Here is a 55,907-nt window from a genome sequence, read left to right as displayed (position 1 = left end):
GGGCCTCTTTGCGCAGCAGCCGGTAGAGCCCCTTGAAGGGGATGAGGCGGAGATCCCCCGCCACGCCGAACAGCCGGGCCACCTTGTCGCAGTAAGCGCCCGCCGCGTTGACGAAGCGGCTGAAACCGATTTCCCCCTTGCCGGTCCGGGCGGTGCCGCTCCCCCTCAACCCGGTCAGGGGGCACTCCAGGTGAAAGCGCACCCGGCCGCTCTCTTCCAGGTCGCTTTTAAGGCTCTTCAACACCGCCTTGGGGTCAACCACCGCCGTGTAGTGGGAGAACAGGGCACGCTCCACGGTCCGGGCGTTGGGCTCGATCTCCGCCAGCTGGTGTTCGTCGATCATCTCCACCTTGGCGCCGTTGGCCGTGGCCCGGCTGTGGAGTTCGTCCAGCGTCGGCAACTCCTCAGCCGTGCGGGCCACGATCACCTTGCCGTTTTCCAGCAGGGGGAGCCCCTTTTCCTTGCAGTAGGCGCGCATCAGGAAGTTGCCGTTCAGGCACGATCTGGCCTTGAGGCTGTCGGGGGAATAGTAGATCCCGGCATGGAGGACGCCGCTGTTGCGCCCCGAGGCGTGCCTGCCCAACTCCGGCTCCTTGTCGATGATCACGATGTCGCCGTACCCGGCCCGGACCAGTTCCCGGGCAATGGTCAGCCCGATGATCCCCGCCCCCACGATCAGGATTTCCGCCTTGTCCAGCTGCATATCCAGCCCCCTTTGCACCGGCGTCGCTTTGCCTCTTCAGGATCGGGTTTCAGACCGGGGTGTCACGAAGACGATGGCCAGGGCGGCGACGGAGCCGATGCACGCCTCGCCGAAACGCAACACCGCATTCATGGCCGGGTTAAGCGTAGGATTCATATGCGAAATCACCATGATGACCGCCACGGTTATGGCGGCGAGACGACTGTGTTCCGGCACCTTCAGGATCTGGCACAGCGCAATGGTCACGCCGATGGATACGGCCATGCCGACCGGACTGAAGGGCATAAAGGAGAGATACAGCCCGCTGACGAACGCACCGATAAAGGTTCCGAGCACCCGGAGCCCTGCCGACGTCCAGGTGTCGCGGGTCGTGGCCTGGAGCACCACGAGCCCGGAGATGAGCGACCAGAGCCCTCCCATGCTTGCCGACTCGCCGTGGAAGATGCCGGTGGAGTATTCCCCGCAGGGGTAGGCCACCAAGCAGACCACGGCATTTTGCAGAACCGTGAATACCCCGAACCTGTGGAACAGTGTCGTTATCGTTTCCTTGTCTATCATGGGGCCACCTGTCGCATGGTTACGGGATTCACATAATATGGGGCACTACCCCCCATGTTCATGCCCCAGCAGGATGCCGGCAACGATGGAGCAGAGCACCACCAGGCAGAAGAAAGCGAAGCGCCAATCCTTTTCCCGGGCAAAGATCACCCCCGCCACCATCACCCGCATGATCGGCGTTGCCAGAAGCGCCAGCAGGCCGGCGGTGATCAGGCGCGGGCCAACCACCGCATGCCCCCCCAGCAGCATGGCGCCGATCCCCAGGGCCAGGAGGATGGCGGCGATGATGGAGCCGATGCGCAACAGGCGCGCCAGGACCAGTTCGATCGGCTCGTGGGGGGACGGGGTCTCGTGGTGCGTTTCGGTCGTCATCCCTTTACCCCCCGGTAGATCATCTCGATGGCCGTGTAGACGATCAGCGGGATGAAGAGCTTGCGGATGGTGGAGGTTTTCAGCCGGACCATCAGCCGGGCGCCCACTACCGCCCCCAGCAGCACCCCCAGCACCACCGGCCCGGCCACCAGCGGCTTGACGTCGCCCCGGGCAAAATAGACCACTGCGCCGGAGGCCGCCGTGACCCCGATCATGAAGTTGGAGGTAGCGGTGGAGGCCTTGAACGGCATGCGCATGACCTGGTCCATGGCCGGCACTTTGAAGATGCCGGCGCCGATGCCCAGGAGTCCGGCCGCGGCCCCGGAAAAATACATGAGGACCAGCCCGGGCAGGGTCCGGGTGACCTGGTACTCCACCCGGCGGCCCAGCATGCGGTCGTAGTAGGAACCGGCCAGGTTCAGCTTTCGCGACAGGCGGTCGGGCACGACCTCGCCCGGCAATTCGGCCTTGCGGGTCCTGAACATGTTGTAGCCCGAATAGGCCAGAAGCAGGCCGAACATGATGTACAGGAAGCGCTGGTGCAGGTAGCCGGCGATCAGAGCCCCGCTCAGGGCCCCGGCGGAGGTGCCCATCTCCAGCCACATGGCCACCCGGGTGTTGGTCAGCCTATCCCGCAGAAAGGCCACCGCAGCGCCGGTGGAGGTGGCGATGATGGAGACCGTGGAGGCGGCCACGGCCGTGCGCATGGACACGCCGAACAGGATGGTCAGGGCGGGGACGATGATGATGCCGCCGCCGAGCCCCAGGACCGAACCGACGATCCCGGCCCCGATGGCCATGACGAATATCTCGATGGTGGTGGTGAGCAGAATGGCTGTTCTCCTTCGTTCTTACGTTTAGCCCGGCTGCCGCATCTTCAAGCGTTTGGAGAGCGCCGGCTGGGATATGCCCAGAAGCCGCGCGGCCAGGGTCTGATTGCCGTTGGCCCGGTCCAGCGCCTCCATGACCAGGAAGGCGGCGGCATCGCTGAACGTGGGCAGTTCGTCGAACCCGGCAAAGGGGTTCTGCCGGGCCGCCGGGGCCACCGCGCCCCCCCCGCCCTGCTTCTGGGAGCGTTCCACGGCCTTGATGAACGACTCCATGGAGAGCATCCGGTCCCGGTGCACGCTGACGGCGTCGTAGACCATGGCCTTGAGTTCCCGCACATTGCCGGGGAAGGTGTAGGTGGCGAGGAACTGCGCCAAGCCCTTTGGCGGGGTCGGCTTCTTCTTGTCCAGGGCCCGGGCCGACTCCTCCAGAAAATGGTCCAGCAGCAGGGGGATGTCCCCGCGCCGTTCCCGCAGCGGCGGCACATGAAGCTGGTGGGTTCGCAGCCGGTAGTACAGGTCCCGGCGGAAGGTCCCCGCCGCCTCCTTGGCCGTCAGGTCCTGATGGGTGGCGACGACGATGCGGGCCTTGAGCCGCTTCGGCAGGTCGCACCCCAGGGGGAAATACTCCCCCTCCTGGAGCAGCCGCAGCAGCTTTACCTGGGAGGGGATGCTCAGGTCGCCGATCTCGTCCAGAAACAGGGTGCCGTCGGCCGCCTCCTCCACCATGCCGCGCCGCGCCTGCTCGGCGCCGGTAAAGGCCCCCCGCACGTGGCCGAACAGGGTGTCGGCGAAGACCGTATCGTCCAGCCCGGCAACGTTCACCGTCACCAGCTTGCCCCGGCAGCCGCTCAGGGCGTGGACCGCGCGGGCGACGAGTTCCTTGCCCACGCCGCTCTCGCCGGTGATCAGAAGCGGCTGGGGGCTTCGGGCCACCGCCTCGGCGTAGGTGAAGACCGCCTGCATCCCCCGGTCGTTGGTGACGATGGCGCTGAAGGCCTCGGGGTGACGGACCTCGGGCGAACCGAACCGGCTGGCCAACTCCCGGTGGTCCCGCTGCAGCTCCTGCATGCGCACGGCCCGGAGCACGCCGTTCACCATGCGGTCATCGTCGTCGGTCTTCACGAAGTAGTCGAACGCCCCCCGCCGCATGCAGTTGACGGCGGTCTCCACCTGGTTCAAGCCGCTGATGACGATGGAGGCGATCTCGGGATGGCGCTCGGCGATCTGCTCCAAAAGTTCTTCCCCCGACAGGTGCGGCATGGTGAGGTCCAGCAGCACCAGGCCGATCTTGCCCTGGTCCAGGATGGCCATGACCTGGCGGCTGTCGTTGCAGGTGGCGATGTTGGTGATGCCGGCGCACGACTCCAGGGTCAGGGAGAGGGAACTGAGCCAGTCCGGCTCGTCGTCCACCAGGAGGATGCCGAAATCGGGATACAGGGGCTCGCTCACGTTACGTTCTCCTTCCGGTATTCGGGCAGGGTCAGGGTGACGGTGGTCCCGCTGCCCGGGGTCGAATCGAACTCCAGGGTACCGCCGTGCTCCTTCACGATCCCGGCCGAGACGGAGAGACCGAGGCCGGTCCCGCCCATGTCCCGCTTGGTGGTGAAAAACGGGTCGGTCAGGCGCGACAGGTGCTCGGGGGAGATCCCGCTCCCCTCGTCCCGCAGGCGGAAGATGACGGCACCGCGGGGGGCATCGTACAGGGTGGCGAGTTCGATGCCCCGCCCGGTATCCGGCAGGGCCTGGCAGGCGTTGATGATCAGATTTACCAGCACCTGCTCGATGCGCTGGGCATTGCCCCGGACCGCGGGGAGCCCCTCGGCATACCCGGTGCTGAACCGGTTGGTCGCCTTGCGGATGGAGGGTTCGACCAGCCGGACGGCGGCCTGGGCCACGGCGTTCAGGTCGATGGTGTCGTTGAAGGCGGTATCGTCGCGCCGGGCAAAATCCTTCAGGTCGTCCACGATCCGCTTGATGCGCTTACCCGCTTCCTGGAGCTTTTCCAGGCTGCGGGGCATCTCCTCCCGCATGCGCGAATAGCGGAGCCCGCCGCAGGTGAAATCGCCGTTTTCCTGATAGTACCGCTCCAGCACCTTGGAGGCGTCCTGGAAAAACCGCCTGAGGATCGGGACCTCCAGGAGGATCAGGCCGGTGGGGTTGTTGATCTCGTGGGCGACGCCGGAGACCAGGACCCCCAGGGCGGCCATCTTGTCCGCCTGGACCAGTTGCTGCTGGTTGAGGAGCAACTCCTCCTCGGCATGGCGCCGCTCGGCGATCTCCCGGGTCAGGTCGGCGGTGCGCAGGGCCACCTGGCGGTGCAGGGTGCGGGACCAGAGGGCAAAACCGCCCAAGAGGAGCACCAGCGGTATCCCCACGATGGCGGCGTACCGGGTGACGGTGGCCCATTCCACGCGGTTCGGCTCCAGCACGCCGAGCCACTTTTCATAGATGGCCTGGTATTGCCCGGTCTTCCTGAGGATGGCCAGTCCTTCGTTGAAGCGGGAGATCAGCTCCTCATTGCCCCGGTTCACGGCGTAACAATAGCGGTGGGTGGCCACGTTACGGACCACCGGAATCAGGTTGGTGAGCTTCAGTTCGCGGATGATGTACATCCCCGGCACGATGGCGACGATGGCGAAGTCGGTCTTGCCGGCGGCCAGAAGACGCAGGGCGTCGGCCGGCGTGGCGGTCAGGATCAGCTTGCCGCTGAACCCCTTTTTGACCAGATAGTCGTGCATGATCCCGCCCCGGTGGACCGCCACCGCCTTCCCTTCGATCTCGTCGAAGGTGTTGATCATGGGGGACTCCCGGCGGGCGAAGACGGCGTGGTTCACGATGGTGTGGGGGAGGGAGAAATCCACCTCGCGGGAGCGTTCCTCCGAGTAGGACATCCCCTGGAGCACGTCGACCTTTCCAGCCTGAAGGGCAGTACGCATCTCCGCCCAGCCGGTGAGCCGAAATTCGACCTTCATCCCCATGACATCGGCGATGGCGCGGGTCAACTCCACGTTATACCCCGAGGGCTGGCCGTTCTTGTCGATGAACTCGTAGGGGGGGTACTCCCGGTCCCCGCCGACGATGATCACCTTCTGGGGAGTGCCCTGGAGCGTATCGGCCAGGGCGGCGCCGGAAAGCAGACTGGTAATGGTCGCCGCGGCCATGAAGAGCGCGGCGGCAAACCGGGATAAGAAGGGCATACCGTTGCGCAATGGTAGTATGTCTCCCAAGGTCACGTCGTTATCTCCAGCGGCCCCGGTCCGTATTGATCCCCAGGCGGGTGTACAGGCGGGAGGAATCCTTGCCGCCCGCCACCTCTTCCTGAACCGCCCGCCCCACAATGGCCGTCAGGGCGGTTTCCAGGGCGGCATCCGGTTCGCCAAATTTCAGGCCGACCAGGCCAAACCCGTAGTGGATGATCTGGGCTGCCACATCGAGCGGGGGGAGACCGTCGCCCTGCTGCAGCGTCAGCACGCACCGTTCTCCCTGGCGGACCACATCACAGGCAGCGTCGTCCGAACTGACCAGCGCCCCGTGCAGGGAAATATTTTCAACATAACAGGGGAAACGCTGGCTTTGGTACTGCAACACCCCATTGGCCACAAAAACGATCCGGCGGGATGATCTCTTTTCGCGCATAAGATGGGCCCTTTCGCGCCGCACATTCACACCGGTTCAACCACACATGGCTTCAGTTTCTCATAAAATTCGGACAAGGACAATAAATTGGTTATACCACCTTTCCACGGCGGGATGCGGCCGCACCACGGTCATGGGAGACGGCGAACATCGACGCAAAGAACAATGGCCGCCATGACCGCAATCTGCTATAGTGTGGACACGGCGGGATGGAGTATCATGTGCGACGAGAGGGGGTTGATATGCTGAGGATGGCGTTGGTAGTGGCGCTGCTCGCGTCTTCAAGCGGAGCGTATGCCCTGGACAACAACGACCTGGTTCAGTTGAATCTGCGGGCAGCCCGGCAGCAGGCACAGCAGCAACCGGATCTGGAAGAGCTGCTCCAGCCGACGCACCAGGCCAGGCTACGGCAGGAGGATGCCGTGCAGGAGTTGGTGCGGCAGCAGCAACGGCGGCAGTTCAGTCAGGAACGCTACCGGCAGGAAGTGATCCTGGAACAGCAGCGCCAGAAGGACACCCGCAGAATCGGGGAAGAGCGGCTGCGGGATATCATGATCCAACGGGAACAGGCCCCGCTGTTTCAGTAAGATAGCGCATGGAGGGCGGCTCGACCGGCTGACGCGGCGCCGGAGGCGTCCCTGCGCCTCGTTCCTAGGGAACGTAGATCATCTTGCGGGTCATCCCGCCATCCACGATAAAATTCTGGCCGGTGACGAACCCGGCCTGGGGCGAGACCAGGTAGGCCACCATCCCGGCGATATCCTCGGGCCGCCCGACGCGCCCCGCCGGATGTTGGCCGTGATCCTCCGGACGCAGTTCCGGCGCCGTGCGCCTGCCGCTTTTTTTCCAGTCGTCCACGGCGATCCAGCCGGGGCTGACGCAGTTGACCCGGATGTGCGGCCCCAGGCTGACGGCCAGGGCGTGGGTAAGGGCCACCAGCCCCCCTTTGCTGGCGGAGTAGGCCTCCGTATCGGCTTCGGACTGGAGGGCCCGGGTCGAGGCGATGTTGACGATGGCCCCCCCGGCGCTCCGCAGGGCCGGCACCGCGTGCTTGGTGCAGAGAAACGCTCCGGTGAGGTTGGTCCCCAGGACCCGGTTCCACTCCGAGAGTTCCAGCAGTTCTACCGGGCCGGGAGGCGAACTGCCGTGGCCCGCATTGTTGATGAGGGCGTCCAGGCGGCCGAAACGGGAGAGCGTCTGGGCCAGCGCCCCTGCCACCGCCGCTTCGTCGGCCACGTCCAGCGTCACGGCATGCACGTCTCCCAGGGGGCCGAACTCTCCGGCCGTTTCCTGGGCCGCCTCCGTGTCCCTGTCGGCGATGACCACCGCCATCCCCTCTTCCAGCAACCGCTTGGCGATCCCCTTGCCGATCCCCTGACCGCCCCCCGTCACCAGCGCCACCCTACCGGCGGTTTGTTGTGTCATGCCGCGTCTCCTGACGTGTCTTGAAAATTACGATACGCTAGTGCCTCTTGGGGCCTTGGCGGAGCGTCCCTCACTCCTCGTCGGCAAGCTCCCGGGCAATACGGATGAACTCCCCGCTTTGGGCCACGAACGCCCCGACCACCTCGGGATCGAAGTGGCTGCCCGACCTCGCCAGAATCCACTCCTTAGCCTCTTCATGGGAGAAATCACGTTTGTAGACGCGCCTGCTGACTAGGGCGTCGTACACATCCGCCAGGGCCATCAGCCGGCCGGCCAGGGGGATATCCGTGCCGCTCAATCCGAGGGGATAACCGCTGCCGTCCCATTTTTCGTGGTGCGATGCGGCCATCTGGAGCGCGTAATTGAGGAAGGCCAGCTTCTCCGGGTGCTCGGTCCCGCCCATGGTTTTGGACAGGGCCTGGGCGCCGATGAGCGTGTGGGTCTTCATGATGTCGTACTCTTCGGGGGTCAGCGCACCCGGTTTGCACAGGATGTGGTCCGGGATGCCGACCTTGCCGATATCGTGGAGCGGCGCGGATTTCGCGAGGAGTTTTATATTCGCTTCGTCCAGGGCGGCATAGCCGGGAAGCGTGGCCAGTTGCCGGGCAAGAACCTCCACGTAGCGCTGCGTCCGCAGGATGTGCTGTCCCGATTCCTTGTCCCGGGCCGCGGTGAGGGTCGACATGCTGACGATGATCGTATCCTGGGCCTGCATCAGGTCGCGGTTGCGCTGCTGCACCTTGCGGGCCTCGATCCCGTATTTCATGAGACTCAAGGCCGTCATCACGAGAAGAGGCGTCGCCATGGGGATGAGCGGCGGAATGAACAGTCCTTCCCGGGACAGCAAAAGCGCCCGCGCCCCCCAGTAGCACCCGCCGCTCATCCCCATAACGGCCAGAAGCGACAGCACGTATCCGGGGCGGCTGAGCAGCCAGGTGCTCAGCCCCCCCAGCAGGAGGACGGCAAACAGCCCGGCGCCTCGCGCCCATGTGGGCTGGGCGATGAACGTGCCGGACAGGATCGTGTCGATAACGGCGGCATGGGCCTCGACCCCGTGGAGTTCCTGCCCGGACGGGACTTGATGGACATCGCCCAGCCCTTTGGCCCAGGCGCCGATCAGGACGATCTTTCCCCGCAGGCTCCCGGCCGCCGGGTGACCGTCCAGAATCGCCCGTGCCGAAAAATAGGGGAAGGAATCCCGGGTACGGAAGTCGATCAAGGCGTCACCCAGGCGGTCCAGGGGGATACGGCGCTCTCCCCAGCTAAGCACGGTCTCGGACGCGTCGCGGTCGATGCGGAGACGGCGTTCTTGGGATGCGAGCAGGACGGCCCCCAGGGCCAGGGAGGGGTAATAGGCACCTTCGTAGTGCATCAGCAGGGGAACCCGCCTGAGGACCCCGTCCAGGTCGTGTTGGGCATTGGTGAACCCCTCGGCCCCGGCTGCGGCGGTCAGCGTCCCAATCCCCCTGATCATCCCGGTGGGCGTCGGCCACCGGGCACCGGCTCCGGGCATGGCCGCCACGACCATGCCGGCGGGCAGGCGGGGAGCGCCTCCGGCTCCCGCCCTCACTGCCGTGGCAAGGTCCAGATAGTATCCGAGGATGGTAGGCCCTCCCGCCAGGGCCTTGGCCAGGCGCTGGGAGTTGACGTCCGTGACGGCGGCCGGGGGTGGGGATGGGGACGGCCCAAGGTCGCGCCGCCGTTCCGCCATGATGACATCGGGAGAGGTACGGTCCGGCTCCGGCATCAGGAAGTCGAGCACGACGACCTTCGCCCCCAACGCCCCAAGCCGCTCCACGAGGCGGGCCAGGCGGTAACGGGGCCAGGGCCACTGCCCGTAGGCCTTGAGGCTCTCCTCATCGATCCCCACGATCACCGGAACGCCGCTTTTCTGGGGAGCGGCCCGTCCGGCGAGCATGAGATCGTAGAGGCGCAGTTCCGTCTCCTGTATGAACAGCGGCGAGAAGATGAGAAGCAATCCGGCGCAGAGCGTAAGGGCAAGGCCCGCGGCAATCAGCACGGGACGCCCTCCCCGGAGCGGCAGGAGGCGTTGGGGGGTGGTGCGGGAGGGGGCGGCGGCAGGGAACATACCGGCTACGCCTAGCGCACGATAACCTCAACGCGCCGGTTCCGGGGTTCAGCAACTCCGTCGGGCGTTGGGATTCGAGGGTTGCCCTTGCCATGGGAGGATACGGTCAGGCGCTGCGGATCGACCCCCTTCCGTACCAGCAGGTCCCTGATCGCCTGGGCACGTTCGTAGGCAAGCCTGTCGTTGAACGGGACCGAGCCGACCGCGTCGGTATGCCCGCTGATGCTGATGTTGATGGCGTTGCGCCGCTTGATGGCGGTAAGGATGGTGGGGATGACGGCCTGGGACTCGGCCATCAGGCAGGTCTTGCCCGTTTCGAAAAAGAGGATGAATTTTTCCGACGGGAGCGGTTCGACCGCCAATGCCTCGGCAAAGGTCGCGGCAATATAGGAAGGGTCGGCCGGTGCCGGGGGAGAGGGGGCATTTGAGCGGCCGGAGACGATGGTCATCTCATGGGCCTTTCCCAGCAGTTGCTTCCCCCCTTCGGTGCTCACCTCCGCCTTGCCCACATGTCCGTCCGGGTCGGGCATCAGAACGACCGCCCGCCGGGAGGCGCAGCCGCCTGCCAAAGCCAGGAGCGCCACCATCAGCACGCCCGACAGGATGACTGTCGTCGGCCCGGTATGGCCATCGTTGCGCGGCACTACTCCTGAACCTCGATCAGCAGCCTGGTCCCCCGCACGGCAATGGTCGCCTCGGGGATTTCCAGCCGAATGGCGTGCGGGGCCAGCTTCGCCATGAGCCCGGAGAGATAGACAAAGGTCCCCTTGGCCATCCGCGCCAGGAACGTGAATTTACCGTCCTTGGGGTCGAAAACGTACTCCTTTATGGCGAGTTCGCTGTTGGGGCCCAGGGAAAGCGTCGTGTCATCCGCCAAGACAATACCCAAAGAGCCGTCCTTTGCGGTTCTGACCACGTCGCCCCGATGTACCCCCCCCCCGATTACGGCAGGTTGCGTAAGGGTGCCCCGCAGAAAAGACGCGGACCCTTTCATGGTCTGTACATGACCGATCACGTCCGTCGGCGCAGCGAAGGCCGAAGCGGCGGAGAACAGGAGAAGGAGTCCGAAGAATATTGTTTTCATTGCGCGTCTCCCTTTTTCTCAGTAATCCAACCCGTTACTAATAAGAATACCATTATAAACAAAGATTCGCCAAAAGAGGGACAAAAAAGAACGCGCCCCGGCCATTGACATTCGGCGCCTCATGTGCATAAATAGTCGCCGCTGAAAACAAGCGCATGTGATAACCGATACTACTCAACCATTCGCGAGAATGGGGCGGAAAGCCTACAGGGTCTCACCGAGACAGCCGGGTTGCCGAAATATCATAGATATTCGGCAGCCCGGTTTTTTCATTTCATCCCACCCGTGACACGATGGGGGGGTGAACAAACACTATCCCCAAAGGAGAACATTATGAAGAAGACCATCTATTCCTGTTGTTTGGCCTTGTCGCTGTTTTTTGCCGCCAACCCCGCCATGGCGGACGATATCAGGGGAAGGCTCGGCGTCACCGGCAGACTCGGCTTTCTGGTCCCTGCCGACAGCGAGCTATCGGGACGTAGCGCCAGTACGGATACCGCTTTCGTCGGCGGCGGCGGGTTCATCTACGGCATAACCAAAAACATCGCGGCGGAATTCGATATCACCCACACCGACTACGATGTCCACGGCTACGGCGAGAGCGGCAACGCCGAAACCAACAACTTCTCCTTGGGCGCCCAATACCGTTTTGACGTCGCGGTCCCCCGGCTGACCCCCTATGTGGGCGCCGGCCTGGATATCCTGGTCAACGACTTCACCTACTCCGACGGGACCAGAACCGACGTTGACACCAGCCTGGGCGTCCATATCAGCGGCGGCGTCGACTATTTCGTGACCAAACAGGTGGCCCTGACCGCCCAGCTCAAGGCAATCCTGGCGCCCAACGCCGATATCAACTACCAGGGCAATAAAGTCGGCAATATCGACCCCATGAGCATCTCCACGACCTTTGGCGCGAGATACTTTTTCAACTAAAAACAACCGCCCCGAATCACAAGACCCCCGCCGTGCCTGGCGGGGGTCTTGTGTGAAATCCGACGGGCCGATCCACTTTCAGTGCTTGGCCGTACCGCCACCCAGCAGCAAATTGTACTGCAGATAGACCTTCAGGCGTTCCGGCGTATTGACCGTCTGCGTATAGAGGAGCCGATCCATCTCGTCGGCCTCGCGCCGCGTGAGGCCCCGAACGATCTTGAGCATCATGGCCGCATCCCTGAAGGACTGATCCAGGTTTTTCGCCTCTTCAGCCGTCTTTGGCGGGGCGGCCATCACATCCTGAAGGGTCTTGGCCATGGTCATGAGAACAGTGCGCTTCACATTCGTCGTATAGTTTGTATAGATCCAGATCTGCACATCGTCACGCACGCCGCTGCCGCTGGTATCGATCCCCGCCGGGGTGGCGTTGTTGGCCGCCATATCCGGCATGGGCGGCAGGTGGGGGTGCAACTTCGCGACCGTGGGGGCGACCGGTGCGATCTTCTTTTCCGGCCGGTAGACGAGGTCGCCCATGCAGGCGGCAAGACAGCACACAAGCCCGGCCGACACCACCAGCTCCACCATGAGCGCACTCTTTTTGCTAGCCGCCATCTCTGCTCCCTGTTCGCAAGTTTACGTCCATCGGCTGTTACCATGCAAGCCGACCTCTCTCCTTCGGCTGAAAAGTCGGCTGACTATTTTGCAACACCTCCGGGATCGTTGCAAGGGCAAACATGGGCCGCGCCCCAAATGGCGCTCCCCCCCGGCCACTTCCGGCGCGAACAGGCCCTGGGCCGGATTTTTTGCGTGCCCCCCTTGACCGCAGGACCGGGTTTGGGCGAAAATAATGGCTCGAGGAGAACGTACGATGTCCGACTATATCGTCACCTGCACATCCTGCGGCGCAGCCAACAGAATCCCCGCCGACAAGGAGGGGAAACAGGGACGTTGCGGCACCTGCCGCGCCACCCTCCCGCCGTTGTACCACCACCCGCAGCAGCTCACGGAGCACTCCTTCGACGCCTTCGTGCAGAACTACCCGGGGCCGGTACTGGTGGAGTTCTGGGCACCATGGTGACCGCACTGCGTCTCATTCGCACCGGCGGTGCGAACGGCAGCGGAGAGATTGGCGGGAAAGGCGGCCGTCTGCCAGGTCGATACCCAGCAGAATCCGGCCCTGGCGGGACGGTTCGGCGTGCGGGGCATACCGGACGTCGTGCTGCTTCGCAACGGCAGGGTCGTCGCCCGGCTCGCCGGGGCGCAGAGCGTTGAGGCCCTGCTTGCGTGGTTCCGGCAACAGCGTTAGGGGTTCCACCACGGCCCTGAATCCGGTCGCCAACCTTACGTGCGTTCCGGCAGGCAATAAAAGAAAGGCCCGAACCTTCGCGGGGAACAGGCCTGAACGAGCTAACGTTCGAGTTTGCAGCCATCCGGGGGCATCCAGGGGCTGAGAAAGCATCAGTCTCGTATGGCACGCCCCAGGACAGGGCCTTCTCCAGATTCTTTGCCGTGTCAAAAAAGTCCTGGGCCTTCTTCTGCCTCTGTTCCGGGTTACTGCAGCTTGAGCCAGGAAACTCCCCCCATATATTTTCTGCGCACCGCGTCCTGTACCGTGGTCGCCCCTCTCCGGCGCCGCAGGTACGCCCCCAGGGCCCACACGGGGAAGAAGAGCCGGTAGCCGTGGTAGCGCAGATAGAAGACCCGTGGGAAGCCGGTCCCGGTAAAATGCCGTTCCTCCCAGCCGTTGTGGTAGCGATCGACCAGGTACTGCATGCCCCGCTGGACCTCCGGGCGGTCCGTTTCGCCGGCAGCCATGAGCGCCAGGAGCGCCCAGGCGGTCTGGGACGGGGTGCTGGCGCCGCTGCCGGCCAATGACGGGTCATCGTAACTGGCGCAGGTCTCTCCCCAGCCGCCATCCCCGTTCTGGCACCCCACGAGCCATTCCACCGCCTTCCTGACATACGGCTTCTGCATATCCTCTCCCACCTCATGCAGACCGGAGAGCACGGACCAGGTGCCGTAGAGATAGTTGACCCCCCACCGGCCGAACCAGCCGCCAAACGCCTCCTGCTCCTCTTCCAGATAGGCGAGCCCCCTGGCTATCGGCGGGAAATCCGGGCCGTAACCGAGCATCCCCAGCATTTCGATACAGCGCCCGGTGAGGTCGGAGGTGCTGGGGTCGAGCAAGGCGCCATGGTCGGCAAAGGGGATATCGTTCAGATACAGGTAGTCGTTGTCGACATCGAAGGCCCCCCAGCCGCCGTCGGAATTCTGCATCCCAATGACCCACCTGACCGCCTTGGCGATCTTTTCCCGGTATTCCTCCCGCTCCAGCGCTCCGGCCCGGAACAGCCCCATCAGAACCTTGGAGGTGTCGTCAACATCGGGATACAGGGTGTTTTCGTACTGGAACGCCCAACCGCCGCACGCCAGGCCGGGGCACTTGCCCGACCAGTCGCCCGGCGTGCTGATCTGGCGGTCGAAAAGCCACTTCATGGCCTCGTCCGCGGAGAACAGGTTTCCCGGTATACCCGCTTCCACCAGGGCCGACAGGCTCAGGCAGGTATCCCATACCGGGGAGTTGCACGGCTGGCAGAGACTGAAATGGTCATCCCGGGCTGTCGCTGCATGCCGCGACGGCAGGAGGTCGGGGGCCGCCGAAGAGCGGTCGATCCCTCCCCCGAAGGGGCTCTGGAGGCTTGGAACAGCGTCGGGAGCAGGCGTCCGATGAATCAGCAGATCGTCGAGAGCCGCTAGCCCCCGCACATAGTCGGGATCGTCCTCCCGGCAGCCGAGGGTTTTCAACGCCATCACGGCGTTGGCCATGGCCGGGTAGATGGCCCCGATGCCCCCCTCCCCCTGCATGCGCTCGCGGGTCCATTGTTCGGCCTGGCGCAGGGCGTGGGCGCTGATCCTTTTCGGGATGTAGTGCATCGTGCGCTTGAGAACGCGGTCGAGGATGATAAAGACATTCTTTCGCCAGGCCCGGTGCCGGAAGTGATCCAGGTTGCCCAGCATATCGGGAGGCGTGGTAAACAGTTCGGTTATCCCCTCGTCATGGCGCAGCGCACAGACCGGCTGTTTCGCGTAGAGGATCAACAGCGGCACGATAACCGTTCTCGACCAGTAGGATATTTTGCTGAGATGGAAAAAGAACCAGCGCGGGAGCAGCATGATCTCTATCGGCATGGCGGGTGGCGTATGCCAGGGGACCTGGCCGAAGAGCGCCAGGGTGATCCTGGTGAAGACGTTGCACCGCGCCGCGCCGCCGAGGGAGAGGATGATCTGCCGCGCCTTTACCATGTACGGCGCATTTTTGTCATGGCCGAGCAGTTTGAGGGCAAAGTAGGCTTTTACCGAAGCGCTGATGTTGGCATTGCCGTCCACGGCGTACAAGGGCCAGCTGCCGTCCGGCAGTTGCCGGTCGAGGAGATAGGAGGAGAGGCGGGAAGCGGTTTTTTCGTCGACGCTGCGGCCGAGAAACCGCTGCAGCATGATGTATTCCGAGGGGATGGTGACATCCGCTTCCAGTTCGAACACCCAGTGCCCGTCGTCGTTTTGCAATGCGGCGAGCTGGTGCGCGGCCTTTTCCAAGACCGACTCGACATGCAGGAAGGTGTTTGCGGATACTCCCGCCTCCGCCTGTTTGGCTCCCCTGCCCCCCTCTATGACATTCAGTTTCGTTTTCGTTTTGCTATGCATCATGTCTGTTTCTCCGTTGAATAACACAGCTATCCGTAATTAACTGCGTTAACCAGATGGGCAAAAAATTATGCGGCGTGCCCTTTCAAGAGCCCGTCTATCAGGATGTCGGCCATGAGCGCGGTATCGGGCATGGGGAAGTCCCTGGTGAAGATGATGCTGGTCACCAAGCCGTGCATAGCGCTCCAGAACACCATCGCGAGCGTATTGCAGTCGTTTTTCCGCAGGACACCGCACTGGATGCACTCGCTGATGAGGTCGAGAAAAGCCCGGTACGAGCGTAAGGCGACCGTGTCCCTGGTCATAAAGCTGTCCGGCGAGCCATAGACGACCGGGCTGGTGAAGAATACCGTTTTGTATTGCTCGGGATGGGAGACGCCGAACCGAATGTACTGATGGAGGATGAGGCGGAGCGCTTGGCCCGGGTCGGGCTCGGCCTGCCTGATTTCGACCACAGCTTTGAGAAAAGCGGCATAGAGTTCTTCACAGATATAAAAGAGCAGATCGTCCTTGTCGCGGAAATAGAGGTAGATCGTGGTCGGGGAATGCTCGATCCGGGCGGCCAGCTTGCGCATGGAGAACTGGGAGTACCCCTCCTGGGAAAAGAGTTCCCGCGCTGCGGCCAGGATCTCCGCCCGGAACTGTTCCTTGTGTTGTATGCGCCGTTCCTTCAGCCCCATCATTAACACCGTTAACTGTAATTACCAAAAGTAACGTACTTGATATCACACCGGAGCAGATATGGCAAGAGAAGGAACCAGAGCCCCGGTTCGGCAGCGCGGTGGCGGCCCCAACCGGGCCTCCCGCCCCGCCGCGTGGGCGAAGGACATCAGGAGGGGGATGAAAAGAAAAAGAGGAAAGCCAATACCCCGATGTTCCGGCGAATGGCGGGGTTGCCCCTGAGACGACCTATCATGGTAACGGCTCAGATACTTTTTTAGAGCGGCCGTGCCTTATGCCGAGCTTATCCAGCCGCCACCGCAAGGTGCTCGGATTGATACCAAGCAATTCAGCCGCACCGCCAGGTCCATGAATCCTGCCATTGGCCACTCGCATGACATCACTGAGGTGCAAGGCCATCGCTTCGTCAAGCCTCAAGGGGGCGGGGGAGTTGCTTACCTCTTTGGGGACCGCGTTTTCGCTTTTTCTTCCCCCCGGCAGCAGCGTATCGAACATCAATTGCCCTCCCTGGTGCAGTATCACCTCGCGCTCCATCAGGTTTTCCAATTCGCGGACGTTGCCGGGCCAATCGTAATTCACCAGGCGCGCCATAGCTCCCGGGGCAATGGCGGGCATGAGGGCAAAACCCAATTCCATGGCCTTTGCCCGCACAAAATAGCGCGCCAGGAGCGGAATGTCTTCTTTGCGCTGCCGGAGCGGCGGTATGATAATGGGAAAGACATTCAGCCTGAACCAGAGATCCTCCCTGAATCTGTTTTCCGAAACCATGTTTCCCAGGTTGCGGTGGGTTGCGGCGATCACGCGGATATCGACGGGGATTGATTTGTTGCCCCCGACCCGTTCGATTTCGCGATTCTGGAGGACGCGAAGCAGGCGCACTTGGGCAGGGGGCGGCAATTCCGCGATTTCATCCAGAAAGATGGTCCCGCCGTCGGCGCGTTCGAAGCGTCCGCGCCTTTCATCGACCGCTCCGGTAAATGCCCCCTTTTCGTGGCCGAACAGTTCGCTGTCGATAAGGCTCCCCGGGATCGCCCCGCAGTTGACCTTGATGAATGGTCCGTTTTTGCGCGGCGAGGCAAAATGAATTGCGTTGGCGATCACTTCCTTGCCGGTCCCCGTTTCCCCCAGAAGCAATACTGTGTTGTTGAGCGGCGCCACGTGCTGGACCATATCCAGGACGTTTTTCAACCCCGAATCCTCTCCGATTATTTGGCCGCCGGCTCGTGTGGAGAGTTCCTTGTTCAGAAAGTGGTTGTCGTCGATAAGGCGATCCCGATATTTCAAAAGCTTTTCGTACGACAAGGCATTGGCCAGGGCGATGGCAAAGGGGGTGGCGACCGTCGCCAGGAGCCCTACATGTTTGGCGTTATATCTTCCCTCGCCACGCGCGCATAATATCAGCGACCCCAGTGATTTTCCCTCGATCAGGAGCGGCACGAGAATCTTTGAATTCCCCTCAAGCTTGATGAATGGTGCCAATATGCGGAAAAAATCGTCGCGATCAGAGCTTATAATGGTAGGAACCGTGGGCTTCCACGCTTGTACCTGTTTCCAAAGTTTCTTGGGAATGGCAATGATCTCATCCGGAAGATCCACATTGTCCGCCGCGACGTTGGCGATTCTCCTGATGGATGAGATATTGACATCGTGAATGGTCAGGCTGAGGGTGTCCAGGGGGAAGTAAAGCTTCAGATAGTCGAAGGCATTCCTGAGCGCTGTTTTTATATCGAGGCTGCTGCAGATCCTGATCGTAACCTCTCTAAAGAAATCGTCCCGGTTAGCCATGTGGCCTCTCTTTCCGGCTTGCTGGTGTGCGGCCGCGCAATTTAACGCAATATTTTGCAATTATTATACTATTAGCAACATATTGCAATAATATTAGCAGCATATTACTGTTTAGCAATGGCATAACAATATATCATCTTAAAATTATTGCAATTTATATTTTGGCATGATTTTGGCTTCAGCCTATAACCGAGGCACACATGCTGGAATGTTGTACCAGCCCTAAAGCTGAAGCTGCCCCGCTGCTTGCCGGCATACGCCGCTTAAGCGGGACTGCCGCACAACGTATGAAGTAATGGCGGTTGCCGTATGCACTTTTTGTAGCGGCACCACCAATATCATGCCGCATCAGCCCCCCGTATTTCAGTGTACGACAGCCCATGCAGATACGCAGAGCATGTGGCCGGCCAACCGTTCTTGACATCAGCCGGCCACAGCCATTCCCATGAATCGTTCCCAAAACCGCGCGGTTTACATTCCAAAGATGTATCGGCCGTCAAAACCCTTAGGAGATCAGTCTGTTTTCCCCTCGAAACAAAATTAACGCAGTTAGTTGTTTGAAAGCGGCACTGGTGCTTGTCATCGGCGGCTGTGCCAGCTTGCCTCACAATGCTCCCAATACCGCACCGCGTTCGCACATGCTCGATCCCAATCAGCTGAATGCAGGCAGCACGCTGAAATCGGCCGCAAAACAGCCGATCCCGTGGCCATCGCAGCAATGGTGGAAGGCGTATGCCGATCCGCAGCTTGACCGTCTGGTCGAGGAGGCGACCTCCGGGAATCCGAGCATACGCATGGCGCAGGCCCGCGTTGCAAAAACGCAGGCACTGAGCGGGATTGCGGGATCGGCACAGTTCCCCTCCCTCCAGGCCGACGCCGCCTTCACCCGGGAGCAGTTCACGGAGCATCAATTCATTCCGGCGCCCTATGCCGGCAACTGGTCATGGAACAATCGGGCGACACTCGATCTTTTCTACGAACTCGACCTGTGGGGGAAAAACCGCAAAGCGCTTGCGGCATCCCTGGATTACGTCCAGGTGGCAACGGCCGAGGCCCAGGAGACCCGCCTGGCCCTCCAGACAGCGGTGGTACGGGTTTACGTGCAGCTGTCGCTCCAGCATGTTCTGTTGGACATCGCCCGCTCGACGCTGCACCAACGCCAGAACATCTTCGATATCACCCGGAAGCGCCTGACCGCGGGGCTCGCGACGGAACTCGACCTGAGGCAGACGGAAACGCCGTTGCCGGCGGCACGGGCGGAGATCGAGCGTATTTCCGAGTCGATCGAGTTGTTGCGCAATCAGTTGAGTGCGCTTACCGGCAAAGGGCCGGGTGATGGGGAGAGTATCCACCGGCCATCCCTGTCCCTCAACGTGCCGATCGGCCTGCCGGCCGTCTTGCCCGCCGATCTGCTGGGACGCCGGCCAGACGTGGTAGCCCAATGCTGGATGGTCGAGGCGGCCGGTAACGGGATCGACGTCGCCAAGGCGGCGTTCTACCCGAACATCAACCTGACGGCTTTTGCCGGATGGCAGTCCCTCAGCTTTGCCCAATTCCTCTCTCCGGGGTCGTTGATCGCAGGCTTCGGCCCGGCGATTTCACTGCCGATCTTCGAGGGCGGGCGGCTCCGCAGCCAGCTTGCCGTTTCAACTGCCGATTACGACATCGCGGTGGAATCGTACAACAGCACCCTGATCCGGGCCCTGGAAAACGTCGCCAATCAGATTGTCACCCTGCGCTCCCTGGAAACGCAGCGCAGGGAGTCGAACAATGCCCATGATCTTGCAAAGCGCACCTACGACATAGCGCTCCAGGCTTTCCGTTCCGGGATGACCGATTACTTCAATGTCCTCAATGCCCAGAACCAGACGCTGATCGAAGCCCAGCGCAAGGCGCAGGTGGAGGCGCGCTTTCTCGACGCATACGCCGCCTTGATGCAAGCGATCGGAGGAGGGATACCGGTCACGCCGCCGCCAGCGAAGGGGATGCGGCAATGAGCGTTTGCGGGGCGGATACCGTAAAATCCCCGTTCGGCACGGTATGGCGGGAACTGCTCTTTTGGGGCAGGACCGACGGCTTGGATTGGATCTTCGTGTTCAAGATCATCCTGGCCGCATTCCTGGCGATGTGGATATCCATGCAACTGCGGCTCGATCAGCCGCGCACGGCCATGATGACCGCAGTCATCGTCATGCAGCAGCAAACCGGCCTGGTCCTGGTGAAGAGCATCTATCGCATCGGCGCCACGATTGCCGGCATTCTCGTCGGCCTCCTGCTTTTGGGCCTGTTTGCCCAGGAGCCGGTGCTCTATGTACTCGGGCTGGCCGTGTGGGTCGGGCTCTGTACCGCCGGCTCGGCTTTCTACCGCAATTTCAGGTCCTATGGCTGCGTCCTGGCCGGGTATTCGGCGGCCATGATGGGCCAATTCTCCATACCGGAGCCCACGGCATTCTTCTCCATCGCCTCCACCCGGCTTACCGAGATCACCCTGGGTATCCTGTGTGCCGGCGTCGTCAGCGACGTCGTCTTCCCGCGGCGCCTTTCCGATGCCATTACCAGCAACGTCCAGAACCGCTACAGGGAATTCATCGCTTTCATCCGGGCATCGCTCTCCGGCGCGGCCGGACGGGCCGAGCTCGACAGTATGCGACTCCGACTGGTCGGCAATGTGCTCTCACTCGAATCGATCCGCAGCAATGCGGTCCTGGAAGACCCGGAAGTACGGGGCCGCGACCTCAGGCTGCGGAAGCTCAACAGTGAATTCATGGCGGTAACCACCACCTTCAGCTCATTCCAGCACCTTTTGAAGAGGCTGACGAAAAACGCAACCCCAGCGGGTCTGGCTCTCACCGGCCTGTGGGAATCATTCGGCGAGACGGTCGTTACCAAAGGTGAGATCCCGGCGAATGCCGATGCGGCGCATCAGGCCGCACGACGGATCGCCGCCTTCCGCGCAGTGCTGGGACGCCGCATCGAGGAAGTGCGGAAAAACATCACGGCTGATGGTGACCCCCAAACCGCGCTGGATTTTGCGACAGCCGTGGAACTTCTGCATCGCTTCCTGCGGGAGTTGCATGCTTACACCCAAACCTACGCCACCCTGCCGAACGCTGAAAATGAACCGAATACCCCGGACGATATCGACTTTTCCGTTCGAACCGACCCGGTAGTCGCTCTCTTGTCGGGGGGAAGGGCCTTTGTCGGGATCATCGTGATCGGGTGGTTCTGGATCGCTTCCGCATGGCCCTATGGCACCAGCGCCCTCACCTTTGTCGCCATCGCCAGCGCCCTGTTCGCCTCGGCCCCCGATCCATCGAGAAACACCAACAGGATGTTCATCGGCCACCTGGCCGGCCTCGTTGCCGCATTCGCGTACAAGTTCCTTGTCATGCCCGACATGGACGGATTTGCACTCCTCTGCGCAAGTATGCTTCCTTTTCTGATGGTCGGACTGTATCTCCGCACCCGCCCCGGCCTCGTCGATATCGGCTTCGGTTACACCGTTTTTTTCATCCAGATGACAAACCCCAGCAATACCATGCAATTCAACCCGGTGGACTTTATCAATGACGGTTGTGGCGTTCTCGTGGGGGTAGTGGTGGCGGGGGTCCTGTACCGCACGCTGATACCCGTGTCCGGTTCCTGGCTCAAGCGGCGCTTGGCCCGCCAGATTCGCCATCAGGTGATCATGGCCTGCTTTGCCCCCCTTGCCGGTCTCAGGAATCGCTTCGAAAGCGGCACCCGTGATTTGCTGCATAAACAGGCTGCCGTGCAGAAAATAGCGGATGAGCAGGACCGGAGACTGCTGGCCCTGATGTTCTCGGTCGTCGAAATCGGCCGGGCCGTAATCCACCTGCGCCAGGATGCCGGGTCGCTCCGGATGCCTCAACCGCTGGCCGACAGCGTGCAGGACGTGTTGTCCTCCACGGCGCTCTTTTTCAGACGGCCGACTGCAACCTTTCATGATGCCGCCCTTGACCGCGTGACCAGTGCCATCAAGACCATCCGCCTCGAAACCGAATCAGCAGCAGCATGCGCATGCCCCCGGAATGTCCTGAATCGTATGCTTGCTTCGCTGCACCTCATCCGGACTGCGCTGCTGGACGAGGATGTCCTTGTTGCCGTTACGGCCGACAGTCCGTCGGCCAACCTTTTAGGAGTGATCCCCCATGCCGCGTGAATTTGCCCTGCTTGACGCACTTGTGCCCACCCTGTTTCTGGCGTTTCTGGTGAGCGTCGTTTCCCATACCTTACTGGACAGGATCATGGGGCGATGCGGAATCTATCGGCACGTCTGGCATCCACCGCTGTTCCGGCTCAGCGTCTTCGTCTGCATCTTCGGCGCGTTCGGGCTGTTGGTCCTCCGCTAGGGCGCGGTACGTTACGACACAATTTAATTAAAGAGGTTTCCCATGAAGCTTAGGCCGTTGTTTCAATTTGCGTGCACGATTCTCATTCTCGGTGCAGCCGTGCTGTGCAGCAGAGCGTTGTGGAATAGATACATGAACTCCCCCTGGACCCGTGACGGAAGGGTTCGTGCCGACGTGGTCAGGGTCGCGGCCGACGTGTCCGGCATTGTTGTGCATGTTGCCGTCAAGGACAACCAGCTGGTCCACAAGGGGGACCTCCTGTTTACCGTTGACCGGGAGCGCTACCGGCTGGCATGGGAGAGGGCCAATGCCGTTCTTGCGGCCCGGAAAGCGGATATGTCGATGCGGCAGCAGGAAGCGCGGCGACGCGAGGGCCTGGAAAACGTCGTCGTTTCCACCGAAATCCTTGAAAATTCCAGGTCTCAGGCCGATTCTGCCGCGGCGCTGTATCAGGAGGCCCTGGTGATGGCGGAAACGGCAAAACTGAACCTCAACCGTACTGAAGTGCGCTCACCGGTGGAGGGCTACATCACGAACCTGAGCGTTCACCCCGGTGACTTTGCGACGGCGGGGGAGGCAAAGCTGGCCGTTATCGACAGGAATTCGTTCTGGGTCTACGGCTATTTCGAGGAGACGAAACTTCACCTGCTGCACCAGGGGGATCAGGTCGACATCCGTCTTCTGGGCAACGCCCCGGTTCTGAAAGGACATATCGAGAGCCTGGCCCGCGGTATCTCCGACCATGACAATCCCACGAGCCGCGAACTCCTCTCCGACGTCAATCCTGTTTTCAACTGGGTGCGGCTGGCACAGCGGCTACCGGTGCGGATTCGACTCGATCCGCTTCCCGCGGGAGTTCAAATCGCAGCCGGCATGACCTGTACCGTCATCGTTTGTCCCCCCCTTCCTCCTAAAAAGGCCGCATCGTCCCACTAGCATTCCGTTCGGCCGCCCCGGGCTCCTCTCGTGGCGGCCGTTTTCCCCATCGGGAAACCGGTCGCGGAATTCCTGCGTATTCATGGCATGCCCTTTCTCTGAGGAGCACGCGGCAACAAGCCGGATGACCAGATAACGATCCCCTTGCCCCCCCAATGACGCGAAAGCCTTCTCGTTATGACACCACGAGAAGGCTTAGGCATGCAGCATGGAGAAGGGCCTGACGAACCGCGTTTTTAGCCCGGTTGCCGAACCAGTCCGAGGGGGGCGACCGTTCTGCCATAGACCTCGTTAATCACCTGCGCCAGTCCGGCGTACACGGCAGATATGCCGCAGAAGATCCCTTCGCAGCCGGCAATGAATTTGATCATGTGGTTTCCGGTCATATCTCCGGCTGCGAGGAGAAAAAACAGTACCGTCAACGAACCGAACACGACCTGCATGGCCCTGTTCATTCGAAAGGTGCCGATAAAGAGCACCCCGGTAAAAGCGCCCCACATCACGAGGTAGGCGGTCATTGCCGAGTCGCCAGGCGCCGGTACGCTTCCCGTCTTGGGCAGGATGATCAGGGCCACCAGGGTCAGCCAGAAAAGGCCGTAGGAGGTAAATGCGGTCGCACCAAAGGTATTGTTTTTCTTCCATTCCATAATGCCGACAATGATCTGGCCGAGGCCTCCGTAGAAGATACCCATGCTGAGTATCATGGAATCCATGGGAAACAGTCCCGCATTGTGCAGGTTAAGCAGAATGGTCGTCATGCCGAAGCCGAGCAGTCCGAGGGGGGCCGGATTTGCCGTAGTGTCGTTGATTGCGACAACGTTGGCAGCATCTTGCGTGTTTGCGGTCATATCGATGAGTCTCCCTTTCTGTCGTTGTTGTGCGAAGTCCTGCTTGACCATCCATCCGTGCCGCGATCCTATTCACACAAATCTATTTTCACGTCCCAGTTCTTTATTTTCATGGTGCCGTTTTGGGCCAGATTCAGCTGCATCTTGAAGGCCCTATCCCACAACTGGGGCTCATGGCCGACTTTCCGTGCGATACAATCTTTGGTCGCAATCTCCAGGTACTCGGAGAGGATCGGCTTATAGTCGGGATGGGCGCATTTTTCGATGATGCGTTTCGCGCGCTCTTTCGGCGCCATCCCCCGCACATCGGCCAGTCCCTGCTCGGTTACCACACAGTCAAGATCGTGTTCGGTGTGGTCGATATGGGAGCAGTGGGGCACAACGCAGGTGATGCCGTTCGGATCGATTTTCGATGGCCGGCTGGACGGGGTATGCATGATCTTCAGGAACCCGTTGCGCAGAAAATCGCCGGAACCGCCGATCCCGTTGATCATCCTGGTCCCCCCGACCAAGGTGGAGTTGGCGTGGGCGTAGATATCGATCTCCACCGGGGTATTCATGGCGATGACCCCCAGGCGCCGGATCGGTTCCGGTGCGTTGGAGACCGCAAGCGGCCGCAGGAGGATCTTCCCGGAATATTTATCCATGTTGGCAAAGAAGCGCGGGAAGCCTTCGTCCTTGGAGAGGGAGAGCGAACAGGACGAAGCGCAATCCAGCTTGCCCGAGTCGATCAGATCCAGCATGGTGTCCTGCAACACTTCGGTGTAGACACTGAGGTTGGTGAACGGCCCCTTGGCCAAGCCGCCGATAACCGCATTGGCGATGGACCCGACCCCGGACTGGAGCGGCAGGAGGTTCTTTGGCAGCCGCCCCGCCTTGACTTCATGGGTGAAGAAGTCAATGATATGATTTGCTATCGCCTCGGATGTGGTGTCCTGTTCGGAAAAGGCGCGCCCGTTGTCGCGATACCGTGATTCCACGACCGCAATGATCTTGGCCGGATCACACGGGACGTAGCTGGTGCCGATCCTTGAATCCGCCCTGGTGATAGCGAGAACCTGACGGTGCGGTGGATTATTGCAGACGATGTTGTCATGCATACCCTCAAAGGACGGTTGCCCCAAATTGACCTCGACGATGACGCGATCACACGCCATGAGGATTTCCGGGATAACCCCGCCGGATGATGTCGGCACAAGCCCGCCATCTTCCGTGATGGCGGAGACCTCGATAATGGCCAGGTCCAACTTTCCGCTTTGCGTATCCTTGGTATAAAACCCATAGCCGAGATCCTGGGCGAACAGGGAGAGGTGTTTGTCTCCCATCCGGATACGCCCCTCGTTGATGCCTGCCGCAATGTTCTTGCCGGTCTGGTAGGGCCAGCGCCGGTCAATCATATCGAGGGTCGCCCAGCGGTCCTCCGTTTCCGCACCGACGGATGCGCCGCTGAAGATGCTAAACCGCATTTTACCCTGAAGATGGTTCTTCTCCACATGGTCCGCAAGGGCGATCGGCACCGCCTTGGGATAACCCGCCGGGGTGAAACCGGACCAGCCAAGACTCATCCCATCCTTGAAAAACTGAATGGTTTCCTCCGGTTTCATCACCCGGTCCAACAGCGATCTACAGCGTACCCGTTCTTGCAACGTCCCGTATTCAGACATGCCCTGCCTCCTGTTCTATTTTGGTGTATACAACAAAGCGACTAATAAACCGTGGCTGAATTCAAGCAAATCACTACGCTGGTGCGTGGACGGAAAGCCCCAATCTTCTGCTTGCGTGTTTGTTTTTCCGAGGTGATTGCCCGCCTGAAAAGATTCCCCGCGGAGTCGTGATCAGCCATTGTCCGCATCCTTGGTCATCGCACTTTTGTGCCGTTCCTCGACGTTCATGCGTGCGGTTCTTATGTGGCGACGCATCAGGAGGTCGGCAAGCTCGGAATCGCGCTCTTCGATTGCATCGACAATGCGGCGATGCTCTTTCAAGGCCAGATAGGGCCGGGGACTTGCCGTGCTGAACTGATACCGGTACATGCGGATCAACTGGTAAAGGCCGCCATCGAGGATGACGAGAAGCTTTTTGTTGCGGCTCCCCTGCAAAATCCGGTAATGGAAGTCAAGTTCTCCTTCTTTCTGATAATAGGAGAGCCCATGGTCCTCCTCGATACTCTTCTCATGCTCATCAAGAAGCCTTCGCAGCTCTCCGATTTCATCCCCAGTCATGTTTTGGGCGGCGAGACTGCACGCCAACCCTCCCAGGACTTCACGGATCTGGTAGGTATCGATCAGTTCCTCGTAAGAAAGCGATATGACCCTTGCCCCATGGTTTGGCGACCGAACGATGAGGTGCCGTTCTTCAAGGCGGCTCAAAGCTTCGCGTAAGGTCCCGCGACTGACACCATACGCCTTGGCCAGTTCCGGTTCTGAAATTTTGCTCCCCGCGGGGATCTCTCCCTTGATTATCGAATCCTGCAGCAGATCAAAAATACGATCGGTCAGGGGGGCCGATAGCGAGCTCGTTTCGTTACTTAACGCGGTCATAATGTCGACACCTTTCTCTTCTAAGAAATACTATACCCCAAAAAAAGTAATTTCAAGACAATTCTGTCGACACTTTTATTTTAAATAAAATATAGCTCCACAAACGTTACGCTCAGCAAAACTTTTTCGCCTGCCATTTCGAGTCCCCCATGCCCCCATGCAAGAAGAATCACCCAAGATCTGAACACCTGTTTCCACCCCCCTCTCCTGTCATGAAACCTTCTGACGCATTACGAAATACAAGGGTATTTTATTCACGGACGCTTGTGACGGGTGCGTCAAATCAACCTTATCTTTAGAATAAAATTGACAACGCCCCGTGGAACTGGTAGAAAGGCCCAAATTTTAGAGATAGACGATAATACTTAACCATTCGCAAGGATGGGGCGGAAAGCCTATAGGGTCTTACTGAGACAGCCGGGTTGCCGAAATATCACGAGATATTCGGCAACCCGGTTTTTTTGTCATCAAAACGACACTGGAGGCCGCGTCAACACGAGGTGCACCTTTATAGGGCGTCGTCGTATGCCGGTTCCCGTCGATGGCGGAAAACGACATACACCTGCTTGGTGGTACACGATAATACTCAACCATCCGCGAGGATGGGGCGGAAAGCCTACAGGGTCTCACTGAGACAGCCGGGTTGCCGAAATTCACCTCTTTTCCGGCCCCGGTTTTTTTGTGCCCGGCCCCGGACATTGCGGCCCTCCCCCCCCAAGGGGAAGCTGTTGTCGGCATAACGTATAGACCAGTGAGAAAGGTACCATATTACCCATGCGCCGAATCGTTGCCCCGTCACGCTTGCCCCAGTGGTTTCGCCTTATGGCTCTATGGTTATTCATCGTAGCTCTCCCGGGATGTGCGGCGGTAAAAGCTCCCCAGGAGGACTCATGGCTTGCCCCGGACCACATGGAAAAGGAGATCGAACGAAACAGGTTTCCGGTCGCCAAAGGGGACGACGTCGTTGGTCGGCTGGCGGTCGTCAGACTGGAAAAGGGGGATACGCTGCCGGATATCGCCCGACACTTCGGCGTGGGGCTCAATGCCGTCAGCGCCGCCAATCCGGGGGTGGATGTCTGGGCGCCCGAGGCCGGTGTGCGTACCATGTTACCCCTGAGCTTTATCCTGCCGAACGCTCCGAGAAAAGGCATCGTGGTCAACCTGGCCACCATGAGGCTCTTTCAGTATAAGGGGGATGGCACGTCGCCGGTGGTGTCCACCTACCCGGTCGGGGTCGGGACCAGAGAGCGACCCACCCCCCAAGGCCCCATGCGCGTGGAGCGCAAGGCAGCCCGGCCGACCTGGCATGTGCCCGCTTCGATTGCCGCGGATCATAGAAAAAAAGGGGACATCCTGCCTGCGGCAGTCCCGCCGGGACCGCAGAATCCCTTGGGAGAATACGCGCTCTATCTCAGCAAATCGGGGTATCTGATCCACGGCACCAATAAACCGGCCAGTATCGGCCTCAAGGCAACCAACGGCTGCATGAGGCTCTACCCGGAAAACATCAAGACGCTCTTCAGCGACACCCCGGTTTCTACACCGGTCGTCATTGTCAATCAGCCCTACCTCCTTGGCCAACGCAATGGCGTGCTGTACCTGGAAGCCCATACGCCCCAGGAAGACTCGGGCGCCGCAGAGTTGCAGAGAATCTATGAAAAATTGAAAGCCATTGAAAAAAAGTCGGCGCGCCCGCTCGACTGGGAAAAGATCAGGAAGGTACAGGCCGAAGCCAGGGGGATTCCGGTTCCCATCTTCGAAATAAGCCCAGGGAGCGAAGACGGGATTCCCAAACTGGTGGAGGTCGAACACCCGGCAAAACTGTACGGCAAGCCGGAGCCGCCGGAGCTGAACATGGCGGCGTGGTATGTGCTGGCCGCCGATGTGCATGACGAGATCGACGCCCGGAGAATGGCCGCCATTATCAACCACCAGGGGCCGCCGATCCCGGCGCAGGTTATACCGAAGAACAACAGTTACCGTGTTATCGCCGGTCCCTTCAACACCGCCGGCGAGGCCAGGGAGGCGACCAGACGCCTGAAACTTGATCTGGATATGGACGGTATCGTGATTGAGCCGGTCGGGAAGATGTGAATCGTGTGTATGGAGCAGGGCCCTGTTTTGAAGTCACACATTGCAGCAGGGCAAACCAACGAAAGGGAGGTAATTAGAGATGAAAAAAGGTATTTTACTGGTGGCAATGATGTTTTTCCCCGCGATAACGTTGATGAGTTGTGCCACGACCGGTGACCTGGAGAAAATGCAGGCCCAGCAAAAACTGATTGATGCGAAAGCTGATCAGGCGTTGCGGGATGCGCAGGCTGCCAAGGCGGCGGCCGATGCGGCCAAGTTAAATGCAGATGCCGCCGCAGCCCGCGCCGATGCAGCGACCAAGGAGGCTGAGGCACGGGAAAAGATCGCCGATGAGAAGGCAAAAAAAGCCGACGCGGTGTTCCAGAGATCCATGAGGAAATGAGTCGACTCCAGATGACTGCTTAGGATAATGAAGCGGCAGGGTCTCCCCCCCCTGCCGCTTCATTATTCGCCATGTATGCGCATCGGGACAGGCTGGTCCCGTTGTATCCGCCAGGGGGTTAAAAGATGGGGCAACCGAGAGCCTGCCAAATCATGCGGTCTGATGGCTTCAGACGGTCTTCGGCATCTGGGGCCGGGAAACAGGGGGAGAGGAATGGACGCCTTTTCTTGTTCCTTGTCTGCATCGTACTGACGCCGATGCTCATGGTCGGATGCAGCGGCATGCAGGGAGGATTCCACGACAAGGCCGCCTTCGAAGAGGCCAATGATCTCTTCAGCCAGGGGAAGTACCAGGCATCCCTGGACAAATACGGGCAGATGCTGGAAAAAGAGCCCACTGCGAGAGACCGGGTTCTGTTTGAAATGGGTGTCATTTATTCCCACCCCAAGAACGAACACAAGGATTATGCGAAATCCCTGGACTGTTTCCAAAAGCTCATCACGGGATATCCGGGGAGTGACTACCGGCCAAACAGCGAAATGATGGTCTTTACCATCAACAATGTTATTTTCAAGGACCGATTGATTGCCGAGCAGCAGGCACAAATCGGGGTTCTCCATCAAGAGGCAAAAGGCAAGGAGAATGAAGTAGCTACGCTGCACCAAAGGATAATAGCGCTCGAACAGAATGTTCTGGATTTCGCCACCCGGAAGAGATCGGTAGACCGGATCGTGATAGAAAAAAAAGAACGGCGGCTGATGCTGATCTCAACGGGTGAGGTGCTCAAAACCTACAGGATAGCCTTGGGGGGGAATCCGGATGGCCCCAAGGAGCGGCAGGGGGACAACAAAACCCCCGAGGGGACCTACGTCATCGACGGGAAGAACAAGAACAGCCAGTACCACCAAGCCCTCCATGTCTCCTATCCAAACGAGCGGGACAAGAAGCGGGCAAAGGAACTGGGCGTTTCTCCCGGCGGAGACATCATGATCCACGGGATCAAGGCAGGCCTCTCGTGGGTTGGCGATCTTCAGGCAAACAAGGATTGGACGAAAGGGTGCATCGCCGTAACCGACGAGGAGATCGAGGAGATCTACAAGCTGGTGCCGCTCAATACGGTTGTCGAGATACGGCCGTAGGGGGCTGGGACACGCCGTTCAACCGGATAGAATATCAGAAGCAAATGGCCGATTTCATCAAAGAAATCGGCCATGGTTTTGTTTGGCTCCCCGTTGTGGACGAACTTAGAACTTTTTTCCCCTGCAATGATTTCGACTTCGGCCCCTCCTTCCCCTAGGCCCTCTCATCGGACAACCTGCAGTACCAACATTCGCGGAGGTGTAAATGGACAGAGCTATCGCTTGGTTTGTGGCTATCGTGACGTGGCTGTTTAAATGGTGGGCAGTCTTCTTCGCTGCGTGCGTCATTCAACAGGCGCTCTTCGAGCGCCAGGGTGGAATACCTTGGGTCGAGGCTGCATTAGGGTCCGCTTTCGGCGCGGTGGCGCTCCTTGTCCTGACCTTCTGTAGGGAAAGGTATGCGGTCCCCGTGGTCATCGTGGGGGACCGTACCAGAAGGCGCTACTAATACAATTGCAATAAGAAACGGCTGCCGGACGCTCCGGCAGCCGTTGATAATCACCTGTAACATCACCTTCATGCCGGGGAGCGCTCCATCTCCCCGTTTTTTTATTATTTTTTTGTCCTTCACTGCTACAACTTAGCTCTAAGAGCTTTTCACCAGGAAATGCTCTTCCAGCAGGTCAATCAGGTTGTTATTGGCCGACATGTCCCAGCACCTACGCACCATTGTAATGACCACGTGAGCGTGAAAGTGACACAAGGAGGTCAGCTTGCCCAAGAACGTCTCTTTCTCAACGCCCCACTTTTCGTCGAGGGCTTCCAACTCAATCGCGTCACTCACCTCAAGACACAACTGAACCTTGGGATTGTCCACGGTGTACCAATAGCCGTTGCAGACATCGGCAATGAGGCAGATTTCACCCTTCGTAAAAAAGCCCCTAATCTCGTTCAACGCGAGGTCCACGAGCTTGTTATTGTCCCGCAGAGCCTCCTCAACGGTATAGCCCTGAGGAGGTGCCCCACGCCTTGTCAAGCTTGCTACCAATGCGTCATCCAAACTAACGGTCAGTTCCATATAGATATACTCCTTTCGTAATACGGGCAGGGGTTCCCTCCCCGGTGCAGGTTCGTTACAAACCGAATGGCTACGGAATCGGAATCCACGAATGGCTTGAAAGGAGGAGGTAGCCCGAAAATGAAAGGATACTCGGAGAGAAGACCCGAACGGTGTAACGCGACAGAGGGGGCTTTGCAGCGGCAAGACGGCAATGCCGCGTGAGGCATATGCGGCAAACGTCTGGTAAAACCTACTGGAAATTGTCTGGCGAGCGGGTGCTTAAGGAGAGCTGAAGAGGAAGAAGCTGAAGTTTTATTGAATGTATGGGGGGTAACTACTGTCATTCTTTCTCCGTATAAAAACTCACTGGCGGCTGGTATAGCAAAAGTTGTAACGCCGACAGCTTTTTTTTAAACGGAGATATAGCTATCCCCAGGTATTACGTGTTTTTAACCCATCTATAGTAAGACAAAGTCGAGCATGGTAATAATGCACTCGAAGGCTAATACAGTTATTTTTGTAAAAATCATACAGGACTCACGGACAGAAGTCAATGAAAAAATTTGATTTTATCCTTAAATATCAAATACTTGTATAGCAAAAGTTATAATTCGCACTGCAGCTGTGCCAGCAAATTATGACAGTGATACCATTAGTTACGTCAATGCGAGGGCATAACTGCAAGGACAAAAATATGACGAATAAATTTGAAATACAGGGCTGCCGATGGTCGCCGGAGTCATAAAAATACAACTCACAGTCAAATTTTGTTGACTTCTGTTTCGTACTCGTGTATAAGGCCACCATTGCATCCTTCGCGCTTCGCGAAGTTGTTCCTTGACAACTGAATCATTTATCGCGGCCAAACATGTCTCTTAGTTGCTGCGGTTCATTCACCTCCCTGAGAAGGCGGCTAAATCCCCCCATCGCGACGCACCGGTCGTGTCGTGGTTGTCCGGGGTTGCTGTTTCTCGCTCTCCGCTGAAAGCGGAGCTGTCGCACGTGCCACGGTACACAGTGCCACGTTGTGAGTCGTGCACATTCATTGTGTTCGACAAGGAGCAACGGACTTTGTTGCTCCGAAAATACGATTGACGAAAAGGCCCAAGGAGCGATGCAATCGTGATTGGGGTGGATGACAGTAGCTTGCTGGAGCAGTCATCCTTTTTTCGTCTTTATTTCACAACGAAAGGAGGTGAGAGACATGGTACGTAGGGAGCTGAAAGTAGAAGTTGTGCTGGAAACCGTAGAAGAATCGAAGAAGCTTGTTACCGCGATAAGTGGGTCAGTAGGCCCTGTTTCCTCAACCAGAGAGACCTTGGCGAAAGTAGATGTTTTCATCAGGGAAATGGAAAAGGAGGTTGTTCAATCATTACCAGAAGAGCAAAAAGCATCCAAGTATAAACGGCTTTTTGTCTTTGCGCCATTGCTTATGCCATCAGTAAAGCTCCTGACAGAGCTTTTGGCAGAAGCAAAGCAGGTAATCGAACACTTTCTGAGGTAAACTAATCAATCGTTTTTTTCAACCTTTAATCACATGCATTCATAGGTGGGCAATGAAACTCGGAAGACTTATTAAATCCCTAAGAATCAGCTTTGGCTGGCAACAAAAGGATTTAGCTGAGAAGCTGGACATAAGTACGAACTATCTTTGCCAGATTGAAACTGGCAAGAAGGTTCCGAGTGCTGACATTGTTGAACGTGTAGCCGGTCAATTTAACATTTCAAAAGATGCCTTAAATTTCCTTTCAACAGACATCCCTGGCGAACTTGACCCAGAAAACGCCATCAATTATAGAAAGCTTCAGGAAAATGTTGCGTCTCTTCTGCTGTTCCAGAGTGGAAAAGCAGCATGAATTGCCGGTTGCCAATCCAGTCCGTTTCAGAATTGGCGACCTTGCTTGGCATCCCAATAAATGAGCTGTGGCGAGCCGCCCGCAATACCAGCAAGACGTACAGCAGATGGAGCGAGCCAAAACCTTCCGGTGGACTTAGAAATTTCTCCGCCCCATTCCCCTCCCTGAAGGCCATTCAAAAGAAACTTCACAAGCTGGTGTTCTCAAAGATTGAAACTAGCACGACTTCCCATTACGGCATCAAAGGCAAGTCGAATATCACCAATGCCTGTGAACACTTAGGAAACCCCCTCATTTTCACCTTTGACCTCAAGTCATTTTTCCCTTCAATTAGACCGGAGAGGGTGAACAGGGCCTTGATTGACGAGCTTGGCTGCCCTGCAGATTTAGCATCCCTGCTTACAAAACTGGCCACGTGCGACTTTCAGCTCCCACAGGGAGCCCCGACCAGCACGGATATCGCCAACATCGTAACTATCCGCCTGCAGCGGAGGCTATTGGGGCTGGCAAGGCGTTGGGGGCTTAAGTTCACCATCTATGCTGACGACGTTACCGTTTCCGGCGCGGATATCCCTGAGAGGGTTGTCGCCGATGTAAAAATGATAGTACGGTCAGAAGGCTACCGGCTTCACCCGACCAAGGGCGGAGTTTACAATAAGTCTTCAAGTCAGATGGTCACCGGCATCAACATAGCCCACGGCGCGACAGTCGGTAAGACAAGGAAAATATGGCGGGCAGAGCTGCATAGGAGCAAACAGAGGTTTGCTGCCGGAGAATTATCGGAAGAGGAATGGCTACGCGCTCAGACCAGGAGTAACAGCCAAGGCATTTATGCGAATGCCGTCAAGAGGCTCACAGTTAAAGAAGGCGCGTGCCCTGCGAGGAAAACCTAAGCTATGCCCCGCGATTCAACATAGCTGGCAAGGGCCGTACGACTTACCCCCATCATCCGCGCAACTGCGGACTTGCTGACCTTGTGTCGCAGCAACTCCTGAATTGCCTCCCTTCGGTCATCCAGCTTACTCCGCTGAATTGTTCCCCGTGGCTTACCAAGCTTCACCCCCTGGCTTCTTTTCGATGCCAAGGCTTGCTTTGTCCTCTCGCTGAGAAGGTCGCGCTCAAGCTCAGCAAACAGGCTGAACATCGTAATGGTCACTTTAGACTGCATGTCCATTTTGCCCAGGTCGCTGGCAATCCGCAGCCCTTGCTTTATGCACACCAGCCCGATTCCGGTAGCTACCAGCTCGTTGACGAGTTCGACAACCTCGACAGTGGACCTTCCCAGCCGGGAAAGCTCAGACACGATTATAGTATCTCCACGCTCCACCCGACCAAGCAGTTCATCAATACGGCGACTGGCCCGGTCACGGCGGCTTGACATCTCGACTTCGATGTAGTCGGCAACCTGCATGTCGTGGCGGCGTGCGTACTCCAAGATTTCGAGGCGTTGGTTAGAGACATCCTGTTGAACTGTGGATACCCGAACATAAGCCAGTGTCTTCCCCATTTTAGCCCCCTGTCTATGAAAACCCCAAAATCGACACTGAAGAACAGAAACTGACAACTCTTTCAATCCATTAAGATAGGCAACCACTGATTACTAATAACGGTCGTTATGATAGTTAATTGCAGGCGCAATTCAAGAAATCCACGAACGTCATTATAGCATAACTACGCGTTTTAACAAGAAAATATTGACACAACTGGCTTTTTATGCTAAAATTACCTCATAAAAAAGAGTAAAACACAATTGAATTGGGGAAAGAAGGAGGTGATGACTATAGCATATGCATACAAGGTGAGAGTATCAGCCCAAGTACAGCGAAGCGAGCTGCTTAATCATGTCCTATCTAGAGTCGATTTCGACACTATGAGTGAAAAAGAAAGACAGGAGATGCAGCACTTTGTCTGTCAAGCAGTAGACCTTATTCTGTGGACCGCGCCGGAATTTCTGAGACAACCGCATAAACAGCTACGGAGATAGTGACGAGGGGGGGCGAGAAGCCCCCTAGCGGGATGCCTGCAGCTCGAAGCTGCCGACCAAGAAGAACGCGAGGTTGGCGAGAGAATGAGGAGGTTGAGGCCGAGATTCCTATCCTGCCAGCCCACTCAGTAGACCTCTGACGGTTTCGACGAATATGCCTTGCTTTCCTTGTTCAAGCCGTTTCGCTGCCTGGAAAAGCTCGGAAAGGTCGCTGTTCCACGCCTCTCCTTCCCTTGGCAGTTCCACAAGCTCAGCGAGCGTCATGTCCAACGCAGTCGCTATTGCGTAAAAGGTGCAGATTGAGGCTTTCGCCTTACCTGTTTCCAGTTTGCTAATGAATACCGGGTGCAAACCCGCCAGTTCCGCAAGTCTCTCCTGAGAGACCTTCCTGGTCTTCCGAATCGCCCGTACTCTCTCACCCAACACCTTTAGTAAGTCGGCACATTCCATGCCCCCGAAGATAGGCTAAATTAAGACACATTTTAATAAACTATCGGCTATGTTGATGTTGAAAACATAGTCTTTAGGCTATATAATAGCGTGCATTTTTAATCTTATGGCTAATAGAGGGGGCTGTTTATGCGGAGAGGCGTGATTTGGAGAGTCGTTTTGGTCGCGGGGTTGCTCTTATCTGTGGCGGCTTGCTCAAAAGCTTCAGAAAGCAAAACAAGCCCAGAGAAGTCCGCCAATTCCAGCAGTTCCGGTGTCAAAAAGGTCGCCATCCTCATCGGGCAGATGAAAAACCCTGCGGACTCAGGTGCGGTTTATAAGTTCATAGCTGACAAGCTAGCAGGCGACTCGAACGTGCAAATCGTGACCGATAACAACACCGCGCAGTACTGGTATATGCTGCAGACGTACGAGCCAAGTAGCGGCACCATAGTCGCGGCATCGACATTTATCAACTTCGGCAATAGGCAGTTTGTCACAAACACCGGATTGCTGCAGAAGGTATCATTCGAAAACTCAGTACAGAACGACATCGTGAGCTTTCAACGGTTCTTGAAGGAAAATTGAAGAAGAGGCAAAGCGCCGCTTGCAGAACGCCACCCGACAGTTTAGGTGGCGTTTTTTTGTATCGTGGAGCACATTTTCTTGCCATCGATGGGACCTTCTGGAGGTGAAGAACGGCAGAAAATTAGACTCAGTCGCGGCCAGTAAACTGAAGTTTGTATTTAGTGGACTCAGGATACTGGAATAGGCATAAGTCCGCACAGAGGGAATTACGCCCCTCGATAACTCTCCATTACATCCCTTCTGATGATTCTGTCTCAAAACCGACCGTTCGCAGCACCCACCAGCGGGCAAAATGGCTGCGGTCGAAAGCTTCCCAAAGCATTGAGCCAAACCCCAGGGATTTGCTCATTTTCTGGCGTAGGTCTTGCTCAAATCCGTAAGATAAATAGAAGTATTTATAAGTTGCCTCATCTACACAATTCCAATCTTGCTAAAATGCGTGCAGCCCCTATGGGAAGTGCCCTTATTGCCAGCTTCCTGCCGACCGCGGATTTCAGGCTTATTAAAATGTTATTAATGGAAAAAGGGGTAAATATCTGCTAAGAATAGACAATTTCAAGGCTCTAAGCGGAATCCAATGTGAACACCCCTTTCCATGCCACATACTTTGCCCACGAACTCACCAAGCGCTGTGCGTCTGACAGCGTAGAGAAACTGGCATCCGTTCTGGCTGACGCTCAGGTGGACCTGAACCCTCACCAGGTTGAGGCCGCGCTTTTCGCCTTCCGCAGTCCATTTTCCAAGGGAGCAATCCTGGCCGATGAAGTCGGCCTTGGCAAGACCATCGAAGCCGGTCTGTTGCTGGCGCAGAAATGGGCAGAGCGGAAGCGCCGCCTGCTGGTCATTGTACCCGCCAACCTGCGGAAGCAGTGGAGCCAGGAACTGGCCGACAAGTTCTATCTTCCCTCCGTCGTTCTTGAAAATAAGACATTCAACGAGGCAATCCGGGCGGGAAATCTCAATCCTTTCAGCCAAGACGGCATCATCCTTTGTTCATACCAGTTCGCACGGGCAAAGGAGCCGTACCTGCGGCAAACGTCATGGGACCTCGTTGTCATCGACGAGGCACACCGCCTGCGGAACGTCTACAAGAGCAGCAACAAGATAGCCAACGCCATCAAAAATGCGATAGCGGCATTCCCAAAGGTACTTTTAACCGCAACGCCGTTGCAAAACTCGCTGCTTGAGCTGTATGGCCTTGTGAGCATCATCGACGATTTTGCCTTTGGCGATTTCAAGAGCTACCGTGCCCGCTTCGCCCGTCTCGGTAATGATGCCGATTTTGAAGACCTCAAGGAACGCCTCAAGCCCCTTTGTAAGCGAACCCTGCGCCGTCAGGTTCTTGAGTACGTCAAATACACCAATCGTCACGCCTTGGTGCAGGAGTTCACCCCGACCGACGATGAGCAGAGATTGTACGACCTCGTTTCGGAGTACCTGCAGGGGCAAACGCTGTATGCCTTACCTGCGAGCCAGCGCCAACTGATGACCCTCATACTGCGAAAGCTTTTGGCTTCCTCAACCTACGCCATTTCAGGAACACTGGAGGGGCTTGTCAGAAAGCTTGAGGCCGCCGCAAGCGAAGCAGCAGCCGTCGATACCGTGCCAGAAGAGCTGCCGCGAGACCTGGACGAAATGGATGAGTTGACCGACGAGTGGGATGGCGACGGCGATGAAACAGTACCAGGAGAAAAGGCCCGGCTGACACCGGACCAACTTGCCGAGCTGAATGAAGAAATGGAGCAACTACGGGAGTTTCACCGCCTGGCAACGTCCATAGTCAGGAACTCTAAGGGGGAAGTCCTACTTACGGCCTTGCGGCGCGGATTCGCTGCGTCTGCTGAGGCTCAACAAGGACAAGGCGCAGCCACCCTACAGCAAAAGGCGATTATCTTCACCGAATCCCGCCGCACCCAGGAATACTTGCTTAACATCCTTGAGCAGACTGAGTTTGCAGGCAAGGTCATGCTCTTCAATGGCACCAACAACGACCCTCTATCGAAGGCTATCTATCAGAGATGGTTACAGCAGCACGCCGGGACCGACCGAGTAACCGGCTCGCCATCGGCAGATATGCGTGCCGCCTTGGTGGAAAATTTCCGAGATAACGCCTCGATTCTGATAGCCACCGAAGCAGCAGCCGAAGGAATTAACCTCCAGTTCTGCAATTTAGTCGTCAACTACGACATGCCCTGGAACCCGCAGCGCATAGAACAGCGCATCGGCAGATGCCACCGCTACGGACAGCGTTTCGATGTCGTAGTCGTCAACTTCATCAACCAGGGCAACGCAGCCGACCAGCGCGTGTACCAGCTTCTCGATGAGAAGTTTCGGTTGTTCAACGGAGTTTTTGGTGCCAGTGACGAAGTGCTCGGAGCCGTGGAATCAGGGGTCGATTTTGAAAAGAGAATCGCCGCCATCTACCAGCAGTGCCGCTCACCCGAACAGATACAGTTCGAGTTCGACCAGCTTCAACGCGAGTTGGAGACCGAAATATCGGCAGGCCAACGAGATGCCCGTGAAAAGCTCCTCGACAATTTCGACCAGGAAGTCGTGGAAAAGGTCCGTGTTCAGAGCCATGACTTACTAGACCGTTTCAATGAGCAGCTATGGCAGCTCACCACCTTTCTCCTTGAGAAATACGCCAGCTTTGAAGAGAGCGCCTATAGTTTCACCCTCCACACGAACCCATTCCCAGGCGAGACAATCCATCCCGGCCCGTACCGCATGGGAAAATCAATTGAGGATGCCAATACTTATCGTGTCGGCCACCCCCTTGCACAACGGGTGCTTCAGCAAGGAATGGCGCTGTCTCCTACACCCGCTGACGTAACCTTTGACCTTTCGGACGGCGGGAAAAACATCGCCATCCTCAATCGGTTCAGAGGTAAATCTGGATGGCTCTCCTGTTCGCGGCTTACCATGAGCGCCCTTGAGACGGAAGACCAGCTTATTCTGAGCGCCGTGACCGACGATGGGGATATCCTTGATGACTCTCAGTGTCGGAGGTTTTTCGATTTACCGGCAGTTGAAGGCAACGGCTGTACGGTACCAAAATCCGCTGCAGAAAAGCTGGAGCTGGAATCGGCACGGCGGCGACAAGAACTTCTCGATGAAATGACGGCTCGCAATGGCCACTGGTTCGATACCGAAATGGAGAAGCTCGACAAGTGGGCTGATGACCGACGAACATCTCTCAAATCCGAACTGGCTGAGCTTGATGAGATGCTGAAAGAAGCCAAGAAATCAGCGCGGCTTGCGCCGACTCTACCGGATAAATTGGAGCGGCAGCGGTCAGTTAGGACGCTGGAAACGAAACGAGATGAAGCTTGGCGGGCGTATGACCAAGCCAGCCGGGATGTTGACCGCCAAAAAGATGCATTGCTTGATGAGATAAGCAGGCGGTTAGAGCAAAAATTAGAGCAGGAATATTTATTTATGCTTCGATGGACCTTGAAATAGCTGTAGCTGAAACTTTCAGTGTAAGCAATGAGTTATTACCATAAATTCTGAAAATATTTGTGAGGGAGGCTACAGTGATATTCATAGATGCAAACGTCTATCTTGAATTTTTTAAAAGTAGTAAACCTGAAATGAAAAAACTTTTACCTGTATTGGATGAATTGAAGGAAAACATCTTTGTGACTCAGCAATTGGTAAATGAAGTTAGCAGAAATAAGTTGAACGTAGCACTGGCTAATTTCAATGAATATGCTAAAAAATGCGTAGGCCCAGGAATACGGCTGCCAGAGCACTTAGACATATCAGGAGAAACTTTAGTCAAGGACTGGAATAAAAAAGAAGCTGAAGTCAGGGAAAGCGTAAAGTCGCTATCAGCGGACTTAAATAAAATAATAGAACATGTTGCAGATAACATAATTAACAAAAAAGATGAGGTATCACAGGGGCTAGAAGCGATTTTCACACGTGCGCTAGTGCCAGAAGGCAAGCAGGTTCAAGCAGCACGGTGGCGCAGAGAAAGTGGGGCTCCCCCAGGCAAACCTGATAATCCATTGGGTGACCAACTTACCTGGGAACAACTCCTGGATGCCCATGACGGGAAGACTGCATTGTGGGTAGTGACGAATGATGGTGATTTCACTGAGAAATATAAAGATAAAATCTACCTCAACCCGGTGCTCAATGATGAGATTCAAGCGAAGTCGGGACAAAATATTGATATATATTGCTTCGAGCGTCTCACTGATGCATTGGAGCACTATCAGTCAATGGTAAAAGAGAAGTTAAAGACTCTACCACCACCTGAAGAAATGGAAAGCATTAAAAAGTCTGAAATAACACAAACAAGACCAGAAGTTGACCAGCACTTTCAGCCTACTAGATGCTTTAAATGTGGGTCAGAATCATTCACATCGGGAGTTGCCCGTCCCTCTCAATACGGTGGATGGACCTATCAATGGCAATGTTGCAGTTGCGGGTCTATAACAGACACTGGCGAACCCTACGACGATTAATTTCCTAATCGGGAGAAATTATGACTGTTGAACCTGAAAAGCTAGATTTAGCTTCCCATGATATGGCCGAGGAGAAGCGCCTTGAACTGCTGCGGCTCTTCCCGGAAATCCGCACCGAAGGCGGCAAGATTGATTTTGAACGCCTGAAGCTGGCGCTTGGCGAACTGGTTGATGTTGGTAAAGAGCGCTATAGCATGAATTGGCCGGGTAAGGCCGAGTGCTTTAATACCATTCAAGCCCCAAGCATGGGAACTCTGCTTCCATGCCGAAAAGAGAGCGTTGACTTTGACGCTACGGAAAATCTGATAATCGAGGGAGACAACCTCGAAGTACTGAAGCTGTTACAGAAACCCTACCTTGGCAAGGTCAAGATGATATACATCGACCCTCCATATAACACGGGTAACGACTTTATATATCCTGATAACTTTTCGGAAACCTTGCAGACATACCTTCAGTACACGGGGCAGGTTGACTCCGAAGGGCGTAAGTTTGGCACCAATACTGACGCAGATGGAAGATTTCACTCCAAATGGATTAACATGATGTATTCAAGGTTATACCTTGCAAAAAATCTCCTTACACAAGATGGAGTTATTTTTGTCAGCATTGACGATTGCGAACTAAACAATCTTGTTCGTATTTTAGATGAAATCTTCGGAGAAGACAGGCGCTTGGGATGCATCACTGTTGTAAGCAATATGAAAGGAAGAAGCGACGACAAGTATTACGCTACAGCACATAACTATCTCCTGGCCTATGGTAATGACTGCTTTACTACCAATGGTGTTCCTTTGCCTGAAGAATATTTGGATGAATATCCTGAAATTGCCGAAGATGGCAGAAGATATCGCCTGCAGGGTCTAAGGAAACGTGGTGCTGGTGCAAGACGAGTGGACCGCCCTAACATGTTTTTCCCGATTTATGTCGATACAAACAGCAAAAAGGTTTCCCTTGTTAGAGGCGAACAATTTAATGTTGAGGTTTTACCTAAACTTTCTGATGGGGAAGACGGACGTTGGCGCTGGGGGAGAGATACTGTAAGCGACCGGCTGGTTGAACTTTGTGCATCTAGGGTGGGACCTGATGGGAGATGGGATGTCTTCCAAATTGATTACGCTGAAAACTCTGATGGAGCGAAAAGAATCAAACCTAAATCAGTGTGGATTGGGCCTGAGTTTTCCAACGAAGCCGGAAACTTAGAGTTAAAAAGGCTGCTTGGCAAGACCACGTTTGACACTGCAAAACCGGTCGGTCTCCTGACATACTGCATCGAACAAGCACTAGGAAAAGATGGCATCGTCCTTGATTTTTTTGCTGGGTCCGGCACCACCGCACATGCAGTCCTCGACTTAAATAAAAACGACGGGGGAAGCCGGAAGTTTATCCTTGTCCAACTTCCAGAGCCCACTGATAGAACAGATTATCCAACGATTGCAGAAATTACTAAGGAACGGGTTCGACGTGTAATCAAGAAATTGGAGGACGACGGAGCTGGTAAGCTCGACCTCGACGGTACCGCCAATCAAGACCGCGGGTTCCGTGTTTTGAAGCTCGCAGAGTCGAATTTCAAACCCTGGAACGGAAATGTCCCTCACGATTCTCAAACTCTGGAGCAACAGCTTGAACTCCATATCGACCATATTCGCCCTGACAGGACAGCCGATGACCTTCTGTACGAAATCCTGTTAAAGAGTGGCTTTTCTCTCACCACTCCGGTTGAAAAACTAACTTACAGTGACAACTCGGTATTCAGCGTTGCCGGTGGAGCACTCCTTATTTGCCTTGAGCGAACCCTCACCATTGAAGTGATTCGAGCTATGGCCGAGGCGCAACCTGAGCGTGTTATCTGCCTTGACGAAGGTTTTGCTGGCAACGACCAGCTCAAGGCCAATGCTGTACAAATTTTCAAGACCAAGGGCGTCATAAGCTTCAAGACGGTGTGAGGTAACACATGAAGATACAGTTTGATGCCAACCAACAGTTCCAGCTGGATGCCGTATCCGCTGTGACCGAGCTGTTTGAGGGGCAACCGCAAGGTTCACCCGAATTCGCGGTTATTAAAGTGGACAGCTATGGTGAACTGTATGCTGGCATAGACCGCACCGAACTGGGGGTAGGAAACCGGCTGCTGCTGGATGAGACAGCATTGACCTCGAACGTGCGGACAATTCAAGCGACGAACGATATTGAAAGCGGCGACATTGCCGCGCCGCTTGAATCATGGAAGCTTTTCGACATCCCGGCCAATCGGTCCCGACGTTGCCCCCATTTTTCCGTAGAGATGGAAACTGGTACCGGCAAGACCTACGTCTATTTGCGTACCATCTTTGAGCTGTCGCGGGAGTATGGATTCCAGAAATTTATCATCGTTGTGCCGAGTGTAGCCATCCGCGAAGGTGTTCTGAAGAACATCGAAATAACCGCAGAGCACTTCCGGGCGCTTTACAACAACCTGCCATTTGAGCACTTCGTGTACGACGCGAAGAAGGTGAACCGCCTCCGTCAGTTCGCCACCAGCAACACCCTGCAGATTCTTGTTATCAACATCGATGCCTTTAGAAAAAACTTCACCGGCACCGAGGCCGAGCAGAAGAGCAACGTCATCTACAAGGAAAGTGACAAGCTTTCCGGTCGGCAGCCTATCGAGTTCGTCCAGGCAGCACGCCCCATAGTCATCATCGACGAGCCGCAGAGCGTCGATGCAACCGACAAGGCCCAGGAAGCCATCAAGGCGCTCAACCCGCTCTGCACGTTGCGATATTCCGCCACACACCGCAACCCGTACAACCTTGTCTATCGTCTGGACCCGGTGCGGGCCTTTGAGCTGAAGCTGGTTAAACAAATCGTAGTGGCCAGCGCTGCTGCAGAGGGCGCGGCCAATGATGCTTTTGTCCGGGTGGAGCAGATTGACTACAAGAAGGGCATCAAAGCCAAGCTGCGCATCCATGTACAGACCGACGAGGGGCCGAAAGAGAAGCCTGTAACTGTCAAGCAAGGAGCAGACTTATACGCCCTTTCCGGGGAGCGTGCCATCTACGCCCAAGGCTATTCCGTGGCTGAAATCAATGCCGAACCGGGCAATGAGTATATCCGTTTCAACAATGGCCGGACGCTGCGGCTCGGCGAAGAGAGCGGCGGTATGCGAGATGATGTCTGGCGGACCCAGATTAAGCACACCGTCAAGCGTCACCTCGAAAAAGAACTGCAACTGCGAGAACGTGGCATTAAGGTGCTGTCGCTGTTCTTCATCGACCGGGTTGCCAATTATCGCGATTACGACGAGGCCGGACAACCGGTGCAGGGGAAGTTCGCCACAGCCTTCGAGGCGGAACTGTCTGCGTTGGCCAAGGAAGAGCGATACAAGCCTCTTGAATGGCTACAGCAGCCGATGGAGAAGCTCCACAACGGCTATTTTGCCCAGGACAAAAAGGGAGTCCTCAAGGACACCCGAGGCGATACCCAGGCCGACGACGAGGTGTATAACCTCATCATGAAGGACAAGGAACAGTTGCTCTCCCTTGACGAGCCTTTGCGCTTCATATTCTCGCACTCAGCTTTGCGCGAGGGATGGGATAACCCGAACGTCTTCCAGATATGCACCCTGAACGAAACCAGAAGCGCAGTGAAGAAACGTCAGGAGATTGGACGTGGATTACGCCTGCCAGTGGACCAAGACGGCAAGCGGGTTTTCGATGAATCGGTGAACAAGCTCTACGTCATGGCTAACGAGAGCTATGAGGACTTTGCGCGGGCGCTCCAGACCGAATATGAAGAGGAGTGCGGCGTCAGCTTTGGGAAGGTGCCCATTACCGCGATTGCCAAGCTTGTGCAGGTCGTAGATGGCGAGGAGAAGCACATTGGCCGCGATGCAGCAGAGGTCATAAAGACTGCGTTAGTTGCGCAAAGGATGCTCGATGCAGAGGGACGGATTCAGCCTGCCTTCAATCCCAAAGGGAAAGATTTCAAGATTGAACTGCCGGAGGAGCACCGCGACCTAACTGCAGCCGTAATTGACCTGCTGGCCAGTTATCAGATTGAGCGCCATATCCGTCGTGAGCGCGACGACGGACCGAACAAGCTGAAAAAGGAAGTTTATCTGACGCCCGAGTTTTCCGCCCTATGGGACAGCATCAAACCGAAGACCACCTATCGGGTGGAATTCGGCACCGATGAGCTGGTCATGCGAGCGGTATCAAGCCTGAAGAGGATGGAGCGGATTGAGAAACCCCACATCACGGTAAGCGCTGGACAGCTCGGGGTTGAAAAAGGCGGCGTCAGTACCCGAGCGGTAAGTGTGGCGGAGGAGCAGGTTGATTATCACGACCGACCGATTCCGGACCTGCTGGCATACTTGCAGAACGAGACGGAGCTGACTCGCTCAACACTTGTTCGCATCCTGAAGGAATCTGGCCGCCTGGAGGAGTTTTTCAACAACCCCCAGCGGTTCCTGGATGCCGTGGCTGCCATCCTCAAATATGAGCTTCACCGGCTGCTGGTGGACGGTATCAAATACGAGCGCATTAACGGCGGGGGAAGCGAAGCGGAATGGGAGATGCTGCTTTTCAAGAACGAGGAGCTGATAAACTACCTGACGGCCCTGCCGGTTAATAAATCGGTCTACGAGTATGTGGTTTACGATTCCGAGGTGGAGAGGGCGTTTGCCAAACGCCTCGATGAACGGGATGACATCAAGCTCTTCGTCAAGCTCCCAGGCTGGTTCAAGGTGGACACCCCCGTCGGCAGCTATAATCCTGACTGGGCTATCCTTAAACACGATGACAAGGCTCTTTACCTTGTCCGAGAAACTAAGGGAACGAAGGACTTTCTGAAACTTCGGACCAGCGAGGCAGACAAGGTGAGGTGTGGCCTTAAACATTTCGAGGCGTTAGGGGTGCCATTCGCGGTTGCTGTCACTGCGGATGAGGTATAGGCGAAAAAACTTTTTCAAGTTAGTTTCAGAGAATGGGGCTACTAAATCATCTTGACTCGGTCTCGTATCGGGCTGTTTTTCCAATGGTTTTCGTAAAAATCCTCTTGCGTTTTGATTCGCCGTTTGGTAAGAGGTAAGGAAATTGGATATTTTATACTCATAGTTAATCTTTAAAAAATATATCTAAGCCGCCGCTAGGCAATAAATGTGTCGCTGTCACAGTTATTGCCGTCGTGCGCTCTGAAAAAGCCCGCTGGCATCACTGTCAGCGGGTTTTTTTATTCTGCCACGAAAGGGGGTGAAACCATGAGAACAATTACTTACGAACCGAAATCCTGTTACAGCCTGGAGGAAGCAGTAGAAGTAATGAAAAATTATGTCACTGTTGAATGGCTCAAAGCACTGGAAAAACAGGGGAGGGGTATTCCGTACTTCTACAAGGGGCGTATGATTAAAACCATTAAAGCTGAAGACCTGTTCGAATGGATACGTGAAAACTTCCCGCAAGAGTAGTTTGCTGAACGAAAGGAGATGATGATATGCCTTCCAAAATTTATTCCCAGAAGATGGTGCAATTCTCGGTAGATATGACGGAGCAGGAAGCGTGGGCGCTCGCGCAATTTATCAAACGCTCACGGTGGCAACAGTACAGAGACAACGCTGTGGACGAGGAGGATGCATACAATATGATGGATGCCTTGTCCGCGGTACGCGATGCTTTGGCGAAAATCAAGTTTTCTCCACGGTAACAGGTTCTGTCTGTCTGTAACTCAGGCTCATTTTGCATATCGAAATGAGCCTTGATTTTTTATTTAATTAACTCCAGACGCTTGTTCTCTAAGTGATAAATATACTTTAAACAATTTTTGCAAGATATAGTTTCACGCAATAAATATGGATTTCGTATCTCAAGGAAAAGTGCATGAGAGAGAAATTCAGTCATAAAATGGTATCTGAGTCAATTAGAATGTGGTATAATATGACTCAAATAGAGTTAACTGGGTATGATGCCAGTGACATGCTAAGTAATGTTACTGACTTTGTATTATTATTGAATGAGTGGGATGAAAAAATAAATGAGAAGAACTGGTACAAACAATAAAAAACATAGCTTTGTTAATCGTGTAGTGGTTAGCTACGTCCGGGTTTCTTCCAAAGAGCAGGAAAAGGAAGGATTCTCAGTAGAAGCGCAAACCAAATTGCTTGCAAGCTATGCATCTGACCGGAAATTAGTGATTGATAAAGAATTTAGAGATATTGAGACAGCAAAAAGAACCGGCAGGCTTGGCTTTAATGAAATGGTTGGCTTCTTGAAGAAATCTCAGAAAGCGAATCCTGCAGCCTCCTTGGTTATCATCACTGAAAAAACTGACCGTCTTTACCGTAACATTGGCGACTGGAGCACGCTCGACGGCCTCCATGCGGAAATTCATCTGGTCAAAGAGAACTGCGTCCTCTCAGACGACTCGCGCTCTGCAGAAAAGCTAATGCACGGCATCCGGGTGGTCATGGCCAAAAACTACGTCGAGAACCTGAGCGAGGAAACCAGGAAGGGGATGCTGGAAAAGGCACAGCAGGGCTTATGGCCCTCTTTCGCCCCTTTTGGATACAAGAATGTCCTCAGCAAATCCGGCAAGAAGGTCATTGTTCCAGATGAAACCACTGCTCCTCTCGTCACAAAGATTTTTGACCTTTATGCTACGGGAAATCATTCCTTGGACACGATTGTAAAGCAGTTGTCCGGGCTCAATTACCGTAGCCGCATGCGCCGCAGAAAGAAGAAACGTCAAGATGCAACCGGTGAAACGATACTGGAAGAAGGCCCCGAGACCGTGCAATTCGGGAAAAGCCTGATTCATAAGATACTTACCAGTGTCATTTACACCGGAGATTTCTTTTGGAACGGAATCAAATACAGTGGTTCTCATGAGTCAATAATCTCCCCCGAGCAGTTCGAGAAAGTTCAGCAGTTGCTTTCCGGCAATGGCCGCTGCCCGTCACAACCGGCTAAGCATCATTTCTTATTCCAGGGCCTTATTGCTTGCGGTCACTGCGGTTGCGCTTTAGTTGCTGAAATTAAAAAAGGCAAATACATCTACTACCACTGCACCAAAAACCGTGGAAACTGCCCTGCCCCCTATGTACGCGAAGAAGAACTTGAGCGCCGATTCCTGGCTTCCATAGAGGCAATTAAGGTGAGTGACGATGTTCTCAAGTGGGTTGTCGCTGCGCTCAAGGAAAGCTACGCGGACGAAAGGCGCGAACACCAGGAAGTCGTTTCGGCCTTGCTGGCTCGGAAGCAAAAATTGAGCGATTACCTTGAAGCTGCGTACACAGATAAACTCGACGGGGTTATTTCGAGTGATTTTTACGAGAAGAAAACCAGGGAGTGGCGGGCGGAGCAGGATGATATCCGACGGAAGCTGGAGATTCGGGAAGGTGCTAGCCGGTCATATATCGATGATGGTGTTCGAGTGCTCGAACTCTCGCAACGTGCCGGAATGCTTTACAAAATGCAGCCCGTGGAGGAAAAGAGGAAGTTGCTTAAAATTTTACACTCGAACTCGGTTTGGAAGGACGGCGAGTTGGTTTGCAGTTACCGAAAACCATTCGATTTACTAGCACTTACGAATAACCGGCATAAACAAAAACAGGCCGGTTCCTCTTCGGAAACCGGCCTGCGTTCAATTTGGCTCCCCAACCCGGACTCGAACCAGGGACAAGGTGGTTAACAGTAACCATGCCATTGCGTTTCTAGCTATCTCACCCCATCCAAGCAAATTCCACGATATACCCATATAATCTTGACAATGCTGCTTTTGCGGATTAATCTTTGTCTCAAATCATCTCTTGATATTTCAATACAGCCAGCACAAATGAGGTTGCACAAGAGGTTGCACAACTCCATGCAACCCCTGAAAGGGGGTCTTATGAAATTTACCGACTTTTTCATCCAGTCACTCAAGCCAGAGGAAAAGAAATACTACAAACGAGAGGCCAACGGTTTCACAATTCGGGTTATGCCTTCGGGTGTAATGACGTGGCTGTACGTCTATACCTTTGATGGCAAGCGTAAAGAGATGAACCTGGGCAAGCTCCCCGGTGTCACTCTCAAGGAGGCTCGGAAACGCTACAACGCTGCATATAACAGGCACCAAGAAGGATTTGACCCCGGCGCTACAGACCGCCTAGCTAAAGAAGAGCGCCGGAAGGCCCCCACGGTTTCCGACCTTGTGTCTGACTACATCGACCGTCACGCCAAGCGCTTTAAACGGTCATGGGCAAAGGATGAGCGCATCCTTAACCGGGAAGTGGTCACAGCATGGGGCAACCGCAAAGCCGCCGACATTGTTAAGCGGGACGTTATCCTGTTGCTTGAAAAGATCGTTGACCGTGACGCGCCAGCAATGGCAAACAACACCTTCCAGATCATCCGCAAAATGTTCAACTGGGCTGTAGAGCAGGACATCCTCCCACATACCCCCTGTACCGGCGTAAAGCTCCCCTCCCCTAAGCTGTCACGCGACCGCGTACTATCTGAGGCCGAAATAAAAACCTTGTGGTCAAGCCTCGACAGAACCGACCTCTGCATGTCCGATGATGCACGCCGGGCCTTGAAGCTGATACTCGTTACAGCACAGCGTCCTGGGGAAGTGATCGGGATGCACTCCGGCGAGATTGACGGCCAATGGTGGACAATTCCAGCGGAGAGAGCAAAGAACGGGAAAACGCATCGCGTATATTTGACCGCTACAGCTCTTGCACTGATTGGGCCTCTTAAAGTCCTAGACGATAAAACCGGCGAGATGAAGACGAAGGGCTATATCTTCCCTTCCCCGGTCAAAAAATCCAAAAAACAGCCCGGTAAGGAAATCATCAAGCCGTTTGGTGATACGGCGCTTGCCATTGCCGTTGGCCGGAACCTGGCTTATCCCCTGGCCGATGCCAAGGGCAAACCGCTTTACACCAAGGATGGCAAACCGGCTACCGAGAACCGCCTGAGCATTGACCATTTTACCCCGCACGACTTGCGTCGGACGGCTGCGACCTTCATGGCGAAATCCGGCGAAATGGATGAAGTCATTGACGCCGTGCTGAACCATGCCAAGCAGGGAGTAATCAAGGTTTACAACCAATATCGCTATGACAAGGAAAAACAGGCGGCGCTTGAGACCTGGGAACGGAAGCTGAACAGCATCATCACCGGGACGGAAAGCAATGTCATTGCGCTACGCCGCAAGGTTGCATAGACCGGGGTGTCGCGTCTATTACGCCATGAGCGGCAAGTCAACACAGAGCAAGGACATTGAGACAGCAAAACGGTACTGGCAGGATTATCAAGCGAGGTGACACCATGAGTAATAAATCAATCCCCTGCAAAGAAGAACTCTCAGAGTGGTTACAGGACGCAGGGAATGCAGCGGAGTACATCAATGCCGCCATTGAGGACGGGGATAGGGCTGTGATGCTTCTGGCGCTCCGAGACGTGGTAACAGCTCGGGGAGACATGGCCACGGTAGCCGAGAAAGCGCACTTGGGCCGGGAGAACCTTTACAAGATGCTATCGAAACGAGGTAATCCAGAATTCAAGACCATTGCCAGTGTCCTGCACGCTATGGGGTTGCGCATGACGGTGAAACCAGCCACAGAGCAGAAACGGGTTGCCACATAAGCCCCCCCTGGCGCTAAGCACCGTTCACTTCCGATACTTACAAGTAATTAAATTTATTGAAATTTTTTCCTTGACGACATGAGTGCTCCTGGTAATTATTGGGACCATGAGAGCACGACTGGGACATAGAAGGCATGCGAGGTTTGATCGCTGAGAGTTGACTCTGCGAGATGCCCCCATGCCTTTTTTATTGCCCTGGTCCCAAATACCAGTCAGGAGAACATCATGGATTCAAAACAGCATGAACGCCAGAGGTCGGCACCTCTGGCCAGTCACATCATCAGGATGCAGCACCTCCCCGGCATTGTCGGCCAGTCAAGATCGAATATCTACAGGCTTGAGGCAGCCGGGTTGTTCCCCCACCGCAGGAAGATAGGAAAAAGGGCGGTTGGCTGGCTCCGCTCAGAGGTTGAGGCGTGGTTGGCCAATACCAAGGAGGCGTAACCCATGTCCCCCAGTGAAAGAGTTTTCGAAACAGAGTCCATAGACCTTGCATCCTTCCTGGCCGCCAGCGGCTACCCCCCTATCATCCGCCGCAATGCCGCTGGCAATCGTGCTCTGTTCCTGTTCCATGAGTCTACCGAACTGAGCCGTTCCATCATCGCCTATGAGTCTGGGGCCGCACTTCCCGCAAAACGCCTACTTAATGCCAGATCGCGGTTGTTCCGTGAGGCGTCGGCTGCTGTGAAGGGGGCAAAGTAATGTTCGACCTCGAACCATACAAACACCCTGGTCATAAAGAACGCCAAGCGCCAGTTATCTCCCTGGAGGAGCTTTGCATCAAACGCCCAGAAGAAAGAACCCTCCCGTACTATTCACCAGTTGTAGAACAGCTTGAAGCCGACCAAGCATATCAAGAACTCAGCAACCAAGACCAAGGTAATTTTATGAGGTTGCTGCCCCTTTTGTGGCGGTCGAACGGATTATTGCCAGACTTCTCCAAGATTATTACCTCGTATTTGAGACTTACCGAAGATGAGTGGGCCGCCGCAAGGTCAACCCTCATCAACGTCAACCTTCTGGAGGTGTCGCCAGACAGATGTTATCTGCTGAACCGGGGTTTGCGCCAACAGTACCTGAACACCCTTGACGATTGTAATGGACGCAGAAGGAAAAAATCAGGGTGAGATTAGCTACAAAAACATATCAATTCATGTTCCCCCTCCAAGACAGAAGTAAAGATATAGGTAGAGGTAGAGATAGTTTGCCGTCGTCATTTGCCATTGTCACTTGCCGTCGTCATTTGCCGAAAGATTGAAATCTATGATCATCAACTATCAAGACCGCATTCGCCAGAGTCTGACCCGCTGGCAGCGTAACCAGAGGAAGGGCACCAAGGACAAGACGGTTGACCTGTCCGGCTGGCGGCAGACCGAGTTCAACTTTGATGAAAATAAAGAGGACCAAAAAGAATGAGCAACCACGATGATTTGAGAGAGCTGTATATGGAAATCTGTGACCTGTTCTACAGCAAGGCACCTGAAGTGGAGCTGCCTTTTTATCAGCGCCTTATCCGTTGTCTCGAAGTCTGCCAGTATTTTGTTGAACGCACAAACGGCAGGATTACCCGCGTCTTCTGGTGGTGGGCCATCCCCTCTGAAGACATCCCCCTCTCTGAGGATATCCAGTGGAACCCCGAAAACATCAGCACAGGCGACACGGCTTATATCGTCAACGGATATTCTGAAGCCGGAGAACTGAGCGCCCAAAGCCTCTGGGATGAATTCGGCGAAAGCCTGTTTGCCGCGTGTACGCAAGTCGCCAGCCACTTCCACACAGAAGGAGACCACCAATGAAACCTTGGAATTTCTTCGACCGCCTCATGGAACGTAGCACATGTTTCAAGGGCGGGAATAGCCAACAGCGCATTATCACCGCCGATCAAGTGGCAGCCGCCCAGATCGCTGCCAAGCAGTGGGACGACTACCAAGCGAGGGTGGCTCCGAGTGAAAATCAGTTTATCAAGGACGTGAGCCAGTCTCCGGCCAATCTGACTAACCGCCTCCAGGGCCAGACCAACGCCAACGTCATGCAGGCCGAAGCCAGCAGGCAGAATCCTACTCCGGGCGTTGATCCGGGACGGGCCAACAATACCAACGTCACCCCGGCGCTCTCCGGGGGCCTGTCAGCAGGTTACACCGCCGCCAGCAATACGGCACAGGATCAGTCAGCGAAGGGCTTGTCAGCAGCCGTCTCCATGGGCCGGGGCCAGTCAGCCGCCGCCCTTGATAGCCAGATGAGCCTTGCTGAAGGGTCAACCCAGGCCGCACTCACCAGACAGGCGGCAAATGCCGAAGCCAGTATGGCCGACCGGGGGGCCACCTTCGGGATGATCGGGAAGGGACTGGGAGCGGCAGGGGCTGTGGGAACGTACTACATGAATCAACCGGCCTTGTCCAACACTGACATCATGAGCGGGGCATCATCTGGCCCTAATGGCTACTCTGTCAGCCCTTCGGGGGCGATTGCTTGGAACAGTAGCCCGAATCAGACAGCCGGGTGGTTATCTCCGTAATAACCATATCCGCCTGATTGCAAAAATACCTATCTCGCGCTGGTGTAGGCTGGTGGAGACATTTTCATAGGTCAACCCATATCACCATAAGGAGCCGATAGACAATGGAGCTGAAATTCAATGTAAATGGTGAACCCGTTTTGCTGAGGTCGTCGGATATGTGTTACGAGATATGCCGCCAGCGTACCCGGACCGACAAGGCTACCGGAACAGATCAGGATATTTGGGTGCCGCTCATTTATCCGGCTACGCTGGAACACGCCCTCACCCGAATCATGGACATGAAGGTCAAAGCATCGGACGCCCGAACGCTGGCAGAACTAAAGTCCGTTGTTGAGGCCGCCCGTGAGGAAGTCTGCCGGGTCTGGGATACCAGCCTGAAGGGAGTCAAGGCATGAGTGGCGTAATTACCCCGAAGACCATCTTTGATAGAGATGTTCTTTACCAGCATCTGAAGAATCACCCCAATCAGGCCATTTCAAATCCTGAGTTGTGCGAACTGCTCGGACTGAGCAAGGGCAAGGGCGGAAGATACAAGCGGGATATTGTGAGCAGGCATATTACGGCCTTGCAGAAGGATCACCCGAACATCATGTCAAAAAAGGACGGCTACGTCTTCCTTGACACAATCCCGGCAGATGAGCGGATACTTACCGAGTTGATAAGCATGAAAGCTGAGTTGACCGAAATGAAGACCATGGTTGCCGGGGTGGTGGAGAAGCTGGTCTCACCACTTGTCACTGGTTCTGTTGTTACTGAAGCAGTAACCAGTGACAAGCCCAGCAACAAGAGGAGGCCGCCGAAAAGCAGCGCCCCTGTTGATCGGTCTCCCCTGATTGCAGCCTTAGCAGAGGCACAAAAGCAGGGGAGACCATACACCAAGACGGGGAGACCCGGCAGCAATGGGATTCATGCACGGGGGGGGGAACTGCCCGCGCCTTTCTGCTCAATCGGTCGTGACCGCCTGGAGCGGATCATCGCCGAACTGTTGCAGGCTGGGAAAATTGTGCAAGATAAAGCCGGTTTCCTAAGTGTTCCTTGTTACTGATATGTAATTCAGGGATTAGAACGGGGCGGCTCATTACCGCCCCTCTACAATAAGTGGGCATCAGCTTGATAGATAATTGATTATTTTCTTATCTGACAACATCTCTCCCACAGCTCTCATCAAGACAACACTGTATTGATCCGACGCGCCTCTTGGCCCCCAACTGGTTTTTGAGTCGATGCCAGTGTATTTTGAGGTGTATCCATCACCTGTTTCGACACTCATTATTACTTTTGATTCAATATTCCAGCCGAGGTCTGTAGCAATATAGTCTACGGATATTTTTATAACCTTTGACGCGTTTTGAGAAACATCGAGTCCATGTTTTATTAGCTCGCGCCCAGTAATAGCAATAACAGTATCAGTAAATTCCTTTGGATTTGCATATCCAACGCTACCGGCACGCCTAAGTATAACTATATTATCATTAAACGATTGCATATTTATTAAAGTCACTTTTCGATTTTGAAATATAGGAACAACATACCCTTCTAGCTCTGTTCCAGCGTCAGGGTGCATATAATAGTTTGAAACACAACCGCTCATGGAAATAATTGTAAAAATGATAATATTCAATGTAAAAATCTTCACATTTCACCTCCGCCATTCAGTTAATCACCCGCTAAAATTTGCCTAGTAATACGGCTAGTTCTAAAGCCTCGATACGAACAACCGGGTCAAGAGCCTTGCTCCACCTCTCAGGAATTGCCGCAAGGCCGTAGTGGCAGCCAGCCAGCCCACCAGCAAGGGCCGCCACGCTATCCGCATCATGCCCAGCGTTCACTGCCTGAGTAATGCAGTCCTCAAAGGTGTCGGTTGTAAAGAACCAATTCAGCGCAGAGGACAGGGAGTTTTTCACATCCCCCCGGTTGTTTTTCACCCCAACGGGCCTGATTCCAATCCCTCTTATCTCCATACCAATGTCGCGTTTATCTCCACCCGCCGACGCCGCCTGCAATGCCAAAACATACGACTGGACCGCCCTTGCCTGTAGGGAGGTGTTGTGGGTAAGCTCAACATGCCCCATGGCTTCCTGCCACGTTCTACCAGCCAGTGCGAAAGGAAGAACGCGGAGAAGGCCACCGTTGCCAAGCGTGGTATCATCCCCATTGCAGAGGCTGCCTGTCTTTCGGTATGCCTCCAAACCTCTACGGCAGGCGCTACCCACGTCTTTCGGCTTTGAGTCAAGCCATTCAAGGAGGCGGTCGGACATATCCTTGTAGTCCGGCTCCCCACACGTTGACACCAGAGACCGGGCGACACAAAGAGCCATTTGGGTATCGTCGGTACACTCCCCAGCCAATCGGCCTTTAATCCAGCCACCGGGGAGCATATCCACAACCCTACCATATTTTTTTCTGATCTCTCCGGGTGTCATGAATTCCACAAGTGCCCCGCAGGCGTCACCGCAGGCGAACCCGATTAGGCTACCGGCGACCCTGTTGAATTTTTCGTTATTGTCCATAAGCCTCCTTTGCTCTCATGCGTGAGAAAGTGATAATTTGTTGGATTCAGCACCATTACTTTGTTCTACTGATATTACTCATTTAAAAGCCGTAAAACCGAGATAACTCTATAATCTCATTGGGTTTAACTCTATGTAACTCATTGCAAATATTGCGCCACCCACGCCACCCTGCTATGCTGAAAACATGAAACGTCCTATTCTTGAGGCATTTAAACTTGGTGACAGTGTTGGCGCTCCATGGGAAACCAATGGGGCCACCTTGAACAGCTACACCTATGACGAGATTATGAGCCGGGCTGACCACTACCCGGATGGCACCGACGAAAGCGACATAGTTAATTGCTGGTGCCGTTTCATCGCAGACTACAACTTTACCACCATCAACAGCCTGCTACTCGACTGGTGTTTAATCCACTATGCCGGGCACCGGGCCACAAGTTACGGCCAAACGTGGCAGGACCATTTTTCCCTGATGAAGTCCCTCATAAAAAAGGGTCCCGTCAATCTCGACGCCATCCAGGCCATTGCCCAAGATCGCAACTCCTTCGGTAACGGGTGCCTCGCCCTGGTGTACCCTGTCCACTGCTACGCCCGAACGATTGAAGTTGACAGCCAGAAGCTGGTTGAAGCCTTCACCCGCCTTACTCACACCCACACGTTGGCTATAGAAGCAGTCGGATTGATCCATCGGGTCATAGTTGCCGCCGAGAGCAGGCTTGATGCTTTTGCCGGGCTTGACTTCATTGAGTTGACGCCGGAACAGTTCATTGAAAAGTACCCGAACAATGTCATGGTGTTAGATACGCTACGGTATGCCCTGTACTGTGTT

General features: G+C 55.8%; 56 protein-coding genes and 3 riboswitches (1 of these 59 running past the window's edge). Of the genes, 33 read left to right on the top strand and 23 right to left on the bottom strand.

Features of this window, described 5'->3' with window-relative positions:
• The 7 genes in view from lhgO to F6V30_RS08125 are tightly spaced (at most 57 nt apart) and all read right to left on the bottom strand, a layout consistent with a single transcriptional unit that may run on beyond the window.
• Positions 1 to 703, bottom strand: the 5' portion of a protein-coding gene (gene lhgO / locus F6V30_RS08155; RefSeq protein ID WP_151156497.1) for an L-2-hydroxyglutarate oxidase. It extends 497 nt beyond the left edge of the window; only the first 703 of its 1,200 coding nucleotides appear in the window; it begins with the start codon at positions 701 to 703; the stop codon falls past the left edge of the window.
• A 36-nt stretch (positions 704 to 739) separates the two neighbouring features.
• Positions 740 to 1,261: an FUSC family protein gene (locus F6V30_RS08150; RefSeq protein ID WP_151156496.1), complete on the bottom strand. Its 522-nt coding sequence runs from the start codon at positions 1,259 to 1,261 to the stop codon at positions 740 to 742.
• Positions 1,262 to 1,306: 45 nt separating this feature from the next.
• Positions 1,307 to 1,633, bottom strand: coding sequence for a DUF1634 domain-containing protein (locus F6V30_RS08145; protein WP_149308787.1), 327 nt, complete (start codon positions 1,631 to 1,633; stop codon positions 1,307 to 1,309).
• Positions 1,630 to 2,433, bottom strand: coding sequence for a sulfite exporter TauE/SafE family protein (locus F6V30_RS08140; protein WP_246163367.1), 804 nt, complete (start codon positions 2,431 to 2,433; stop codon positions 1,630 to 1,632). The genes F6V30_RS08145 and F6V30_RS08140 overlap by 4 nt, the downstream gene beginning before the upstream one ends.
• Positions 2,434 to 2,490: 57 nt before the next feature.
• Positions 2,491 to 3,912, bottom strand: coding sequence for a sigma-54-dependent transcriptional regulator (locus F6V30_RS08135; RefSeq protein WP_151156494.1), 1,422 nt, complete (start codon positions 3,910 to 3,912; stop codon positions 2,491 to 2,493).
• Complete coding sequence (locus tag F6V30_RS08130) at positions 3,909 to 5,660, bottom strand: transporter substrate-binding domain-containing protein (protein WP_151156954.1); 1,752 nt, start codon at positions 5,658 to 5,660, stop codon at positions 3,909 to 3,911. The genes F6V30_RS08135 and F6V30_RS08130 overlap by 4 nt, the downstream gene beginning before the upstream one ends.
• Positions 5,661 to 5,700: 40 nt before the next feature.
• On the bottom strand, positions 5,701 to 6,099 hold the full coding sequence (locus tag F6V30_RS08125) for a PilZ domain-containing protein (RefSeq protein WP_151156493.1): 399 nt from the start codon (positions 6,097 to 6,099) through the stop codon (positions 5,701 to 5,703).
• Between the two features lie 242 nt (positions 6,100 to 6,341).
• Between F6V30_RS08125 and F6V30_RS08120 the strand changes: the two genes are divergently transcribed.
• Positions 6,342 to 6,686, top strand: coding sequence for a hypothetical protein (locus F6V30_RS08120; protein ID WP_151156492.1), 345 nt, complete (start codon positions 6,342 to 6,344; stop codon positions 6,684 to 6,686).
• A gap of 64 nt (positions 6,687 to 6,750) precedes the next feature.
• On the opposite strand, the gene F6V30_RS08115 is transcribed toward F6V30_RS08120, so the two are convergent.
• From F6V30_RS08115 to F6V30_RS08100, 4 genes are all read right to left on the bottom strand, one after another.
• Positions 6,751 to 7,524, bottom strand: a complete 774-nt coding sequence (locus F6V30_RS08115) for a glucose 1-dehydrogenase (RefSeq protein WP_151156491.1) — start codon at positions 7,522 to 7,524, stop codon at positions 6,751 to 6,753.
• Positions 7,525 to 7,594: 70 nt separating this feature from the next.
• On the bottom strand, positions 7,595 to 9,613 hold the full coding sequence (locus F6V30_RS08110) for a CHASE2 domain-containing protein (RefSeq protein WP_151156490.1): 2,019 nt from the start codon (positions 9,611 to 9,613) through the stop codon (positions 7,595 to 7,597).
• 11 nt (positions 9,614 to 9,624) lie between these two features.
• Complete coding sequence (locus tag F6V30_RS08105; protein ID WP_151156489.1) at positions 9,625 to 10,257, bottom strand: OmpA family protein; 633 nt, start codon at positions 10,255 to 10,257, stop codon at positions 9,625 to 9,627.
• Positions 10,257 to 10,697, bottom strand: coding sequence for a FecR family protein (locus F6V30_RS08100; RefSeq protein WP_151156488.1), 441 nt, complete (start codon positions 10,695 to 10,697; stop codon positions 10,257 to 10,259). The genes F6V30_RS08105 and F6V30_RS08100 overlap by 1 nt, the downstream gene beginning before the upstream one ends.
• Before the next feature lie 162 nt (positions 10,698 to 10,859).
• Positions 10,860 to 10,936: riboswitch (cyclic di-GMP riboswitch) on the top strand.
• A 94-nt stretch (positions 10,937 to 11,030) separates the two neighbouring features.
• On the opposite strand from F6V30_RS08100, the gene F6V30_RS08095 reads away from it, so the two are divergent.
• Positions 11,031 to 11,633: a porin family protein gene (locus F6V30_RS08095; RefSeq protein ID WP_151156487.1), complete on the top strand. Its 603-nt coding sequence runs from the start codon at positions 11,031 to 11,033 to the stop codon at positions 11,631 to 11,633.
• A 78-nt stretch (positions 11,634 to 11,711) separates the two neighbouring features.
• Here F6V30_RS08095 and F6V30_RS08090 read toward each other — a convergent pair whose 3' ends face one another.
• The gene (locus tag F6V30_RS08090; protein ID WP_151156486.1) at positions 11,712 to 12,245 is read right to left on the bottom strand and encodes a hypothetical protein; all 534 of its coding nucleotides are present in this window, start codon (positions 12,243 to 12,245) and stop codon (positions 11,712 to 11,714) included.
• Positions 12,246 to 12,501: 256 nt separating this feature from the next.
• On the opposite strand from F6V30_RS08090, the gene F6V30_RS08085 reads away from it, so the two are divergent.
• Complete coding sequence (locus tag F6V30_RS08085) at positions 12,502 to 12,939, top strand: thioredoxin family protein (RefSeq protein ID WP_191965619.1); 438 nt, start codon at positions 12,502 to 12,504, stop codon at positions 12,937 to 12,939.
• 245 nt (positions 12,940 to 13,184) lie between these two features.
• Here the strand turns inward: F6V30_RS08085 and shc are convergent, their stop codons facing one another.
• The 3 genes from shc to F6V30_RS08070 form a co-directional block, all read right to left on the bottom strand.
• Positions 13,185 to 15,338, bottom strand: a complete 2,154-nt coding sequence (gene shc, locus F6V30_RS08080; RefSeq protein WP_275938135.1) for a squalene--hopene cyclase — start codon at positions 15,336 to 15,338, stop codon at positions 13,185 to 13,187.
• Between the two features lie 65 nt (positions 15,339 to 15,403).
• Positions 15,404 to 16,018 (bottom strand): TetR/AcrR family transcriptional regulator, encoded by a 615-nt coding sequence (locus tag F6V30_RS08075; protein WP_246163364.1) that lies wholly within the window; start codon positions 16,016 to 16,018, stop codon positions 15,404 to 15,406.
• Between the two features lie 229 nt (positions 16,019 to 16,247).
• Positions 16,248 to 17,801 (bottom strand): sigma 54-interacting transcriptional regulator, encoded by a 1,554-nt coding sequence (locus tag F6V30_RS08070; protein WP_151156484.1) that lies wholly within the window; start codon positions 17,799 to 17,801, stop codon positions 16,248 to 16,250.
• Between the two features lie 572 nt (positions 17,802 to 18,373).
• On the opposite strand from F6V30_RS08070, the gene F6V30_RS08065 reads away from it, so the two are divergent.
• The 4 genes from F6V30_RS08065 (at position 18,374) to F6V30_RS08050 (ending at position 23,107) form a co-directional block, all read left to right on the top strand.
• A complete protein-coding gene (locus F6V30_RS08065; protein ID WP_246163429.1) occupies positions 18,374 to 19,798 on the top strand; it encodes an efflux transporter outer membrane subunit in 1,425 nt (474 codons plus the stop codon).
• Positions 19,795 to 21,981: an FUSC family protein gene (locus F6V30_RS08060; protein WP_151156482.1), complete on the top strand. Its 2,187-nt coding sequence runs from the start codon at positions 19,795 to 19,797 to the stop codon at positions 21,979 to 21,981. The genes F6V30_RS08065 and F6V30_RS08060 overlap by 4 nt, the downstream gene beginning before the upstream one ends.
• Positions 21,971 to 22,171: a DUF1656 domain-containing protein gene (locus F6V30_RS08055; protein WP_151156481.1), complete on the top strand. Its 201-nt coding sequence runs from the start codon at positions 21,971 to 21,973 to the stop codon at positions 22,169 to 22,171. Before F6V30_RS08060 ends, F6V30_RS08055 begins: the two co-directional genes overlap by 11 nt.
• A gap of 132 nt (positions 22,172 to 22,303) precedes the next feature.
• Positions 22,304 to 23,107 (top strand): efflux RND transporter periplasmic adaptor subunit, encoded by an 804-nt coding sequence (locus F6V30_RS08050; RefSeq protein WP_246163362.1) that lies wholly within the window; start codon positions 22,304 to 22,306, stop codon positions 23,105 to 23,107.
• A gap of 236 nt (positions 23,108 to 23,343) precedes the next feature.
• Here F6V30_RS08050 and F6V30_RS08045 read toward each other — a convergent pair whose 3' ends face one another.
• The 3 genes from F6V30_RS08045 to F6V30_RS08035 form a co-directional block, all read right to left on the bottom strand.
• Positions 23,344 to 23,955, bottom strand: a complete 612-nt coding sequence (locus tag F6V30_RS08045) for an acetate uptake transporter (RefSeq protein ID WP_151156479.1) — start codon at positions 23,953 to 23,955, stop codon at positions 23,344 to 23,346.
• Positions 23,956 to 24,023: 68 nt separating this feature from the next.
• Positions 24,024 to 25,619, bottom strand: a complete 1,596-nt coding sequence (locus F6V30_RS08040; RefSeq protein WP_151156478.1) for an acetyl-CoA hydrolase/transferase C-terminal domain-containing protein — start codon at positions 25,617 to 25,619, stop codon at positions 24,024 to 24,026.
• Positions 25,620 to 25,790: 171 nt separating this feature from the next.
• Positions 25,791 to 26,495: a GntR family transcriptional regulator gene (locus F6V30_RS08035; RefSeq protein ID WP_151156477.1), complete on the bottom strand. Its 705-nt coding sequence runs from the start codon at positions 26,493 to 26,495 to the stop codon at positions 25,791 to 25,793.
• Between the two features lie 353 nt (positions 26,496 to 26,848).
• A riboswitch (cyclic di-GMP riboswitch) is annotated at positions 26,849 to 26,925 on the top strand.
• A gap of 144 nt (positions 26,926 to 27,069) precedes the next feature.
• Positions 27,070 to 27,146, top strand: a riboswitch (cyclic di-GMP riboswitch).
• Positions 27,147 to 27,269: 123 nt separating this feature from the next.
• Here F6V30_RS08035 and F6V30_RS08030 point away from each other — a divergent pair.
• From F6V30_RS08030 to F6V30_RS08020, 3 genes are all read left to right on the top strand, one after another.
• Positions 27,270 to 28,589, top strand: coding sequence for a L,D-transpeptidase family protein (locus F6V30_RS08030; protein ID WP_151156476.1), 1,320 nt, complete (start codon positions 27,270 to 27,272; stop codon positions 28,587 to 28,589).
• 79 nt (positions 28,590 to 28,668) lie between these two features.
• On the top strand, positions 28,669 to 28,971 hold the full coding sequence (locus F6V30_RS08025) for an Lpp/OprI family alanine-zipper lipoprotein (protein ID WP_151156475.1): 303 nt from the start codon (positions 28,669 to 28,671) through the stop codon (positions 28,969 to 28,971).
• 227 nt (positions 28,972 to 29,198) lie between these two features.
• A complete protein-coding gene (locus F6V30_RS08020) occupies positions 29,199 to 30,110 on the top strand; it encodes a L,D-transpeptidase family protein (RefSeq protein WP_246163360.1) in 912 nt (303 codons plus the stop codon).
• Positions 30,111 to 30,696: 586 nt separating this feature from the next.
• Here the strand turns inward: F6V30_RS08020 and F6V30_RS08010 are convergent.
• Positions 30,697 to 31,128 (bottom strand): hypothetical protein, encoded by a 432-nt coding sequence (locus tag F6V30_RS08010; RefSeq protein ID WP_151156472.1) that lies wholly within the window; start codon positions 31,126 to 31,128, stop codon positions 30,697 to 30,699.
• Between the two features lie 1,186 nt (positions 31,129 to 32,314).
• On the opposite strand from F6V30_RS08010, the gene F6V30_RS08005 reads away from it, so the two are divergent.
• From F6V30_RS08005 to F6V30_RS07995, 3 genes are read left to right on the top strand one after another with little or no spacing between them, the layout of a single operon-like run.
• Positions 32,315 to 32,614 (top strand): hypothetical protein, encoded by a 300-nt coding sequence (locus F6V30_RS08005; protein ID WP_151156471.1) that lies wholly within the window; start codon positions 32,315 to 32,317, stop codon positions 32,612 to 32,614.
• Between the two features lie 52 nt (positions 32,615 to 32,666).
• A complete protein-coding gene (locus F6V30_RS08000; protein WP_151156470.1) occupies positions 32,667 to 32,966 on the top strand; it encodes a helix-turn-helix domain-containing protein in 300 nt (99 codons plus the stop codon).
• Positions 32,963 to 33,859 carry a reverse transcriptase family protein gene (locus F6V30_RS07995; RefSeq protein WP_151156469.1) on the top strand — a complete coding sequence of 299 codons (897 nt, stop codon included), beginning with the start codon at positions 32,963 to 32,965 and terminating at the stop codon, positions 33,857 to 33,859. The genes F6V30_RS08000 and F6V30_RS07995 overlap by 4 nt, the downstream gene beginning before the upstream one ends.
• On the opposite strand, the gene F6V30_RS07990 is transcribed toward F6V30_RS07995, so the two are convergent.
• Both F6V30_RS07990 and F6V30_RS07985 read right to left on the bottom strand, forming a co-directional pair.
• Positions 33,856 to 34,473, bottom strand: coding sequence for a recombinase family protein (locus F6V30_RS07990; protein WP_151156468.1), 618 nt, complete (start codon positions 34,471 to 34,473; stop codon positions 33,856 to 33,858). The genes F6V30_RS07995 and F6V30_RS07990 overlap by 4 nt on opposite strands.
• A gap of 585 nt (positions 34,474 to 35,058) precedes the next feature.
• Positions 35,059 to 35,400, bottom strand: a complete 342-nt coding sequence (locus F6V30_RS07985) for a helix-turn-helix domain-containing protein (RefSeq protein WP_151156467.1) — start codon at positions 35,398 to 35,400, stop codon at positions 35,059 to 35,061.
• Between the two features lie 141 nt (positions 35,401 to 35,541).
• Here F6V30_RS07985 and F6V30_RS07980 point away from each other — a divergent pair, with 141 nt between their 5' ends.
• From F6V30_RS07980 to F6V30_RS07900, 19 genes are all read left to right on the top strand, one after another.
• A complete protein-coding gene (locus F6V30_RS07980) occupies positions 35,542 to 35,967 on the top strand; it encodes a hypothetical protein (RefSeq protein WP_151156466.1) in 426 nt (141 codons plus the stop codon).
• A gap of 579 nt (positions 35,968 to 36,546) precedes the next feature.
• A complete protein-coding gene (locus F6V30_RS07975; protein WP_151156465.1) occupies positions 36,547 to 39,429 on the top strand; it encodes an SNF2-related protein in 2,883 nt (960 codons plus the stop codon).
• A gap of 74 nt (positions 39,430 to 39,503) precedes the next feature.
• Complete coding sequence (locus F6V30_RS07970) at positions 39,504 to 40,442, top strand: PIN domain-containing protein (protein ID WP_151156464.1); 939 nt, start codon at positions 39,504 to 39,506, stop codon at positions 40,440 to 40,442.
• Between the two features lie 20 nt (positions 40,443 to 40,462).
• Complete coding sequence (locus F6V30_RS07965) at positions 40,463 to 42,388, top strand: site-specific DNA-methyltransferase (RefSeq protein ID WP_151156463.1); 1,926 nt, start codon at positions 40,463 to 40,465, stop codon at positions 42,386 to 42,388.
• Positions 42,389 to 42,396: 8 nt separating this feature from the next.
• Positions 42,397 to 45,375, top strand: coding sequence for a restriction endonuclease (locus F6V30_RS07960; RefSeq protein ID WP_151156462.1), 2,979 nt, complete (start codon positions 42,397 to 42,399; stop codon positions 45,373 to 45,375).
• A 306-nt stretch (positions 45,376 to 45,681) separates the two neighbouring features.
• Positions 45,682 to 45,888, top strand: coding sequence for a hypothetical protein (locus tag F6V30_RS07955; RefSeq protein ID WP_151156461.1), 207 nt, complete (start codon positions 45,682 to 45,684; stop codon positions 45,886 to 45,888).
• Positions 45,889 to 45,914: 26 nt separating this feature from the next.
• A complete protein-coding gene (locus F6V30_RS07950; protein ID WP_218043316.1) occupies positions 45,915 to 46,124 on the top strand; it encodes a DUF7706 family protein in 210 nt (69 codons plus the stop codon).
• 173 nt (positions 46,125 to 46,297) lie between these two features.
• Positions 46,298 to 46,477 carry a hypothetical protein gene (locus tag F6V30_RS17050; RefSeq protein ID WP_191965618.1) on the top strand — a complete coding sequence of 60 codons (180 nt, stop codon included), beginning with the start codon at positions 46,298 to 46,300 and terminating at the stop codon, positions 46,475 to 46,477.
• Complete coding sequence (locus F6V30_RS07945) at positions 46,452 to 48,107, top strand: recombinase family protein (RefSeq protein WP_151156460.1); 1,656 nt, start codon at positions 46,452 to 46,454, stop codon at positions 48,105 to 48,107. The genes F6V30_RS17050 and F6V30_RS07945 overlap by 26 nt, the downstream gene beginning before the upstream one ends.
• A gap of 198 nt (positions 48,108 to 48,305) precedes the next feature.
• Positions 48,306 to 49,625, top strand: coding sequence for a tyrosine-type recombinase/integrase (locus tag F6V30_RS07940; RefSeq protein ID WP_151156459.1), 1,320 nt, complete (start codon positions 48,306 to 48,308; stop codon positions 49,623 to 49,625).
• Between the two features lie 104 nt (positions 49,626 to 49,729).
• Positions 49,730 to 50,047, top strand: a complete 318-nt coding sequence (locus tag F6V30_RS07935; RefSeq protein ID WP_151156458.1) for an addiction module antidote protein — start codon at positions 49,730 to 49,732, stop codon at positions 50,045 to 50,047.
• Positions 50,048 to 50,272: 225 nt separating this feature from the next.
• Positions 50,273 to 50,491, top strand: a complete 219-nt coding sequence (locus tag F6V30_RS07930) for a helix-turn-helix transcriptional regulator (RefSeq protein ID WP_218043314.1) — start codon at positions 50,273 to 50,275, stop codon at positions 50,489 to 50,491.
• A 3-nt stretch (positions 50,492 to 50,494) separates the two neighbouring features.
• Positions 50,495 to 50,749: a hypothetical protein gene (locus tag F6V30_RS07925; protein ID WP_151156457.1), complete on the top strand. Its 255-nt coding sequence runs from the start codon at positions 50,495 to 50,497 to the stop codon at positions 50,747 to 50,749.
• On the top strand, positions 50,749 to 51,174 hold the full coding sequence (locus F6V30_RS07920) for a hypothetical protein (RefSeq protein WP_151156456.1): 426 nt from the start codon (positions 50,749 to 50,751) through the stop codon (positions 51,172 to 51,174). The genes F6V30_RS07925 and F6V30_RS07920 overlap by 1 nt, the downstream gene beginning before the upstream one ends.
• A 136-nt stretch (positions 51,175 to 51,310) precedes the next feature.
• Complete coding sequence (locus F6V30_RS17045) at positions 51,311 to 51,463, top strand: hypothetical protein (protein WP_191965617.1); 153 nt, start codon at positions 51,311 to 51,313, stop codon at positions 51,461 to 51,463.
• On the top strand, positions 51,460 to 51,843 hold the full coding sequence (locus tag F6V30_RS07915) for a hypothetical protein (RefSeq protein WP_151156455.1): 384 nt from the start codon (positions 51,460 to 51,462) through the stop codon (positions 51,841 to 51,843). Before F6V30_RS17045 ends, F6V30_RS07915 begins: the two co-directional genes overlap by 4 nt.
• Entirely contained in the window at positions 51,840 to 52,562 is a 723-nt protein-coding gene (locus F6V30_RS07910; protein WP_151156454.1) for a hypothetical protein, read from the top strand. Before F6V30_RS07915 ends, F6V30_RS07910 begins: the two co-directional genes overlap by 4 nt.
• A gap of 104 nt (positions 52,563 to 52,666) precedes the next feature.
• On the top strand, positions 52,667 to 52,960 hold the full coding sequence (locus tag F6V30_RS07905) for a hypothetical protein (RefSeq protein ID WP_151156453.1): 294 nt from the start codon (positions 52,667 to 52,669) through the stop codon (positions 52,958 to 52,960).
• Positions 52,957 to 53,610, top strand: coding sequence for a hypothetical protein (locus F6V30_RS07900; RefSeq protein ID WP_151156452.1), 654 nt, complete (start codon positions 52,957 to 52,959; stop codon positions 53,608 to 53,610). The genes F6V30_RS07905 and F6V30_RS07900 overlap by 4 nt, the downstream gene beginning before the upstream one ends.
• A 60-nt stretch (positions 53,611 to 53,670) precedes the next feature.
• Here F6V30_RS07900 and F6V30_RS07895 read toward each other — a convergent pair whose 3' ends face one another.
• Both F6V30_RS07895 and F6V30_RS07890 read right to left on the bottom strand, forming a co-directional pair.
• Entirely contained in the window at positions 53,671 to 54,201 is a 531-nt protein-coding gene (locus F6V30_RS07895; RefSeq protein ID WP_151156451.1) for a hypothetical protein, read from the bottom strand.
• A 31-nt stretch (positions 54,202 to 54,232) separates the two neighbouring features.
• Positions 54,233 to 55,075: an ADP-ribosylglycohydrolase family protein gene (locus F6V30_RS07890; RefSeq protein WP_151156450.1), complete on the bottom strand. Its 843-nt coding sequence runs from the start codon at positions 55,073 to 55,075 to the stop codon at positions 54,233 to 54,235.
• 187 nt (positions 55,076 to 55,262) lie between these two features.
• Here F6V30_RS07890 and F6V30_RS07885 point away from each other — a divergent pair.
• Positions 55,263 to 55,907: ADP-ribosylglycohydrolase family protein (locus F6V30_RS07885; protein WP_151156449.1), on the top strand; the 645-nt coding region annotated here is incomplete at its 3' end.

Source organism: Oryzomonas sagensis (assembly GCF_008802355.1).
Lineage (GTDB): Bacteria > Desulfobacterota > Desulfuromonadia > Geobacterales > Pseudopelobacteraceae > Oryzomonas > Oryzomonas sagensis.
Note: the sequence above shows the minus strand (reverse complement) of the source record. Positions and strands in the feature narration are given on the sequence as shown.

What these genes read in the sequence shown, in the direction of transcription:
- F6V30_RS08150 (WP_151156496.1), bottom strand. Translation starts at nt 1,261, where the DNA reads ATGATAGACAAGGAAACGATAACGACACTGTTCCACAGGTTCGGGGTA.
- F6V30_RS08145 (WP_149308787.1), bottom strand. Translation starts at nt 1,633, where the DNA reads ATGACGACCGAAACGCACCACGAGACCCCGTCCCCCCACGAGCCGATC.
- F6V30_RS08140 (WP_246163367.1), bottom strand. Translation starts at nt 2,433, where the DNA reads ATGGCCATCGGGGCCGGGATCGTCGGTTCGGTCCTGGGGCTCGGCGGC.
- F6V30_RS08130 (WP_151156954.1), bottom strand. Translation starts at nt 5,660, where the DNA reads ATGCCCTTCTTATCCCGGTTTGCCGCCGCGCTCTTCATGGCCGCGGCG.
- F6V30_RS08125 (WP_151156493.1), bottom strand. Translation starts at nt 6,099, where the DNA reads ATGCGCGAAAAGAGATCATCCCGCCGGATCGTTTTTGTGGCCAATGGG.
- F6V30_RS08120 (WP_151156492.1), top strand. Translation starts at nt 6,342, where the DNA reads ATGCTGAGGATGGCGTTGGTAGTGGCGCTGCTCGCGTCTTCAAGCGGA.
- F6V30_RS08115 (WP_151156491.1), bottom strand. Translation starts at nt 7,524, where the DNA reads ATGACACAACAAACCGCCGGTAGGGTGGCGCTGGTGACGGGGGGCGGT.
- F6V30_RS08110 (WP_151156490.1), bottom strand. Translation starts at nt 9,613, where the DNA reads ATGTTCCCTGCCGCCGCCCCCTCCCGCACCACCCCCCAACGCCTCCTG.
- F6V30_RS08100 (WP_151156488.1), bottom strand. Translation starts at nt 10,697, where the DNA reads ATGAAAACAATATTCTTCGGACTCCTTCTCCTGTTCTCCGCCGCTTCG.
- F6V30_RS08095 (WP_151156487.1), top strand. Translation starts at nt 11,031, where the DNA reads ATGAAGAAGACCATCTATTCCTGTTGTTTGGCCTTGTCGCTGTTTTTT.
- F6V30_RS08090 (WP_151156486.1), bottom strand. Translation starts at nt 12,245, where the DNA reads ATGGCGGCTAGCAAAAAGAGTGCGCTCATGGTGGAGCTGGTGGTGTCG.
- shc (WP_275938135.1), bottom strand. Translation starts at nt 15,338, where the DNA reads ATGATGCATAGCAAAACGAAAACGAAACTGAATGTCATAGAGGGGGGC.
- F6V30_RS08075 (WP_246163364.1), bottom strand. Translation starts at nt 16,018, where the DNA reads ATGATGGGGCTGAAGGAACGGCGCATACAACACAAGGAACAGTTCCGG.
- F6V30_RS08070 (WP_151156484.1), bottom strand. Translation starts at nt 17,801, where the DNA reads ATGGCTAACCGGGACGATTTCTTTAGAGAGGTTACGATCAGGATCTGC.
- F6V30_RS08060 (WP_151156482.1), top strand. Translation starts at nt 19,795, where the DNA reads ATGAGCGTTTGCGGGGCGGATACCGTAAAATCCCCGTTCGGCACGGTA.
- F6V30_RS08055 (WP_151156481.1), top strand. Translation starts at nt 21,971, where the DNA reads ATGCCGCGTGAATTTGCCCTGCTTGACGCACTTGTGCCCACCCTGTTT.
- F6V30_RS08050 (WP_246163362.1), top strand. Translation starts at nt 22,304, where the DNA reads ATGAACTCCCCCTGGACCCGTGACGGAAGGGTTCGTGCCGACGTGGTC.
- F6V30_RS08045 (WP_151156479.1), bottom strand. Translation starts at nt 23,955, where the DNA reads ATGACCGCAAACACGCAAGATGCTGCCAACGTTGTCGCAATCAACGAC.
- F6V30_RS08040 (WP_151156478.1), bottom strand. Translation starts at nt 25,619, where the DNA reads ATGTCTGAATACGGGACGTTGCAAGAACGGGTACGCTGTAGATCGCTG.
- F6V30_RS08035 (WP_151156477.1), bottom strand. Translation starts at nt 26,495, where the DNA reads ATGACCGCGTTAAGTAACGAAACGAGCTCGCTATCGGCCCCCCTGACC.
- F6V30_RS08030 (WP_151156476.1), top strand. Translation starts at nt 27,270, where the DNA reads ATGCGCCGAATCGTTGCCCCGTCACGCTTGCCCCAGTGGTTTCGCCTT.
- F6V30_RS08025 (WP_151156475.1), top strand. Translation starts at nt 28,669, where the DNA reads ATGAAAAAAGGTATTTTACTGGTGGCAATGATGTTTTTCCCCGCGATA.
- F6V30_RS08010 (WP_151156472.1), bottom strand. Translation starts at nt 31,128, where the DNA reads ATGGAACTGACCGTTAGTTTGGATGACGCATTGGTAGCAAGCTTGACA.
- F6V30_RS08005 (WP_151156471.1), top strand. Translation starts at nt 32,315, where the DNA reads ATGGTACGTAGGGAGCTGAAAGTAGAAGTTGTGCTGGAAACCGTAGAA.
- F6V30_RS08000 (WP_151156470.1), top strand. Translation starts at nt 32,667, where the DNA reads ATGAAACTCGGAAGACTTATTAAATCCCTAAGAATCAGCTTTGGCTGG.
- F6V30_RS07995 (WP_151156469.1), top strand. Translation starts at nt 32,963, where the DNA reads ATGAATTGCCGGTTGCCAATCCAGTCCGTTTCAGAATTGGCGACCTTG.
- F6V30_RS07990 (WP_151156468.1), bottom strand. Translation starts at nt 34,473, where the DNA reads ATGGGGAAGACACTGGCTTATGTTCGGGTATCCACAGTTCAACAGGAT.
- F6V30_RS07985 (WP_151156467.1), bottom strand. Translation starts at nt 35,400, where the DNA reads ATGGAATGTGCCGACTTACTAAAGGTGTTGGGTGAGAGAGTACGGGCG.
- F6V30_RS07965 (WP_151156463.1), top strand. Translation starts at nt 40,463, where the DNA reads ATGACTGTTGAACCTGAAAAGCTAGATTTAGCTTCCCATGATATGGCC.
- F6V30_RS07960 (WP_151156462.1), top strand. Translation starts at nt 42,397, where the DNA reads ATGAAGATACAGTTTGATGCCAACCAACAGTTCCAGCTGGATGCCGTA.
- F6V30_RS07955 (WP_151156461.1), top strand. Translation starts at nt 45,682, where the DNA reads ATGAGAACAATTACTTACGAACCGAAATCCTGTTACAGCCTGGAGGAA.
- F6V30_RS07950 (WP_218043316.1), top strand. Translation starts at nt 45,915, where the DNA reads ATGCCTTCCAAAATTTATTCCCAGAAGATGGTGCAATTCTCGGTAGAT.
- F6V30_RS17050 (WP_191965618.1), top strand. Translation starts at nt 46,298, where the DNA reads ATGAGAGAGAAATTCAGTCATAAAATGGTATCTGAGTCAATTAGAATG.
- F6V30_RS07945 (WP_151156460.1), top strand. Translation starts at nt 46,452, where the DNA reads ATGAGAAGAACTGGTACAAACAATAAAAAACATAGCTTTGTTAATCGT.
- F6V30_RS07940 (WP_151156459.1), top strand. Translation starts at nt 48,306, where the DNA reads ATGAAATTTACCGACTTTTTCATCCAGTCACTCAAGCCAGAGGAAAAG.
- F6V30_RS07935 (WP_151156458.1), top strand. Translation starts at nt 49,730, where the DNA reads ATGAGTAATAAATCAATCCCCTGCAAAGAAGAACTCTCAGAGTGGTTA.
- F6V30_RS07930 (WP_218043314.1), top strand. Translation starts at nt 50,273, where the DNA reads ATGGATTCAAAACAGCATGAACGCCAGAGGTCGGCACCTCTGGCCAGT.
- F6V30_RS07925 (WP_151156457.1), top strand. Translation starts at nt 50,495, where the DNA reads ATGTCCCCCAGTGAAAGAGTTTTCGAAACAGAGTCCATAGACCTTGCA.
- F6V30_RS07920 (WP_151156456.1), top strand. Translation starts at nt 50,749, where the DNA reads ATGTTCGACCTCGAACCATACAAACACCCTGGTCATAAAGAACGCCAA.
- F6V30_RS17045 (WP_191965617.1), top strand. Translation starts at nt 51,311, where the DNA reads ATGATCATCAACTATCAAGACCGCATTCGCCAGAGTCTGACCCGCTGG.
- F6V30_RS07915 (WP_151156455.1), top strand. Translation starts at nt 51,460, where the DNA reads ATGAGCAACCACGATGATTTGAGAGAGCTGTATATGGAAATCTGTGAC.
- F6V30_RS07910 (WP_151156454.1), top strand. Translation starts at nt 51,840, where the DNA reads ATGAAACCTTGGAATTTCTTCGACCGCCTCATGGAACGTAGCACATGT.
- F6V30_RS07905 (WP_151156453.1), top strand. Translation starts at nt 52,667, where the DNA reads ATGGAGCTGAAATTCAATGTAAATGGTGAACCCGTTTTGCTGAGGTCG.
- F6V30_RS07900 (WP_151156452.1), top strand. Translation starts at nt 52,957, where the DNA reads ATGAGTGGCGTAATTACCCCGAAGACCATCTTTGATAGAGATGTTCTT.
- F6V30_RS07890 (WP_151156450.1), bottom strand. Translation starts at nt 55,075, where the DNA reads ATGGACAATAACGAAAAATTCAACAGGGTCGCCGGTAGCCTAATCGGG.